The sequence below is a fragment of the Parabacteroides sp. AF17-28 genome (assembly GCF_003479205.1).
GTDB lineage: Bacteria > Bacteroidota > Bacteroidia > Bacteroidales > Tannerellaceae > Parabacteroides > Parabacteroides acidifaciens.
This window is the reverse complement of record NZ_QUGV01000012.1, coordinates 1-40,782: the sequence shown is the minus strand read 5'-3', so window position 1 is coordinate 40,782 and position 40,782 is coordinate 1. Positions and strand designations below refer to the sequence as shown.

The window sequence follows — 40,782 nt, the reverse complement described above, 5'->3', positions numbered from 1 at the left end:
GGAAACAACAGCAAAGTGATAAAACTTAACTCCCGGAGAATCGAATATTTGCAGACAAAGGCGGACTGCGTTCCAAATATCCCAAGGAAATTTTAGGGGCTTGTTGTTGTGAGGTGCGCAGAAAATAGTCTTGAAGTAACGCTTCATCGCTCTGAAGGTTGACTTCGTACTATATGAAGTCTGACTTCGGGGCAATAAAGTTCCGGATCAGAGCGATAAAGTCCCTCTTTATGGCGATAAGGTGCCGGATCATAGGAAAAAGCCCCTTTTTGGCAGCTGAAAAGTGGGTTGACATTTGTTTAAATTAGGGGACCTTTCAAGCTCAAAAAATACGTTTTTTACAATAACCCCTCTGCCGCAGGCTCTCTTTTGCCGTTTCGTTTTAACGAACGGTTTTAGAGCTTAGAGGCAAAGCCTCTTCCGCTGTGGACTTCAGGAGGCTGTGTCAAAACAGCCTTGTTCCCGCGCTTGACGCGGGATCGCATTAAAACCGATCCTATAAACAACTGATTGATAAGGCCTTTTCTTTTGCGGCCCCGCGTCAAGCGCGGGGACAGGGGGACTTTTGACATATTTGAAAGGAGTTTAAACCCGCAGAGGAATCCGGCAAAGCCGGGTGTTTATCAACCCGTTGATTGAAATCAACGGCAAAAGAGAGCCTGCGGCAGGGGGCTTATTGTATAAAACGTGTTTTTTAGTCTCAAAAGACAGCCGAAACCAAACAAATGTTAATCCGCTTTTTTTGCCTCAAAAAGGGACTTTTTCGCCTTTTTTGAGCGTTTTCCGCAATTATGACCGTCCTCTTTGCCATTGCGACCGTGCTAATGTGTAGTGCACTCGGCACCTCGCGAAGATTAGGACGGTCGTAATGGCGATTTGAACGGTCGTAATTGGAAAGAGGACCGTTGTAAGGGCAAAAAAGCACCTGAATTTCCTTGGGATATTTGGGACGCCGTCCGTTTTGTTTTCAAATATTCGATTCTCCGGGAGTTAAGCTTTTTCACATTGTCGGCGTTTCTGGTTTTCGGTAATCAAATTGCACGCTTTCCGAAACGGACTGCGCACCTCGCTCTTCCTATTGTCAGAAAGGGGAGCTTAAACCGCAAAAAAAGTCAATCCAAAATCGATCAAGATTTCGGACGAAATAGAAAAATGGCAAAAAAGGGGGTTATTGTAATATTCATCAGATTCGCAGGAGGTTCAAAACTTACCAAAAGTGAGCTATCCCGTTCCCGCGCTCCGATGAGGGATCGCAAGAGAACAGGTTTTATCCAAAACTGGTAAATGATGAATGCATAATTGTTATTAAATAACCGAATGTGAAAATGTAATCGGCTGGCATTTATTTTAAGAGGTTCAGGTGGGCAAGCCGTCTGCGTATCTCCCGCAAAGTATGTTGTATCGATTTGGAAAGTATGATCAGTGTTACGGCAATGATGATCAGAAGGATGCCGACTGCCAGGTTGGGGGTGAACGGTTCGCTGAAGACCAATACGCCGACACATACGGCTGTGATCGGTTCTACAGCCCCCAATACGGCGGTTAATGTTCCCCCGATATTATGTACGGCAAGGACAAGCGTGATATTGGAAATAACAGTCGGAACAATAGCCAGCAGAACCAGGTTCATCAATGACATGGCATCGGGAATCGCTTGTATGCCTTCATTCGTCCCAGCTTTGACGGCAAACAGGATTGTACTGACAACAAACACGTAAAAGGTCAGTTTGCGACCGGTCATCTTTTGCACGCGCGATTTGTTTACTGTCGTGATGTAAAGTGCATATCCGACGGCAGACAGCAAAACGATGAAAACGCCTAAGGCATTCAGTTTCATTTCCCCTTCATTGATAGAAAGGCGTGCTACTCCACAGATTGCCAACACAATAGCCATCAGTGTTACCCAGGATGTCTTTTCCCTGAATACCAACAGCATGATGAGGGTGACGAATATCGGATAGGTAAAATGGAGCGTTGTAGCAATTCCGGCCGACATGAAGCTATATCCCCAAAACAAGAACATAGCGGAAGCAGTGTAGAAAAAGCCCAATAGAACCAATACCGGGATTTCCCTTTTCTCCACATGGAACGATTCCTTCCTGGTAACCATAATCCCTGTCAAAGCCAATGCTGCAAACAGGAAACGGTAGAACAGGATGGAATCGAACTGCATCCCCTTTGCCATCAGCGGCAATGTAAACAGGGGTATCAACCCGAATGTCGCCGACGTTAATATACCGAAGGCAAATCCTTTAAAATTACTCATCACTTTTTCTCTTTGATAAAACGGCATCAAAGATAGTATAAAAACGGGCGATAGGGAAATAGCGGTAAGCAGCAAACGTCCAAAAATTAGACAATCTTATACTTGATTGCTGTTAATTATCTTCGCGGAGCAGAAATTCAACAGGTTCCTCGTTATTTTTACAAGAAAAGAAATATATGAAAGGAAAAGCTTTTGTTTTGCTTTTTATTATAGCTTGCTTGTCTTGCGGGCAGCAACAAACTTTACCGGTATTGGATATCGAACAGCTACAGAATGAGAATTGTATTTTACTGGATAACTCTCCCGGTTATTTAATACAGGATTATGGAGCTATTTTTTTGGATAGTACAAGTGGTTTTCATCCAAAAGATATTGGCCGGATAACGGTTCTTGACACGTCTCTGTACCTGTTGGTTGCCGGAGAATTGCGTTGCTATGAATTCCCGTCCGGAAAGTTGAAACGGCGTTTCTTTTCACCACGGTATTTTACCTCTTTTGCACTTGATACTCTTAATCTTCTCTTGTACGGGTTGGATACGAAAGCAGCTGAACTGGTTTGTTTCGCACCAGATGGTAGAGAAAAAGGAAGTATGCAACTGGATAGGTCATATACCTATACGGAAGTAAATAGCTTGAATAACAGTCAGTTAATGTTGTTAACGGATGTATTTCCCGATCCTGTTATTTTCAAAGTAGAGGCTTGGGGACAGGAGCCTGTTCGCCAGCCTTTCCCTGGGAAGAAAAGGGAACGGGGTGTGTTGCCGGATAGCCTTGCCTGCCCCTTGCAAGTCGTGGGTAGAGGGAAAGAGGGGGTGTTTTATAAATACTTATTGAACGATACGTTGTATCTCTTAAAGGGGGATATCTGCCATCCTGCTTTTACCTGTAAAATGGGAAAAGAAGGAGTACGTTTAGGAAATTGGTCACATGTGTTGAAACAGAACAGACGCTTGTGTATAACCGGCTTGTGGGAATCAAAAGATTATTGGTGGATACAGTATCGTTCGGATTACTTTGTGAAGCAAAAGTTGTACAGGTTTACGACAATGGCCGTTTTCTATAAGGATTTGATAGTGAAAAATGCCGGATATGAGTTTTTTATTCTGGATCAAACCATAACAATGGATACCCGGATGCCGCTCTATATGAATGAGGAAAGGACCTGTTTCCTGCAGATATACGATCCTGCCGATCATCAGAAAGAGCGGAAAAGGAAACTTCCATACAACCTGGAAGAGGTCTCGGATAAGACGAACCTGATTCTAAATTATTTTTATGAGAAACAATTAAAAAAGAAACACATATGAAAACTTTGAGTTGGATGTTACTATTGGGAATTTGGCTGTTTATCTCCGCTTGTCGTCCGGAAACAGTTTCCGGCTTCCGGGTCCTGGTGTTGGATCATGCCGATCAGATAGAGCCGGATATGGAGTTACCGTTAGATGTATTGAGTATGCAGGTCGAGGCCATTCCTTTGGAAACAACGGATCGTTGCCTGATAAAAGAGATATCCTATCTGGAAGAAAGCCGGGAGTTTTATTGGTTGGTTTCCGATAACCGGATTTGCAAGTTTGATAAAACGGGACATTTTCTGCAATATATCGGTGCTTCCGGGCAAGGACCCCAAGAATTTCTATCTCCCAAAACAATTCAACCGGTAGAAAAGGAACAGGCTTTATATGTCATGGACTATTTTGGCCGGAAGATGAATGTTTATGCTTTTGACGGCCGTTTTTTATCTTCATTCAAATTGCCGGAGGAGACATGGATAGATAACTTCCGGTATAAAGATGGGAAAATCTATTATCTGACAACCGGAAATTCAGTAATGCCCGACCTTTATCGCTATGATATTCAAGCCGGACGGGTAGATACACTTTGTAAGCGTGACCGGGAGATGGGAACAGAAGGGTTTATGGGCCAGACTTTTACTTATAATTTAGATAATGACTTATATATGTTCCATTATTTTAATGATACGGTCTATCGGATTCGTGAAAACAAGATTGAACCGGCCTGGCTTTTTTATACCGGAAAACTGAAATGGACATTTGACGAGTTGACATTAGTTGCTGATTATACTCCAAAGGTAAGGCCGGACGGTCCGCGTATGCAGATATTTGATCTGTTTGAAACCAATGATTACGGCTTTGTCTTTTATTCTATGTCGCAATTCAAGGGAGAACATATGAAAGCGTTTATGGCTTTGTATGATAAGAAATTGGATCGTTTTTATCCGCATGTCAATCTTGTCTCGGCAGAAACTCCCTGGAAATCGGTTGAGAAGGGAAAGGTGTTGGTGAAAACATCTGTGCCGGGTTCTCTTTATGCGGTAAGAGAAGCGTTTGATTTAGCAGGAAAGAACGGTTTTGAAACGCTAAAGGAGGATGACAATCCGGTACTGTTGCGCTATGTTTGCAAGTGACGGCTGTTTCCTCCTTTAGGCAGGTTATGTGAGAATGATTTATTTTGCAGCTAAAGTATTTCTTTCGGCTTGTTGGTTAGGGATTGAGTTTACACATACATCCTTGCTGATTTCTTTGTTGTCTTTGAAGGTCGTCAGGGTAATGCTGCAAGCATTATCGTTGTATGTGTAAGCGTAGGTTTGTTGTTTTTCCCATTTTTGAGTGTCTTCGTTCCATTGTTCGACAGTCTTGGACACGACTCTCTTGTTTGCGTCGTATGAGAAACTGTATTTGCGATACTGCTGCAGGAGGTTTTCGCCTTCCACCTTGTAGACATATTTAGTCATTACTAACCCGTTTGCTGTTTCTGTCTTATAGGCGAAGTCGGATGCAGAACAGAAGTTTACACTTGCGAATACAAAAACGATCACTGCGATAACTGATTTTAAAACTGACTTTTTCATGACTTTATTCTTTTTAGTTGTTTATTAATCTCTTGCCAACTAAATTGCAAAGCCTGTGCCAAACCATGTACGCTTTTGAAAATCAGTATTTTGATAAAACTATACAAAAAGAAGAGTGTCCAAATATTTGACAATGCTGTCAAAAGTTTGGACACTCTCAGTTATCTGATGTAATTCTTTCCTTACAAAAGCAATCCCGCTGCCACCTCTTCGGCAACTGCGTCATTTTTGATTGCGGCAACCAAAGCAAGGCCGAAATTCATGACTAATCCCGGACCTTTACCGGTTATGACGTTGTCGGATATTTCAACTGCTTCGCCTGTAACGTTTGCACCGATCAGTTTCGGTTCGAAGCCGGGATAACAGGTGGCGTTACGGCCTTTCAGCAGTCCCAGTCCACCCAACACCATTGGAGCGGCGCAAATGGCAGCTACGATGCGGCCTTCGCGATACTGTTGCAGCAATGCTTCTTTGAGCGGTTCGGAACTGTTCAGGTTGGATGCGCCGGGCATGCCTCCGGGAAGGATGAGGGCATCGGCTTCGTTCAATACTACATTGTCCAATGTCTTATCGGCTGTTACCGGAACATTGTGTGCGCCTGTTACAACCAGGTCGGTAGTTATGGAAACAGTTGTAACTTCAATACCGCCGCGGCGCAGGATGTCGACTGTCCCCAAGGCTTCCATTTCTTCGAAACCATTCGCTAAGAATACAATTGCTTTCTTCATATTATTTCTATTTTAGTTTATACAGATAGGTAATCGTACCGCTCTGGTTATTGGCGCCACTGATGCTGTTGAACTTAGCCCGTTTGGCGGCATCCAATGCACTCTTACGCATGGAAGCGTTGTCGATGTTTGTACCTTTACCTATTTCTGCAAATATAACATTTCCTTTCGGGTCTACCGTGATGTTGATTACGATTCGTCCCTCTTCCTGAATTGTATAGGCGGGACGCGGAAGACCTCCGGCACCGATTGAACGGCCGTTCAGGTTGAACGAACCATAACCGCCTACACCTTCGTTAGCTCCATGATCGGAATTTCCGAACGGACTACCCTGGTTTCCTGTTCCGGATGCGGCATCGCCTTGGCTGTTACCTTCCTGGCTTCCCATTCCGAAAGCACCGGCCACCTTATTGCTGATAGCCTGTTCTTTCTTACGCTGTTCTTCGGCCAGGCGTTTCTTTTCGGCTTCTTCCTTGCGGATACGTTCTTTTTCGGCTTCCTCTTTCCGTTTCTTTTCTTCCTCTTTCTTGCGTTGCTCTTCTTTTTCCTTTTTCTTTTTGGCTTCTTCGATTGCAACGCTTTCCTCGATGTCCTGCGTTACCAGTTCTTCCTTGGGTGTTTCCACCTTAGGCTCTGGCACGGGAGGGGGAGGAGTTGTCGTTTCCTGAGGGGGTTCCTGTCCGGTATATTTCGGTTCGAAAGTTCCGGCTGCCGCATTCACGTTACCGAAGTTCACCAATATGCCGCCATCCTCGTCCGGAACAACGGTCTTCAATACCGTGAACCCCAGGATGAGCAGGATAATCAGGTGGAATGCTACCGAACCCGCTATACCGTATATGTCATCTTTATTTAACTTCATAATCCTCTTTTAAATTGTCAATTGTCAATTCTCAATTGTCAATTACTTCTGTGGCCGCGTGGCGAGCACCATCTTGAATTTATTCTCATTCGCAATGTTCAGGATACGCACGATTTCCTTGTAAGGTACCGATTCGTCTGCATATAAGGCTACAAACATTTCCGGCTCTTTTGCATAACTCTCTTGCAGGAACGGGGTGATCTCTTCGAAAGACACCAGCTTTTCCCGCTGGCTACCGAAAGCGACGTAGTAATTCAGGTTCGCATCGATTGTGACGCGTGTCAGCGGCTTGGCAGCTGTCTGCTTCTGCGCTTGCGGGAGCGTCACCTTGATGGCGTTCGGAATAACTACCGTCGAGGTAACCATAAAGAAAATCAACAGCAGGAATATGACGTCTGTCATAGAAGCCATACTGAAGCTTTCGTTTACTTTTGTTCTTCGTTTTAAAGCCATAGTCAGTTTGCAGGTTCGTTCAATAAGTCCATAAATTCCATTGTGCGGGCTTCCATCTTGTTCACCACGTTGTCTACCTGTGAAACCAGATAGTTATAAGCAAACAGGGTAATGATACCGACAACCAGACCTCCAACCGTTGTAACCAATGCCTCATAGATACCACCGGACAACAGGGATACGTCTACATTCGTTCCGGCATTTGCCATATCGAAGAAGGCGCGAACCATACCGGTTACCGTACCTAAGAATCCCAACATCGGCGCTCCGGCAGCTGTCGTAGCAATCAATGGAAATCCTTTTTCCAGTTTGGCAATCTCTAAGTTACCTACATTTTCGATGGCGACCAGTACGTCGTTCATCGGGCGTCCCAGACGGGTTATACCCTTTTCAATCATGCGGGCGGAAGGCGTGTTGGTGCTGCGACACAAGTTTAAAGCCGAGTCGACTTTCCCTTCATGTATATAATCCTTGATACGGTTCATAAACGTTTCATCCTCTTTGCCCGCCCGGCGGATTACCATCAGGCGCTGGATAAATATATAACATGCCATCAGTGACAGTAACAATAATACAACCATAATCCAGCCACCTTTAAAGGCGAGGTCGATTACATTGATTTCTGCTTCAGTGGGAACTGTTACCGCCGTCAGGTCCGGCATCTGCTCTGCTGTTTGTGCCCCTACAGCTTGTAGGGAAAGTAAAATACTCATGTTTATAGAATTATGAATTATAAATTATGAATTATAGAAGGCATTCTTTGTATAGTCTGATCGTTTCTTTCAAACCATGATAAAGAGCGTCGCAGATCAGCGCGTGACCGATTGACACTTCATCCAGTCCCGGGATATTTTGATGAAAATAGGCCAGGTTTTCCAAGCTCAGGTCATGGCCGGCATTTACGCCGAGTCCCAGATTTTTGGCCAATTGGGCGGCTGCGATGAACGGTTCGATTGCCTTTTCACGGTTTACCGGATAACAGGTCGCATAGGGTTCCGTGTATAATTCGATACGGTCGGTTCCCGTTTTGGCAGCCAGCTCGATATTGTCGAGCTCCGTCCCCACAAAAAGAGAAGTGCGGATGCCGTGAGAAGTGAAGGTGTCCACCAATTCGCTCAACTGCTCGAAGTGGGCTTTTACGTCCCAGCCGGCATTGGAAGTTATGGCATCGGGAGCGTCCGGCACGAGCGTGACCTGTGTCGGTTTTACTTTCGTTACCAGGTCGATAAAATTATCACAAGGATATCCTTCTATGTTAAACTCTGTTTTTATTTCCGGTTTCAAGGCATATACGTCGCTGTACCGGATGTGCCGTTCGTCCGGTCTGGGATGAACGGTAATCCCTTGTGCACCGAAAGCTTCACAGTCTAATGCCACTTTTAATACGTTTGGTACATTGCCACCGCGTGCGTTACGAATGGTTGCAACCTTGTTAATGTTTACACTTAAATTTGTCATCGTATATCGTTATATCTTTTTTCTTTCATTACATTTGCACAAAAGTATCGGCAAATTTAGCAGTATTTAGGGAATATACAGAAGAATGTTGGTGAAAGATTTCATAACGAAGGAATTTCCGGTGTTAAAAAGTTTTGACACGGGAGAGTATGCGTTGGCTTTAATGGATGATTTTAAATTAAAGCATCTGCCATTGTTGAATGAAAATATGTATAGGTGTTTGGTATCGGAAAAAGACCTGCTGGCAATGCCGAATCCGGCAGCGACTATCGGTGACCCGGTTTTGTTGTCGCCCAGTGTTCAGGAAAACACGCATATCCATGAGGCAATGGCTTTGATTACCCGATATCAGCTGAGTCTTCTTCCCGTTGTAAATCCTGAAGGAGAATATTTAGGCGCTATCACGCGTGACAAACTGATCGATATTCTGTCCGAGCTTTGTAGTGCGGAAGCTGCCGGGAGCGTGTTTGTGTTGGAGTTGATGCCGCAGGATTATTCGTTGACCGATATTGCCCGTCTGATCGAGGCAAACAATGCGCATGTCCTGAATTTGCTTTCTTACACGGATAAGGATACCGGACGGTTGCATCTGATTATCAAGATCGACCTTGAAGACGCTTCTCCTGTAATCCGTAGTTTCGAACGGTTTAACTATACAGTCCTTTATTACTTTATGGAAAAGGGAATGGTGGACGATCTGCTGCAACAGCGGATGGAAGAGTTAGTTCATTATATGAATATATAGGGAGTTGAAAATTGAAAGTTATGAAGAAGATCGGGGTATTTGGCAGTGAATATCAGTCGGACAAGCAGCTTGTCATTAAGCGCTTGTTTGAAAAGCTGACTGCTTTGGAGGCTGAGGTTTATGTGGATCGTGATTTCTATCTTTTTCTTACGGATGCCTTGAACTATGAGCCTCCCGTATCCGGTATCCTGACCAGTGATGAGTTTAACCTGGATGTAGCTCTGAGTCTGGGTGGTGATGGTACTTTCCTGCGTACGGCTGCCCGTGTAAACAAACAGGATATCCCGATTCTGGGTATCAATACCGGGCGTCTCGGATTTCTGGCTGATGTCTCAAGCAATGACATTGAAGATACGCTGGACGAACTGTTCAAGAACTACTATAAGATAGAGGAACGCACCTTGTTGCGCCTTCATACCGAAGACCGGGTCTTCCACGGTTATAACTATGCTTTGAATGAGATCGCGATTCTGAAGCGCGACACCTCTTCCATGATAACGATCCATACATCGTTGAACGGCGAATACCTGACTTCTTACCAGGCTGACGGTTTGGTGATTTCTACTCCTACGGGTTCTACTGCCTATTCTATGAGTGTGAACGGGCCGATCATCATCCCGCAGAGCAAGAATCTGGTTTTAAGTCCGGTTGCCCCCCACTCCCTGAATGTACGCCCGTTGGTTATCCCGGATTCTTTCACGATCACTTTAGGGGTGGAAAGCCGAAACAAATATTTCCTGATTGCCCTTGACGGGCGTTCCGAAATATTCCCGACCGGCATACAGCTACGGGTAAGCAAAGCCGATTATACGACAAAAGTGATTAAACGATATAATCATACCTTTTACCAGACGCTCCGCGAAAAACTGATGTGGGGAGCGGATGCACGGATGAAATAGAGATAAAAAACATGTTTTGCAGCATGTTTTCGTTAAATCAGGTTAAATAAGCGAGATTTCCAAACGATAATATATGCTACATAACATAAAAGCTCTATATTTGCACTGTGTTTTTCATGGTATTAGATTTAAGGTTAACAATGAAGATTGGCTGTCCGTGATGGATAGCCTTTTTTTTGCCCAATATGGAATATTCTCATTCTGTTTCTTTTACCAATGGAAGAGTAAACCAAAAGGTCGATCCTTTTCCTAATGCGGAGTGCACGCCGATCTTTCCCCCTAATTTCTCAATGATGCTTTTGCTGATAGCCAATCCGAGCCCTGTCCCCTGTTTGTGTGCATTCAACTTGACAAACCGGTCGAATATGTTTTTACATTCTTCTTCACTGATTCCTATTCCCGTATCCGTGACAGAAACGTATAAATTGTCTTCTTTTATTTGATAATCCAATTTTATTTCTCCCTCGGAAGTGAACTTAATGGCATTTGTCAGGAAATTGGAGATTACCTGTGTAATCCTCTTCGGATCAGAGTGTATTTGGATAGACGGTAAATTCCTGTTGAAAGAAAAAAGCACATGATCCGGTATTTTTAGGGCATGGACGGTGTATATCTCTTCGCAGATTTCCTTAAAGTCAAAATTCTTCTTAGTGATATCGAATGTGCCAGATTCGATTTTCGAGAAATCGAGGATGTCGTTTATCAATTGAAGAAGGAGATCGCTGTTTGTGTTGATAATGTCGACAAAGAAATTCCGTTCGTCCTTATCTTCTTCCTCCATATTGGCGATGATACTGGAAAAGCCGACGATTGCATTAAGGGGCGTACGTATTTCATGGCTCATATTTGCCAGAAACATGGATTTGAGCTTGTTTGCTTCTTGTGCTTTTGCAAGCTCCGCTTCCTTTTGCTGTTGCTCTCTTTCTATGCTACGCAATTTTTCCTGCATACTAACTTCGTTCGTGATGTCGGTCAGATAATAAAGTATCTTTTCCGGTTTCCCGTCTGCATTGTATTTATAAGGCTGTACATATGCTTTGACCCAGATATATTGGTCTTTAAACATACGCCTGTACTGGACACTGTATCCTTTGATTTCCCCTTCGATCAATCTCTCGAATTTCTGTTTCAGCACCCGTTCCCTGTCGTCGGGGTGTACAAGCCGGTAAAAGTCTTTCCGGGAATTAAGTATGCATTCCTTTAATTTGGAGGGTTTATCCGGATCGCGCAGTTCGAGATTTATAGTCATTTTATCCTCTTTGACATCATATTCCCACAAAAGGGAATCCCCAGATCCGATAACGGTTTTCAATTTGTTGAATAATTCATGGGTTTCCTCTACTTTCTTGTACTTTTCCGTTTCATCACTGAGCATAAGGATATAACCATATATCCCCTCTTCAGGATTCCTTAAAGGAATACATTTGATGGAAAGGTGCAATGTCGTATTTTCTTTTTGAGGATCTATATGATAATATTCGTTCGTCTTTATATTATTGAATGCATAATCACAATAAAAAACGACTTCCTCCCCTTCCTTCAGCCGGGATATTTCATTGGCCGGGAAATTAGGGTTGCTAAACAGGTTTATACCGATGATGTCCGTACGTTTTATCGCAAATAGCTGTTCGTCTGTTTCGTTCAGGTCGATCAGGTTGCCTTCTGCATCATATAATTCGACACCGATTGGTAGTTTCTGGTATAGAGAATTTAAACTCAATTCTTTTTCCATGCGATTTCGTTTGGGTCTTAAAATATTTTGTGTGTCTCTTTCTGCATTTTTGATTTTTATGCAAAGTTATAGTTGAAAATCAAAACGGAAAAGGACAAGAAGGGGAAAGTCTTGTTAAACATGGTTAATGTAATGACTTTTCCAAACAAAAATATATGCTGCATAACATAAAACCCTTATATTTGCACTGTGTTTTTCATGGTATTAGATTTAAGGTTAACAATGAAGATTGGCTGTCCGTGACGGATAGCCTTTTTTTTGCCCGTATGTGAAGGATTCGGGTATATTGGAAATAAAGTCTTACCTTTGTGTTGCAATTAATGGTAAAAGTCTGAGATATATGAAAAGAGTTTTCTGTCCCAAGTGTGATAATCAGTTAGCGTTCGATGAAACAAAATATCCGGAAGGCAAGGTATTGGCCTTTGTCTGCCCTCAATGTGGTTCCCAGTTTAAGATCAAGTTGGGACGTAAAGTGGTCCGTACCGAATCGGGCCAGGAAAAAGAGGTGAAAGAACCGGATTTTTCTTGCGGGTATATTACAGTAATCGAAAACACATTCGGGTTTAAACAGGAGTTGCCGCTTGTGATGGGTGATAATGTAATCGGACGCCGTAACAAAGATACGGACGGTGTCGATCTGCCTATCATTACCAGCGATCCCAGTATGGGGCGTAAGCATTGCGTGATAAATGTAAAAGAAGATAAAGAGGGAAAGTTAATTTATACATTACGCGATTTTCCCAGTCTCACCGGAACATTCCTGCGTAGCGTAATCCTGGGTAAGAAAGAACAGGTACGGATTGAAGAAGGGGCAGTCGTGACAATCGGGGCTACTACATTTATTCTTCATGTGCCGGGAGGGGAAGAAGTTTAATCTTAGATACTGACCGGAGCGAAACAAGCCTCTTATACCAGGGGCGATAAGGGAGATAGGGGGAAATTTGGCGTAGGTTTCGGAAGATATCGATATAAGAAACCCATTTCAACTCCGGTCCAGTACACTAAGAATGAAAATCATTATTCATGTTTTTTGTTTTAGACTTCGACAATAAAACAACTCATTTCCGATTTGGCTCACGGCCTTTTACGTAAAGATCCAAAAAGAGTTTAAACAAAAGTTTTATTAACTATGGTTAAATACGGCTTAAATAGTTAGATCTTAGTGTCTAACGTTTGTGTGCTGTTAAAATGTTAATGTTAAATCGGATATTTTGATCAATCCTTCTACTGGATCTCTTTTTTATATGTACTTTTGTAACCGAAAGAGGCAATAAGGTTAATTAATGGAACAGAACAGGGTGCAGTCCACAACCGGAATTACTTTCCGCGTATTGGTGGCATTAAGTATTTGTCATTGTTTCAATGACACGTTGCAGTCCGTTATCTCGGCTGTATATCCGCTATTCAAAGAAGATTTAGGATTGAGCTTTGCCCAGATCGGGTTGATCACGCTTGTGTATCAGTCGGCGGCATCCGTTTGCCAGCCGTTGACAGGGTTATTTTTCGACAAATGGCCTTCGGCATGGTCGTTGCCGACGGGAATGAGCTTTACGTTGGTGGGGCTGCTAAGCCTGGCATTTGCCAATACACTGCCGGTCGTGTTGTGTTCGGTTGCGCTGGTGGGGATCGGTTCTTCGGTCTTTCATCCGGAGGCATCCCGGTTGACCTCGCTGGCGTCGGGCGGTAAGCGGGGACTGGCGCAGTCGCTGTTTCAGGTCGGGGGTAACTTGGGCGGATCGTTGGGGCCATTGTTAGCTGCAATACTCGTCGCTCCCTACGGACGGAGGCATATCGCGTTGTTCTCGATCCTGGCATTCGTAGCGATAATGGTGATGATACCTATCGGCCATTGGTATAAACGGTTGTTGCTCCGGATGAAGAGAGAGGAAGGAGGAGCGGCCCATACGCATATTCAGATGCCGCTGCCGATGGGAAAGACGATATTCTCCATTTCAATCCTGCTTGTTCTGATCTTCAGTAAATATATTTATATGGCGAGCCTGAACAGCTATTATACTTTCTACCTGATCCATAAGTTCGGTGTCAGCGTGCAGGCTTCACAACTTTATTTGTTTGTCTTCCTGATTGCTACGGCTATCGGTACGCTGATGGGCGGCCCGATCGGCGACAAGGTAGGACGGAAATACGTCATTTGGGCTTCTATCCTCGGTGCGGCGCCCTTCTCGCTAATCATGCCTCATGTAGACAATCTGTTCCTGACGGCAGTCCTTAGTTTTTGTGTCGGGTTGACTTTGTCGTCTGCTTTCCCTGCTATATTGGTGTATGCACAGGAGCTGCTTCCTTATAAATTAGGATTGATCTCCGGCCTGTTTTTCGGATTTGCATTCGGGGTGGCGGGGATTGCATCGGCCGTATTGGGGAATCTGGCTGACCATTATGGAATAGAAGCGGTCTACAATGTCTGTGGCTATATGCCGCTGATCGGATTGGTCACCTGGTTCCTGCCTGACCTGAAAAGGAAACGACAGGTGTAGGGGAACAATAAAGGTGATCGCCTTGTTATAGATCATAATTTCGCACAAACTAAATTTAGACGCACTTATGATTTATAACTTTACGCACTTCGGCATCGTCCTGCTGTCGCTTCTTCCTGCCTTTGCCTCTGCACAGACCGAGACGATGGAACTATCGCTGGAGCAATCCCTTACCCTACTGCAAAGCGGGAACAGGAGCTTGAAAATAGCCGGAAAGGAGGTGGAGATGGCGAAGAACGAACACCAGAAACTAAATGCCTTCTGGTATCCTTCGATCAGTGCTTCGGGCGCTTATGTGCATATGTCGAACCCTGTCGAGGTACGCCAGCCCCTGAACCAGTTCACCGACCCCGCCAAAGAGTATATTCATTCGATCATCCCGGATGACCAGTTGATCTCCTCCCTTCTCGACAAGATCGGACAGAACACGTTGACGCTGCCCCTCGTCTCGCAGAACATCACGTCGATCGATGCCAGCCTGACCTGGCCCATCTTTACAGGCGGCAAACGCATCTATGCCAGTAAAATCGGCAAGACACTCGTCTCCGTAGCCGAGGTCAACCGTGAACAGGTCGGCGCTACCGAACAGGCCAAACTGATCGAATGCTACTTCGGCCTGCGCCTCGGCCAACGTGTCGTGGAGGTGAAAGCAGAAACCTACAATTCCCTGCAAACCCATTACGAACAGGCCCTGAAACTGGAACAGCAAGGTATGATCAACCGCGCCGAACGCCTCGTCGCCCAGGTTAGCATGGAAGAGGCGAAGCGCGAACTCGAATCCGCTCGGAAAGACCTCGATGTGGCCGCCCAGGCACTGAAGAGCCTGATCAACATAGAAGACGGCAAGGATATCCATACGACAACATCCCTTTTCATCAACGAAAGCGTTCCCTCCGCCGGTTATTTCAAGGAGATGATTCCTTACAACAACTATCTCGTCAACCAACTGAAGCTGCAGGAGAACATCGCCGACAACCAGCTAAAGATCGGCCGGACAGGCTATCTTCCCAACATCGCGTTGATCGGCAAGCAGACTCTTTATGCAGACGGACTGGATAAATACCTGATGCCCCGTACGATGATCGGTGTCGGTTTCACCTGGAATATCTTTGACGGCCTCGATCGCGAGAAGCGCATCCGGCAGGCACGCCTCACCAGCCAGTCTCTGGCGATTGGCAAAGACAAAGCCGTGACTGACCTGCAGGTAGGCGTGGATAAGTTCTATACCCAGATGCAGAACGCAATGGACAATGTAAAAGCGCTGAACACAACGCTCGAGATGAGCACCGAACTGGTCCGCATCCGTGAGAAATCGTTCAAGGAAGGTATGGCTACCTCTTCCGATGTGGTGGACGCCGAAGTGATGCTCTCGAAGGTGAAGACAGCCTTCCTGCTCGCCTACTACCAGTACGACGTGGCACTTGCCAACCTGCTCTCCCTTTGTGGCATTCCCGAAGCTTTCCACCAATACCGGATGGATGGCAAAACAGAGATATTATAACAATAAAACCGTATAGTCATGGATAAAACGAAGAAATACCTGACGGTCGCCTTTCTTGTGGTGCTGGTCGCCGTCATCCTTATATCCTTTGCAGGTATGATACTGCTTAGGAACAAACCTGTGATCCTGCAAGGAGAAATCGAAGCAACCGAGATACGCATCTCCGGGAAACTGCCCGGCCGTATCGACACATTCCTGGTGGAAGAAGGCCAGTGGGTCAAGGCGGGCGACACCCTTGTCGTCATCAACAGCCCCGAAGCACTCGCCAAATACCAACAGGTGAACGCCCTCGAGAATATCGCCCGTTTCCAACACCAGAAGGTGGATGAGGGAACGCGCAAGCAGATCATTGCCACCGCCCAGCAGCTCTGGAACAAATCCAAATCGGACCTGGAACTGGCAAAGACAACCTACACCCGTATCGAAGCCCTGTACCGAGACAGTGTTGTCACCTCCCAACGGCGCGATGAGGTGAAGGCCCTGTACGATGCCGCTTTTGCCGGAGAGCGGGCTGCCTGGAACCAATACCAACTGGCTCTCGACGGTGCACAGATACAGGATAAGGAGAGTGCCCGTTCCTTAGTGAACGCCGCTAAAGGTTCTGCCGAAGAGGTCGCCGCCCTCCTTCAAGATGCCCGCCTAACAGCTCCCGAATCCGGCCAGATCTCGACAATCTTCCCCAAACGGGGGGAACTTGTCGGAGCAGGGATGCCTATTATGAACTTGATCGTGCTCGACGATGTACATGTCGTCCTGAATGTCCGCGAAGACCGCCTGCCTTTCTTCCGGATGGGCGGGACGTTTACGGCCGATGTCCCGGCAATCGATAAGAAAGGTATCGAATTCCGGATTAACTATATCAGCCCCTTGGGCAGCTTCGCCACCTGGAAATCAACCAAGCAGACAGGAAGCTATGACTTGAAGACGTTCGAGGTTCATGCCCTGCCTGTTAACAAGGTAAAAGGCCTGCGGCCCGGAATGTCGGTACTGGTTGATTTAAAAGATATAGATAAAACAGATAAAAGATGATTTCAAACAAACATAACGCCTTTCAATCCGTCCTCCGCCGGGAACTCGACCGGATGGTGTCGCGCCGTCTTTACTTCGGGGTGTGCATTGTGCTGCCGCTGTTTTGTATCTTCTTTATGTCCACGATCTTTGGAAACGGGCAGATGGAGAATATCCCTGTAGGCATTGTCGACCAGGATGAGACAGTCCTCTCCCGTGAAGTCGTCCGGCAAGTGGAGGCAGTCCCGACTTTTAAGGTCACAAAACATTATGCAGATCAAGAGGCAGCCCGCCGCGCAACCCAGACGAAAGAGATATACGGCTATCTCGTCATCCCCAACAATTTTGAAGCGGATGCCACCGCCGGGCGCGAGGCGACCTTGGCCTATTACTACCATTACGCCCTTCTTAGTGTCGGCGGCGAGGTGCACGGCGCTTTCGAAACCGTGCTCCGTCAGATATCCACCGGACCGATCGTGATGCAGGCCACAGCCTTAGGGATCGATGAAGAGCAGATTACGACCTTTCTCGTCCCCGTCCGTGCCAGCAACCATCCCCTGTTCAATCCTGACCTGGACTACTCGATCTACTTGAGCAACCCCTTTTTCTTTATCTTCTTCCAGGTCATTATCCTACTGACCACAGTCTATGCTGTCGGCAGCGAGATCAAGTTCGGGACCGGACGCGAGTGGCTCCCGGCGGCAGGCGGCAATATAGTGGTGGCGGTAGGCGGGAAGCTACTGCCTTATACCGTCATTTTTAGCCTGATGAGTATCTTGGCAAATTACGTGATGTTCGGTGTCATGCACATCCCTTTCAGCTGTGGCTTCTGGCCGCTTAACGGAACGGCGATTCTGTTTGTCATCTCCACGCAAGCCCTCGGCCTGTTTATCTTTTCCCTCTTTCCCGCGCTTAGTCTGATTATCAGCATTGTGTCGATGGTAGGATCGCTCGGGGCAACGCTTTCCGGAGTGACTTTTCCTGCGCCTTCGATGTATGCGCCGGTCTATTACACCTCATACCTGTTCCCCGTCCGTCACTTTACCGAAATCTATCAGAACCTCCTTTATGGAGATTACGGCTTTGCCTATACATGGGTCAACTTCGCTGCACTCGCAGCCTTTCTGCTTCCGGCGCTGTTATTATTGCCTCGGCTGAAGAAAGCGGTTCTTTCACCCAAGTGGGCGTTGCCGGTCGAAAGCTGGTCCTGGAATACCGATAACACGAATAAATAGAGATGAATATGAAATTACTATCTATCATACGCGAAGAGTTCAAGACGATTGCCGGCAGTTTTGCCATCCTGCTCGTACTGATGGGCGGCATATTCATGTACGGATTATTGTATAATTATATGTATGCCCCGGACCTGGTGCGCAAAGTCCCGGTTGCCGTTGTCGACCGTTCCCATAGCGAACTGAGCCGCAAATATGTCCGCCTGCTGAATGCCACCCCACAGGTCAATATCGTGACAACAAGCGTCGAATATCCCGAAGCCCGCGATATGATGAAACAAGACCTCGTGGCCGGCATCCTGTATCTCCCGGAAGACTTCGAGGATCGTGTCGGCAGGGGTGAGCAGTCCATCTTTATTGTCTACGAATCGACAAGCGCCTTCCTCTATTACCTTGCCCTCCAGGAAGCCAGTGCCTCGTCCATGCTGGCTTTGAATGATGATTACCGGCCGGAGATGCTTGTCTTTCTCCCCAGCCAGTCAGCCGCGAAACTGTCGGCAGCTCAGGCGGTCAACGTCGTGGGTACAACCCTCTACAATCCGACCAAAGGTTACGGCACTTACCTGATACCTGCCGTCCTTATCGTTATCATGTTCCAGACCCTCCTTATGGTCATCGGCATGGTGAGCGGTGACGAACGGCACAGCGGCTCGATCGTCCGTCTGGCCGGAACACCCGTTAATCTCTCCTTCGGACAGATGGCGCAGGTGGTGATCGGGAAAACGTTTGTCTATGGCATCCTTTATGCTGTCTTCGCCCTCTTCCTCCTGGGACTGATCCCCTATATGTTCGGGCTTCCGGATATCGGGCATCCCCTGTATATTATTATGTTGATGATCCCTTTCTTAATGGCCACCAGCTTCTTCGGGCTGACTGCCTCACTCTTTTTCACCGATGGTGATGCTCCCTTATTGATGATCGCATTCTTTTCCGTCGGCCTGATCTTCCTCTCCGGTGTTTCCTATCCATTAGAACTGATGCCCTGGTACTGGAAGCTCACGCACTATCTGATCCCGGCAGCCCCGGCCACAATGGCATACGTCAAACTGAACTCGATGGGTGCCTCGATGGTAGAAATACAGTCGGAATACATAACTCTTTGGGTACAGTGCATCTTCTATTTCATCACAGCCTGCCTTGTCTACCGGTATAATATCCGGAAAGCGGGATGTTTTAGACAAAAGAACATAAGAACAAATTAAGTACTGCAATACCATTTTACAGGCGATCTCGGCATTACATATTTTTTAACCATTACAGAAATAAAAGGCTTCCAAGCTATTAGAAACAAATATTACGCTAAAGGTAGAAAAGCGCTTGCTTTGTAAAAAATAATATCTACTTTTGCACCCGGGTAAGTCCTACACGGCATGCTCCCTCGGAATCCCCCAGGGCTTGACCGCAGCAAGGGTACTTGGTTGTAGCGGCGCGATGTAGTAAGCTTACCCACCTGCCTCTTTAGCTCAGTTGGCCAGAGCACGTGATTTGTAATCTCGGGGTCGTTGGTTCGAATCCGACAAGAGGCTCAAAAGAATTGACAAGTAGAAATTGTCAATTGTCAGGTAATAAGAAGAGGAAGTTTTATGAAGAAGCTTCCTCTTTTTTATTTATATCGTATTGCATATTCTCGCAAAAGGATTAATTTTGCTGATGAGAACATAAAAACAGCATTGTCATGGAAGAGAATAAAGGTTTACTGTTGAAAAGTGCGATGTCTTATGGCTTGGCTATGGGAATCTTTTGGGTAATCAAATATCTGTTCCTTATTTTCGGATATTCCATCCCGGCACTCATTTATATATACGAACTATTATGCATTGCCGTCCCCTTTATCGCCTACTACATGACTAAACGCTACCGGCAGGATATCGGTGGGAATATCAGTTTTTTTCATGCCTGGCGATTCGGGATCATGCTGTACTTCTTTGCGGCATTAATCGTTTCGATCGAACATTTCATCTTCTTCCAGTTTATCGCTCCGCCCGACTTCATCAGCAACACGATGAACCAGGCAATGATTGCACTAAAGAATGCAAATGTCAGCAGTGAAGTGATCGACGCAATCAGCCGTACCAACTTCACTCCCATCCATATGGCTATTCAAGGTATTTTCAATAATATATTTTACGGAATCATATTATCCGTACCGGTAGCAGCGCTGGTTTGCCGCAAGCAAACAGCAGGTCCGGTGCCGGAAGAACAATAAGAAGCAAATAAAAACAAATAATGGACATATCAGTAGTTATACCACTGTACAATGAAGCCGAGTCTCTACCCGAATTGTTTGCATGGATAGAGCGGGTGATGAAAGAACATAATTTCAGTTACGAAGTAATCTTTATTAACGACGGGAGTACGGACAACTCTTGGGAAGTGATAGAATCATTAAAGAGCAAAGCTCCCGATGTGGTACGGGCTGTCAAATTCCGCCGCAACTACGGAAAATCCCCCGGTTTGAACTGCGGTTTCCGCTTGGCTACGGGAGACGTGGTCATCACAATGGATGCCGATTTACAGGATAGCCCCGACGAGATACCGGAACTGTACAGGATGATCACCGAAGACGGCTACGACCTGGTATCCGGCTGGAAAAAGAAACGGTACGACCCGCTGACAAAGACGATCCCTACCAAGCTGTTCAATGCAACGGCACGTAAATTCTCAGGCATCAAGAACCTGCACGATTTCAATTGCGGGCTGAAAGCCTACAAGAATATCGTGATCAAGAACATCGAGGTGTATAACGACATGCACCGCTATATCCCCTATCTGGCCAAGATTGCCGGATTCAACAAGATCGGCGAGAAAGTAGTGCAGCACCAGGCACGGAAATACGGAACGACCAAGTTCGGGCTGGACCGCTTTGTCAACGGTTACCTGGACTTGATCACTCTGTGGTTCACGTCCAAGTTCGGCAAGAAGCCGATGCACTTCTTCGGGCTATGGGGAAGCGTCATGTTCTTTATCGGTTTCGTAGCACTGGTAATCGTGCTAAGCGCGAAGCTGATCTCTATCTGTTCCGGCGAATTGAGGCCGTTGGTAACCAATTCACCCTATTTCTACATCTCCCTGACCGCAATGATAGTCGGAACCCAACTGTTTCTGGCCGGATTCATCGGAGAACTGATATCAAGGGATTCCCCGAACAGGAACAAATACAAAATAGAAACAGAGATATGATTGTTTTATGTCATTTATAGAAATAGTATTACTGGCTGTGGGATTGTCAATGGACAGTCTCGCAGTTTCTGTTACTGGAGGGGCTCTTATACAAAACTATAAACATCGCCACATGCTGAAGATCGGCTGTGTGATGGGAGTTTTTCAGGCCGGCATGACCCTTGCAGGGTATCTGGCGGGCATGAGCTTCAAGAAATATATCACGGCATTCGACCACTGGATCGCATTCCTGCTGTTGCTCTACCTGGGAGGCAAAATGATATATGAAAGCACCCGGGAGAAAGAAGAAGACAGCAAGACAAACCCACTGTGCTACAAGACACTCTGCGGCTTGGGCATTGCGACAAGCATCGATGCACTGGCTGTCGGCATCTCGCTGGCCTGCCTGGAATCGGCCATCGCGCTGGAGGCACTGACTATCGGCGTAGTCACATTCCTGATCTCGGCGTTCGGCGTTTACTTCGGTAACCATTTCGGCCGTAAGATCAACCTCAAACTGGACTTGATCGGCGGCCTGATACTCATCGCTATCGGCACCAAGATACTGATCGAGCATCTCTATTTCAACGGATAATAATAGCCGGCAACGCTATATATCCGGACCTGCTATCAGACATTGTAAAAATATATACCATGAAAAGCCAACAATTACGTAAATTAGCTCCGGAATTGGATTCGCTCCGGTTAGGAAGCGGATGGAGCATCGAAGACCTCGGTAAGTCGCAAATCATCGTAGAAAGCAGCTACGGACACAGCCATCCCGGCAGCGCCCACCTCGACCAGCTGGTCGCCGAAGCCAGCAAAGGCGTGAATGACGGAGGAGGCCGGGCCGCCAACTACTACGTGACCGATATCTGCGACGGGGAAGCACAAGGACACGACGGCATGAACTTCTCGCTCGTCTCCCGCGACATCATGGCCGCCATGATGGAAATCCACGTAAAAGCAACCCCCTTCGACGCAGGCGTCTACATTGCCAGCTGCGATAAATCCGTTCCCGCCCACCTGATGGCGATCGCACGGTTGGACATGCCCGCCGTCTTCATACCGGGAGGCATCATGAAAGCCGGCCCGAACCTGCTCACCCTCGAACAGATCGGCACCTACAGCGCCCAATACGAACGGAAGGAGATCAGTGAAGAGCAATTCATGGTCTATAAACGGGATGCCTGCCCCGAATGCGGCGCCTGCTCCTTTATGGGGACAGCCTCCACGATGCAGGTCATGGCCGAAGCATTGGGGATCGCCCTGCCGGGTTCAGCCCTGATCCCGACACAAATCCACTACCTGAAAGAGATGGCCCGCCAAGCCGGCTACCGGGTGACCGAACTGGCCAAAGAGGACCTGAAGCCATCGGACATCATGACACGCAAGGCATTCGAGAATGCCATCATGGTACACGCCGCCATAGCCGGTTCGAGCAACAGCCTCCTGCACCTGCCGGCAATCGCCCACGAATTAGGTATCCAACTGCCCCCGGAACTGTTCGACGAGATCCACCGCAAGATCCCGTTCCTGCTCAACATCCGCCCCAGCGGTTTCTGGCCGGGCGAATATTTCTGGTATGCAGGTGGCGTCCCCGCCATCATGGAAGAGATCAAAGAGTTCCTGCATCTGGACGTACTGACCGTAACGGGCAAAACGTTAGGTGAAAACCTCGACACCCTGAAGCAGAGCGGCTTCTACGAAGGATGCCGTAAATACCTGCAGGCCCTCGGCGTAAAAATATCCGACATCATCAAACCCCTCGATAACCCGATCCGGGCACAAGGCGCCATCGCCATCCTGACGGGCAACCTCGCACCGGAAGGCGCCGTCGTCAAGCACGCCGCCATCTCGCCCAAACTGATGCAGGCGACCTTGAAAGCACGCGTATTCGATTGCGAAGAAGACGCCCTCCAAGCCGTACTGACCAAAGACATCCAGCCGGGCGAAGCCGTCTTCATCCGCTACGAAGGACCCAAAGGAAGCGGTATGCCCGAAATGTTCTACACGACAGAGGCCATTGCCTCCGACCCCGAACTGATCGAAACAATCGCCCTGATCACAGACGGACGCTTCTCGGGTGCCACGCGCGGCCCCGCCATCGGTCATGTCTCCCCCGAAGCCTCCGAGGGCGGCCCCATCGCCCTGGTAGAAGACGGCGACCTGATCCGTATCGATATCCCCGCCCGCAGGCTCGACATTACCGGAACCGGCGGCATCCCTAAAAGCCCCGAAGAGATGGAAGCGATCCTCTCCGAACGGCGTGCGAATTGGGTGCAACCCGCTCCACGCTTCAACACTGGTATTCTGAGTATTTTCACCCGCAACAGCGTTTCGCCGATGAAGGGTGCTTATATGGAGGATACCCGCCATGGCTGATCCGGCAACTTTACTGTTAGTCACGGTACTGGCTATCGGACTGTTGCTGGTACTGGTATTATGGATCAAACTGCATCCCTTCCTCTCGCTGCTGATCACGGCCATGTTCTTAGGTATCGCCTCCGGCATGCCGTTAGGGAAGGTGACCGACTCCATCCAAAACGGCCTGGGCGGGACATTGGGTTTTGTGGCAACAGTTGTCGGCATCGGCAGCATCTTCGGCCAGATACTCGAAGCATCCGGCGGGACGGAAGCGATAGCCAAGACGCTGATCCGCCGTTTCGGGAAAGAGAAGGCGCATTGGAGCCTGTCGTTCGCCGGATTCCTGATTGCGATCCCCGTGTTCTTCGATGTGGGCTTCATCATCCTCGTGCCGGTCGTCTATGCATTAGCGAAAGACACCAAGAAATCGACTTTATTCTATGCCATTCCCCTGTTGGCGGGGTTAGCTGTGACACATACGTTTATCCCGCCTACGCCCGGTCCGGTGGCGGTTGCCGATATGTTAGGGGCCGACTTGGGATGGGTGATCCTGGTCGGGACGATCATCGGCTTGCCTGTTGCCATCATAGCGGGCCCGTTGTTCGGGAAATACATAGGAAACAAGATATATGTCGCTCCGCCGCCCCACGTGATGGAAGAGTTGGAGAAAGGGGACCGGACGGACGAAGCCCATTCCCTCCCCTCCTTCGGCATGGTGTCTGCCATTATCGGCATCCCGCTGTTCCTGATGGTGATTAAATCGATGGTCGAACTGTTTATCAAGCTGGGATATATGGGGAAAGGAATCTTCTACGAAGTGACCTCTTTCCTGGGGCATCCGTTCACGGCGCTGATCCTTGCGACACTGATCGCCGCTTGGTTATTGGGCACACAGCGGGGCTACACCCGTAAAGAGCTGCTCGACATCAGTACGAAAGCACTGGCTCCGGCGGGCATGATTATCCTGATTATCGGTTCGGGAGGAGCATTCAAACAGATGTTGATCGACAGCGGCGTCGGCGATGTACTGGCACAACTGATCTCGAAAACACAGTTCCCACCGATCATACTCGCCTTTATCATTGCAGCGGCAGTCCGTATCATCCTGGGCTCTGCCACAGTCTCGATGATTACGGCAGCCGGGATTGTCGGCCCTATACTGAGTGCCTATAGCCTTTCGGATATGCATTGCGCTTTGATTGTGATCTCGATCGCCTCCGGCGCCACCATCCTCTCGCACGTCAACGACAGCGGCTTCTGGCTGGTCGGCAAATACTTGGGGCTGACAGAGGTCCAAACACTCAAATCATGGACAGTCATGGAAACGATCATCGCGTTAGGGGGATTCGGGTTGGCTTTGGTGTTGAGTTTGTTTGTATAAAAATATAGGGATGTGACAAAAGCCCGCAATGACACACTAAAGCGTCAGGACTTGCTTTTGCCACATCCCATAGTTTTTTAGTCTATATGGATATTCCTGGTTTGCTTGATCCGTTTGATGCTGGAAGCGGCATGAACGATGTCCAACACCTCAATGCGCTCCTCGCAAATACGGTAAATAATCAGGTGGGAATCCAGAATGATGTTCCGGTACATACGGGTTTTCGTAGTCAAGTGACGGCATTCGGGGTAATAGGGATAAGTCCTGTCTAATTCGTACAAAGCAGATTTTATCTTACAGATATAAGCTTCTGCTTGGAAATATCCAAATAAGTCAAGGCCTTGTTCATATACATTGCTATAACTTTCCCAAAAAACACTGCTTGCTATAATCGACTTCTTAGGAATTCCGCTTTCCATTGTTCAAACTGTTTGAAACCCTCATCTAAGGTCATAAACGGCCCCTGCTCGATCTCATGAATATGGTTCCAGAGTTCCTCTTGGGTAACATGGAAAGGTTTGTTGGGGTTCCAGTTGTCATGATTGGATAAGGCTTGGCTTTTCCGTACCCGGCCGGTTTTGGCGGGCTGGTTGACTTTGGGCGTAAGGTTACTTAATTTTGTCATAGTTGTAATTTGTTATAAATTAATGTATGGACAAAGATAGGGATTTAATTGGAATATAGGGAGGGTTGGACAAAAGAACATAAGAACAAATGATGATTTAACGGTATATCTCTTAATGGGGCGCTGCCCCATGCCTCAGGCTCTCTTTTGCCGTTCGTTTCAACGAACGGATTGATAAGTCCTCGGCTTTGCCGGATTCCTCTGTGGGTTTCAACCCCTTTCAATGATTTACAGGACAGCCCTTTATAAAAGGGGCTAAAGCCCACAGAGGAAGAGGCTCTGCCTCCTAATCCTTATAACCGTCCGTTGAAACGGACGGCAAAAGAGAGCCTGCGGCACGAGTAGAGATGCACGGCCGTGCATCTCTACAGACCGTTAAATCATCCTCTACCTGATCACCACCTTATAGGTTCTGCCGTCCACCCGGACGAGATACAAGCCGGCGGGGAGGCGGTGTTCCGTGCTGCCGGTGGTGCGCTGTTGTTTCAACAGGTGGCCGGTGAGGGTGTAGACGGAAAGCGTTTCTTCTTTCGGGGTGTATATATATAAGGTAGAGCCGAGGGCCTTTACCTGTACTTCGCCGTTGATGGCGGCGTTGGAGGTTGGGTCGTCGGGGGTATCGCCGCCAGGGATATCACCGCCAGGGGTGTCGCCGCCGGGAGTGACGGGGGGAACGGGTGGCGGGACGGGGCGGTCCTTCAGTTCGAAGGTGATGTCGGCGTAGGTGGCCTCATTGCCGGCGACGTCTTTCACGGTCAATGACAGGGTATGGCTGCCTGCGGTGCCGGTTACGGTGAAGGAGGCTTCGGGGGCGCTGTTTACATTGTCATTGTGCCCGACGTTGGCGGGGTCTGTGCTGCCATCCAGCGTGTAGCTGTAGGAGGCGATGCCGCTTGTGGCGTCGGTCAGGGTGAAGGTGGCTTCGAGGTAGGAGACTGTCGGGGCACCGTCTTTCAGGGCCGGGGCGGTATGGTCGTACTTCACATACTTGGTCTTCTCGTAGACGATCTCCGTCGTGGTGCGGCGCAGGTTGTATTTGACGGTATAGCTGCCTTCGGTCGACCAGGTAAAGCTGCTGCCATACTCCGGGGCGTCTTTCAGTTCGCTGCCTGTGAGGGCGATCACGAAGTCATCGGGGGCGGGAGCGGCGAAGGTAATGCCGCCTTCGTTGGTGTACCAGCCATCGTTGCCACCGGCTTTTTCCAACGTGATATCTATCGTGGAGGGGTCGGTATCGACATAAGTGGCCGTAATGGTCTCGACGACGGTCAGGGCATATTTAGTATCATACCCATCCGCTAAGGTAAGCGATCCTCGTTTGATGGTCCTGGTGCCATCAGTGTCATTCCCATCTAACGCCAATGCGCCATCCAAGGGTTTGTCGCTACCGAGAATGCCGGCTACTTCATACAAGATCGGCTCATTCTTATAGAGCTTCTGCCCGCTCTTCGGAGTAACGGTCAGGTCAGCCAGCAGGTTGAAAGAGAGGTCGTCGTAGGTCTTCGTATTCCCGGCGACATCCGTAATTGTCAATGCCAACTTGTGGGGACCGGCAGTAGTGTTTTCTATAACAAGCTGGCAGCTGTTCTTTGGTGCATCTTCTACCTTTTCTGTCTGCTCTGTACCGCCATCCAGCTTGTAACTGTAGGAAGCGATACCGCTTGTGGCATCCGTCAGGGTGAAGGTTGCTTTCAGCTTGTCGATTGCCGGGGTTTCGGATGATAGTACCGGGGCGGTATGGTCGATCTTAACCTCTTTTGTCTTGCTGCCATAAACGGTTTGTGCTGTAGTTTCCCTCTTCAGGTTGTAGGAGACGGTGTTGGTTCCTTCGGTATTGGCAAAGACAAAGCTTTCACCGTAAGTCGGGGTAGAAGCATCGCCGTTTACCTGTGCTATCGTGAACCCGGCAGGGGCCGTAAAAGTAATCCCATCCGTAGTCGTAAACCAGTCGTTACTGCCGTTCGGGGTAAGCGTTACGTCTGCGGCACTGGGCTCTATATCGAAATGAGTAGCTGTTACGCCTGTGAGGAATTTCAGGTCATAAGTATTTGCACTCTCTGTTGTCAGTGCAAGCGTGCCTTTGTCGATAACGTTATTACTGATACTAAGCGCACCGCTGAACGCCACAGCCTTGTCTTTTATCTCCCCGTATGTCTCATACTCGATCGTCTCCCCTTTATAGAGAATCTGTCCCTCTTTAGGGGCGACGGTCAAAGGGGCTTTGCTTATAGTAAAAGATAGCGTCAAAGGATCACCGGTAAGCCATGTATTGCTTTTGGCCGTAACCGTAATATTGCCTTTTCCGATATTGGTGTTATCTGAATACGACACACTATAAACATCCTCATTGCCAAGTCCCCCTTTCAACGTCACCCCCGGCTCTATCGTTTTGCCGGTATAAACATAATCCGGTATGGGGTTAGGAACAAACATATCTGCCGATAAGGCAAGTGCTGTTACTACGCTGTTGCTACCGGATGTCATAGTCCCGGTGAAAGTCCCTTTATTCACAATAGTCCCGCTATTTTCCAGCGTTCCATTGTTCGTAATCGTCCCCTTGTTCACCACAATCGCATCCTTCTCCACCTCCAGTGTCTTGCCAGTTTCTACCGTCAATGTAAAACCGTCGGGTATGACCACACTCTCACTCAAGGTCATCTTATCTCCATAAATCTTGCCAGTCTTACCCTTAAACACGATGCCTTCCCATTTAGCATCGTTTGTTGTGCTGCTTATCCCGACATTATTATCATCATCACTTTCTGTGTTATAGGCAAAGACAACCGCATTACCCGTGATCTCAACTGCCGTATTGGTTCCTCCTATAGGGACAGTGTTGTTTTGGTCATAAGCAGATGCATCCACCACTCCTCCGGAAATCGTAATTGTACCACCAGAGCCTGAATCTGTATAATCGGCACCGGGGCCAATAACGGGGCTACCATGTCTTCCATACGCCTTCACCAGCCCTCCTGTAATGGTAATTTCTCCGGCACCACCACCCTTACCGCCTCCAATAGCGGCACCGCTCGCAGAGCATGATGCTTTTATATGACCTCCATTGATTGTAACATTTCCACCATCACAACCTTCGCCACCACCGATAAAGGCCCCTGTTGGAGAATTCTCATTTGAGTTCCAACCTATATTTCCACCATTAATTATTATTTTACCTGTATTTGGGGTAGGACTTCCAGCACCTGCACCAATTCCAGCTCCGGAAGCCCAAAGACTTATTGCAATCGTACCACTCTCAATTATTATTATGCCACAGTTTTCACCGCTGTTACCACCAATAGCAGCTCCTTTTCGAGAGTTAGTAGTTAGCTTTCCATCCCCCTTAATAGTTAAAATTGCACCAGGTGGAACATGTAATTTCGCTTTATCACTATTATTACCTCCCAATATATTTTCCCCTGTAAGAAAAAGAGTCAATTTTACGCCTTCAGATAGGGAAAGGGGGGAATGATCAGCTTCACTGTTTTCGGCTTTTACTCCATTCAACGTAATAGTATGCGTCCCACTTTTGATATCAATCATATTACCTGTCCCATCGTTCGATTGTGTAATCACATAACTGCCTGTAAACTTCGTTTCCTGTTTAGTCCCTGTAGTATTCTGTGTATATCCTGTTTCGGTTATCGTAATGCTTCCCTGTGTTAAATCAAGCGTTTTTGTTCTCTCCTGTCCGTAAAGGTAAGTTGTAAAAAGCAGGGTGAGTGCTATCAGTAATCTTGTCCTCATTGTTTAATATGCTTAATGAATAATTTGTTGTGATTTGTAATCGGATTGCCTTGCTTCCCACCAATACGCCCTATTGGTTAGAAGCAATACGACTGATTGGTTAGAAGCATAGGCACCCTATTGGTTAGAACCACAGGTACCCTATTGCTTAGAAGCAATACGGCGTATTGGTGGGAAGCAATCAGGCTATCTTATAGAATGCCGGGGCGTTCCACTCCACTATCCGGAGTACCGTCGGTACATTTCAATTGCTTGCTACTGAACTCAATGCGCGGCGATTTGAGCAACAATGCGCTGTTCGATCCTGCCCCGGATTGAGTGATATGCACCAACTGATACATACTGCCGAGCTTCAACCCGCCGGGCACCATGAACATAAGGCGTTTCGGTTCGTTGTTGAGGACGACGGTTGCTTTGATGCGGGTGTCGTCCGCAGCGCCCACTTCCTGGATGTAGATGCCGACCGACTCGTCGTCGCCTTTCAAGGCGAGGTTGACGCCTTTGACTTCGAGCACCTGGCCGGAGGTGAGGCTCTTGTTCACTTCGCCGTTGACGGTGTTGATGATGGTGTCCATCTGGGCGTAATGCTGTGCCGGGCCCATGTTTTCGACCATTGTTTCCAACATCGCCTTGCGGACGTCGGGACCAACCGACATCGAGGCGGTCACCTCGTGCTTGGGCCGCGTGAACGGTTCGTTAGCGGAGTTGAAGACGCCTTTCACGCCGAAGCGGAGGGTGAAGTAGTCGAAGTTAATGTTGTTGCCCATCAACCCCATCTCGATACCCTTCTCGGCGATGAGGCGGAAGTTACGGATGAGTTGCTCTTTCGATTCGGTCGTGGTGCCGTCTTGCACAACGAGCTGTGCGACGTCATCCAAACCGTAACTCATGCCGCCGATAATACTGAGCGTATAATCGTTTTCGTCGTCTGTCAGGTTATTCGGGTTCGTGTTGCCCCGAAGCTTGCCTGGCTTTACTTTTTTTGCCATGATTGTTTGTTTTAAATTGATATTAGGAATTATGTTCTCTTATAAAATGACTAATGAAAACGTACGTTTTCATTAGTCATTTTAAAAGTGCTTCCCAGCCCTTATCAATAGAGGGTTACAGCCCTTCCACAGTACCTCTTTGGAAGGGTTATTGCAGTTTCGTAACAGCTTGATAATGAGTCTATCCTTTTGTCGTATTTTGGGCTTTTTTACGTTTCGGGCAGATTTGGGGGTTTCGGGAGGTACGTGTTTTTTTGTATCTTTGTGCACAAAACGATACAAAAATGTATAGGCTAATTCATTTATTGACACTTTTAGGAGTTATCTCCTTCATTTCATGCAATAGTAAAAAGCAATATTTCGAAGAGAGCGGCACTGTGTTTCATACCTTATACAACATCAAGTATGAGGCGCCGCAGATCCTGACAGACAAAATCGACGCAGAGTTGCAACAATTTAACCTGTCTCTTAATCCGTTCAATCCCAATTCGATCATCGCAAAGGTCAATAACAACGACACGGTGGAGGTGGACGATTGGTTTACGGAAGTGTTCAACAAATCGATGGAAGTTTCGCGCAACTCGGATGGCGTTTTCGACATCACCTGCGCTCCGTTGGTCAACGTCTGGGGATTCGGGTTCAGCAAGAAAGAGAGCGTGACGCCGGAGATGATCGACAGCCTGCGGGCGTTCGTCGGTTACCAAAAGGTGCATCTGGACGGCCGGCGGGTGGTGAAAGACGACCCGAGGCTGCTGCTCAACTGCTCTGCCATCGCCAAGGGGTATTCGTGCGACGTGATTGCCCGCCTGCTCGAACGCGAGGGGGTGGAGAATTACATGGTCGACATAGGCGGCGAGGTGATGATGAAGGGCGTCAACCAGAATGGCGCGTGCTGGCGTGTCGGTATCAACCTGCCGGAAGACGACTCGACGGGCGTCGTGAACAAGTACGACGAGGTCATCCAGTTATGCCGGAAAGGGGCGATCGCCACTTCGGGCAACTACCGCAACTTCTACATCAAAGATGGCAAGAAATATGCCCATACGATCGATCCGCGAACCGGCTATCCCGCCCAGCAGAGCGTGTTGAGCGCAACAATCGTTGCCGACGACTGCATGACCGCCGACGCCTATGCAACGGCTTTCATGGCGATGGGATTGGAGAAGGCACGGCAGATGGCCGCCTCGTTGCCGGATATCGAATACTACGTAATCTATGCTGATGATAATGGAAAGCACCAGATTGAATATTCAAAAGGGATGCTCCAGTATCTGCCTAAACGAAAAGCGATGCTTAGCTCGGATAAACCCTGATTGATTAAATATGATAAAACACTTCCCTAACCAGTTCGAATGTAGAATGGCAAAGGCAGGCGAGGTTTTATGCAATACCGAAGACACCGGCAATGTGTTACTGTTTGTTTCGTCCGGAAAGGTGGCTGTCCTTAGCAGGGAACAGGCCCCGGTCATAGAAGTAGACGAAGGATATTTTGTATTATTACCTGCCGAAAAAAGCTTTATTGCCACAGCTGTTACCCCGGCGCAGACCGTGCTTATGCAGGCCGGTCCGCTTTCTGAAATAATAACGGACGACCCGGAATGGGATCCGGATCGTCCTGTGATACTCCCTATATTCCCATCTCTTGCCAAAACCTTATATCTGATCGAACATTATCATAAGGAGGAACGGAACAGGTTGAATTGAATGATGTGCTAAATCATCATTCAATTTATGATGCAACTGACCTTGTTCGTTATGTTATCCTGATGCAGGGTGACGAGCACCTTGTTGTTGTCGCTGTACTGCCAGTCGGTTACGGGGACGTTGTTTACCTGTACTTGGGTGGGGCGCTGCGGGGCGTCGATCTCCAGTTCGTATGTCCGCGACCGGTATATGCCGTCGTAAGAGCCTTCGACGGGGAAGACAGTGAACTCGATCTTTTGCCCGCTTTGCCTGCATTCGAAGCGGGTGGCGGCGATGGCGCCCGTTTCGAAGTTGTAGGTGAGGCCGTCGTCTTCATACATCGTGTAGGAAGTGGTTCCTTTGGGGAAGACTTTCACCATTAATGTGTCCAGGGGCTTCTCGCCGATATACTGCATTTCCTTTTGGAACGGAATGATGGCACCTTCGCGGACAAACAGCAGGCCGGCCCGGTTGTCGGGAACCGTATGCTGCACCTCGCGGCCTCCGGCGAGCTTCTCACCTGTCCAGTAGTCGATCCAGTTGCCTTTCGGCAGGTAGATAGAGTCGCTGAATATACCGACAAGGAAGTTCTCGCCGAACATATACTGATAGACCATATCGTCCGTCTTGCGGTCGTCGGGGAACATCAGCGGCATGGAGCGGACGATAGGCATACCGGTCTGCGCGCCTTCCAGGGCTGCCGAATAGATATAGGGCATGAGGGAATAGCGCAACTTCACATAGTCGCGGTACATCTTCTTTTCCTTTTCCGGGAAGTAGAAGGGCTGGTGCAAGGAGTACCAGCTGTTGATCTGCACCCAGGGCAGGAAGAGGCCGAAATGCAGGCTCTGCAATTCTTCGTCCTTATTCACATTCATCACGTCGCAGGATGTGTTCATGAAACCGCTCATCCCGAGGTTCAACTGGTCGAAGAGGGCGGTACGCCCGCCTCCGTTATCGCCGCTGGTCGAGGCGCTCCAATGCTGGGTTCCGGCCCAGCCGGCGGTGTAATGGTGCCAGGAACGGCGGCCTGTATGCTTGCGCGTCATCTTGTACATTTGTTTCGGGAGAAGGACCTGGTTCAGGTTGTGCATTTCCTTATCCGTACGTCCGTTATAGTAGTTGAAGCCGGGGTGTTCGTCGATCGTGCGGGCGGGGTCCAGCTTGAAGCCGTCCACGCCGTTGTCCATGAAGTGGGTCAGGTGGTCCATCCAGTGTTCCAACCCGGAAGTGTCTTTTCCGGCTGCGGCGGCCAATGCATCCTCTTCGGCGATGCTCAGGTCATATTCTTCGCACAGCCAAAGCCCCAGGTGATAGCCCATCCCATGCAGGCGGCCGATGAGGAGGCGGTGGTTCTCCTTCTTCGGATAGCGGGTCGAATCCCAATAGGCTTCTGCCGAGAACAGCTTATAGTTCCATTTCTTCTTGGTCGAGAAGTCATAGCGTTTCTCCATCCACTGGGGTTCGAGCCAGAAGAGGTCGCAGGGTACGCCCATGTCGCGGAAACGGACGGCATCGTTCAGGATATCGAACTGGTTTTCGAGCATGTTCGGTCCGAAGCATAAGCCGTACGCCCATTTCGGAAGCAGGTAGGGCTTGCCGGTAATAGTCGTGTAATGGTTGATCACGTCGGGCATCGAGTTACCGAACATCAGGTAGAAGTCGGCCTCGTCCGTCGTGTTATAGATGGAGAAGACATCCGGCTGGTAGCTGCCGATATCGAAGAAGTTCTTGCGTGTCGTATTGTTGAAGACACCCCAGTTTTCGGAGCTGATCATAAAGGGCATCGGTATCTCGGTGTGCTGGTACGTGGTCCACATGCGGAGCAGTTCGCCGCGGTGCTGGATATGGTCGCGGCTCGTGCTGCCGCCGCCATAGAAACGTTCGCCGTCTTTGAGGGAGATGGAAAGGATGCTGGTGTTTTTATAGTCACCGGTTTCCGCCATGTCCTTGGATGATCCTTTGCTGCTGTCGTCGCCGATGATCGTACCGTTGTTCGGCACTTTCATATCCTTATATTTGGCGTTGATGACTTTGCCTAAGTTCGTACAGAGCGGATCGGCGGAGGTCAGGAAGACGGCTTTTTCGATGATCACCCGGCCCTTGCGGTCGGCGACGGTGATGGCACCGGTCTTTTTATCGACTTTCAACCGGTAGGCGCCGGTCGATACTTCAAACTGCTGTTTGTTGTCTTTCGGGGAGACCGCTACGGGTTCCCAATCCGTTTTAATGATGCCGTAGCGTTGCATCAATGACTCTGAAAAGGCTGGACGAGGCGTAATCCGTATCCGGAATATTCCATCCGTGCATACCTCCACATTCATATTCAGCCCGTTCTGCAGGCGGACGTCAAAGGTCTGTTTCCCATTCGCCGCAAAGACGGACTGCAGGAAAAACAGGCTTACAAGCAAATAGTAGATCTTTTTCATGATACTCAAAAGTTAATATCACAAAAGTACAGACTTCCTATTTGCCTTACCTTCAATAAATCACCTTAAAACATAGAATTTTGTCAATTCTTTACAGCTTCTTCAACTCCTGGTAGAGAAGCCGGACGGGCAGGCCCATGACGTTGTAGAAGCTACCGTTGATGGCTTCGACCGCCACATACCCGATCCATTCCTGTATGCCGTAGCTGCCGGCTTTGTCGAAGGGATGGTATTTATCTACATAATAGATGATTTCCTCGTCGTCCAACTCGGCAAAGCAGACTGCCGATGCGGCGGAGAAGGAGATGGTTTTCTCCTTTGTCGTGATGCAGACACCCGTTACGACCTCGTGGACACGGCCGGAGAGTTTCCGCAGCATGGCGATGGCGTCTTCACGGTCTTTCGGCTTCCCCAGTATCTCATCAAAGGTCCACACAATCGTATCGGCTGTTATCAGCAACTCGTTATCGGGCATTGTTTGCAGATAGGCTTCCGCCTTTTTCCGGGCCAGATAGACAGGGATGTCTTCCGCCTTTAATGTCTCCGGGTATGATTCGTCTATGCCGGGGATCACCTGCACTTCAAAATCAATATCCAATCCCGCCAGCAACTCACGCCGGCGGGGGGAGTTGGAGCCCAGGACGATCTTATATTTCTTTAAATTAGGTAATACCATATCTCATAATTCATAATTAATATCTCTCCTTTTCCTCTCTTACCAACCGAACGCCTCGTCTCCCATCCAGTGCCCCTGCGCCTTCATCGTCTGTTCGATGATATCGCGGGCGACACCTTCTCCCCCGTTTTTATGGGAGATATACTTGGCTATGCGCTTAATCTCCGGTGCGGCATCGGCAGGCGCCACAGGCAAACCGACTAACTGCATCACTTCGTAGTCGGGGATATCGTCACCCGCATACATCACCTCTTCGGGCTGCAACCCTGTCTTTTCCAGGAAATCCCGGTAGTCATGGACCTTGACGGCGCTCTTCATATATATATGGGTAATGCCGAGACGGGAGAAACGGATCTTCACTGCCTCCGTATAACCGCCGGTAATGATCGCTACCTGGTACCCCTTCTTGACGGCAAGCTGCAAGGCGTAACCATCCTTTATATTGACAGTGCGCATGGGATCGCCATTGGGATGCAACGAGACTACGTCGCACGACAGGACACCGTCCACATCAAAGACAAATGCCTTTATCTTATTCAGGTCATAATTGATACTGCTCATATTTGTGCCTCCTTATGTATGCTTTGGCTGATCAGCTGGTAGACAGACCGCATATCGGGATCGTCCAGCATGGCCAGGTGTTTATTGATTACATTCTCGTCATAGCGGATAGCCGGACCGGTCTGCGCCTCGGCGGGCGTCATCGTATGCACCTTGGCTGCCGTCTCGTCGATAAGCGGCAGCAGGACATCGGCCGGTATCTCCTGCCCCTGTAATATTTTAACAGCTAACGCATAAATATGGTTGGTAAAATTACAGGCAAAGACGGCGGCCAGATGGAGGCTTTTACGTTTGTCGGACGACAGGAAACGGACATTCCCGGAAAGCGCTCCGGCTATCTGTAGCAGTTTGCCGGCATTCTCCGGCGTATTGGCCTCCAGGAAAAAGGGGATCACGCTAAAGTCTACGGGACGCGCTTTGCTGAAGGTTTGCATGGGATACATGACTCCATAGTCGGCTGTATATCCGCTGAAGACATCCATCGGCATACTGCCTGCCGTATGCACCCACAACCCGTTGTTCGGCCTGATCCGGACGATCACATCTGCCAACACCGTGTCTTTCAGGGAAAAGACATACAGGTCGGCGTCCGTATCGACCTCTTCAGGAACAGTTGTCCAGGGGCAGCCCAACTGCGCAGCCAGCCGTTCGGCGTTTTCCGGCGTATGGCTATATACCTGCCCGATCCGCATACCTTTCCGGTACATTTCGAGCGACAGGCGGGTCGCCAGGTTGCCGGAACCTAAAAAGATGATCTTCATGCTTCTTCCGGTCCGTTTTCGCCCGGCATGGGATATGAGCCTAAATGTATCTTTTCCCATTGCAGGTGGGATTCGTCAAACGGTTTCCGTTCCTGGTCCTTATATCCGAAACCGATAATGGAAAGGACTTCTAACTGGTACGGGATATTCAACAGGCCGCGTACATACTGGGCGGCATCCGCATCGTCTTCCGTCTGGCGGTTCCGGATCTGACACCAGCAGCTGCCCAACCCGAGGTCTTCGGCCTGCAACTGCATATAGATGGAGGCGACGGAAGCGTCTTCCACCCAAACATCACTTTCCATCACATTCGCCAGTACCACGACAGCCAGCGCGCAATCTTTCAGGAAGGCTGCTCCCACCGGTTTGCATTCCGACAGTTTTGCCAACATCTCTTTGTCTTCCACGACAACAAACTGCCAGGGGTTCTTCCGCTTGGAAGCGGGTGCCATAAGGGCGGCTTTCAATATCATTTCCACCTGTTCCGGATTCAATAACCGGTCCGTAAACTTACGGGTACTTCTTCTGTTTTTTATCAGTGTTGCGAAACTTTCCATTTATATCTTACTTTATATATATTGCTAAACAGATAACAAAGGTAATTATTTAGCTGATAAAGAACAAAAGAATGAACAAGTTTGGGGCATACGGAAAATAAATCCTTATTTCCTGCGTTAGTAAAGCTATAACTATAATAGATTATGAAGATTCGTGCAATAGCTGCGCTACTATTTATATTATTTTCGATACCGGCTTTCGGACAGGGACGTGCCAAAATCAGCGGTTATGTCCGCGATGCAGACGGAAACCCGCTCGAGCTGGTCAATATCCGGGTGAAGAATACGTTGAACGGAACGATGAGTAATGAAAAAGGCCACTACTCACTCTCGGTTGCAACCGGGGATTCGGTCACGCTTATCTATTCATGCCTCGGCTACAACAAGGCAGAACGGATTATTCCACAGGTAACTAAAGACATGCGGCTCAATGTCCAGATGAACTATACCTCCATCGAACTGGGGGAAGTCACCACCACCGCAATCCGCAAACAGACAACAACCCTTGAAACGCTGAATGCCGACCGGGTGAAGCTACTTCCCGACCCTGCCGGGGGGAGCATCGAAAGCCTGGTCGTTACGTTTGCCGGCGTCTCCTCCAACAATGAGCTTAGTTCGCAATACTCGGTCCGGGGCGGAAGCTATGACGAGAATATCGTCTATGTCAACGGCCTCGAAGTATTCCGTCCGCTCCTGATCCGTTCCGGACAGCAGGAAGGGCTCAGCTTTATCAATCCGGACCTGACGGAATCCGTCAATTTCTCCGCCGGGGGGTTCGAAGCGCGTTACGGGGATAAAATGAGTTCCGTATTGGATATCACATACAAAAAGCCCAAAATGTTTGAAGGGTCGGCCTCTGCCAGCCTGTTAGGCGCCAATGCCTATATCGGAAGTTCTTCGGGGAAATTCACACAAGTGACCGGCTTCCGTTACAAGACAGGCCGTTCGCTGTTAAAGACCACCGATACGGACGCCGAATACGACCCGAACTTCATCGACCTGCAGACCTATATGACCTACCAGCTTGCCCCTAAATGGGAAGTGAACTTCCTGGGTAACTTAGCGATCAACAAATATACATTCATCCCGCATACACGGGAGACGTCTTTCGGTACGGCAACCAATGCGAAAAAGTTCATGGTGTATATGAACGGACAGGAACGGGACAGGTTCGAGACCCTGTTCGGGGCACTGACACTGAAACATAACCCCAACGAACATACCGAATTGGGCCTGCAAGCCTCCGCCTTTACCAGTAAAGAAGAGGAAGGGTATGACATTGCCGGTGATTACTGGTTGGGAGATGCCGCCGAAGAAAACGGCGGAGATATGCAAGAGCTGTCCGTAGCCCGCTATAACGAGCATGCCCGCAACCGATTACATTCGAATATCATGAACGTCGGCCACTATGGAGTCGCCCGCCTGAAGAACAACACCTTGAAGTGGGGCGCAACCGTACAGATGGAGAAAATCAACGATAAAATCAGTGAATGGGAAAAGCGGGATTCCGCAGGTTACTCGCTCCCGCAAGGCGGCGGAACGGTTAACGTAATCGCCAACCTGTTTTCCGACAACGAGCTGGAAAGTACCCGCATCTCCGGCTATCTTCAGGATATATTCAAGTTCCGTACCAAGCAAGGATTATTCACGTTAGTAGGCGGTGTACGCGGCAGTTATTGGAGCTATAATAAGGAATTTATATTCAGCCCGCGTGTTTCGCTCGGGTTCATTCCGAACTTCGACCAGAACCTGACTTTCCGTCTGGCTTCCGGCCTGTACTACCAGTCTCCGTTCTATAAGGAGCTGCGCACTACCGTACAAGACGAATATGGCAACAGCATCATCCAGCTGAACGAGAATCTGAAATCCCAACGCTCCATACATGTCATTGCCGGTGGCGATTATACCTTCCGGGCATCGGGCCGTAACTTCAAGCTCAGCGCCGATATGTATTATAAAAAGCTGGACAACCTGAATCCTTACACCGTAGACAATGTGAAAATCCGTTACTACGGGGAGAACTGCGCCCAAGGCCATGCGATGGGACTCGATGTCAAATTCTTCGGAGAGTTTGTTCCGGGTACAGACTCCTGGATCAGCTTCTCGCTGATGAAGGCGGAACAGAGCATCCGGGGCAGCAAATATGTTCCGATGCCGAACAGCCAGGGATATAACGTATCGGTCTTTTTCCAGGATTATTTCCCCGGCTACAAGCGTGTCAAGCTGAATTTGAAAGGCGTATTGTCCGGCGGCCTTCCCGTCACAGCCCCGCGTACAGGCTATGAAGACGGTTATTTCCGCACGCCGGCCTACAAGCGTGTAGACCTCGGTTTCTCTTACCAGCTTGCCGGAGGAACGGATGCGATCATGGACCGGGGCTTCTTCCGCAACCTGAAAAACATCTGGCTGGGACTCGATGTGTTCAACCTGTTCGACATAAAGAATACAAGCTCTTATTATTGGATCACGAACATCGACAACCATCAATACGCAATCCCGAATTACTTGACCGGCCGCCAATTGAATGTCCGTCTTATTGTAGACTTCTAAAAAAGCGCTTAAGAAGCAGGAGGGATTTGAAAAAAGTTTCAGATCTGACAAGAATTGTGGCTTGTTGTACAAAAGTAAGCATTGCCTTTCTTTATAATCATACCAAACATGATAATATAAGGCAAAATGAGACATACTATATCGATTTTCTATACTGAACGAGAAACGGTTTTATGTAAACATTGATGTTCAACGCTTGTATTCATATCCTGAACGGAAAACGGTTTTTCCCTACCATATATATTAATATAAATATATATACAGTTCCTTTTTTCTTTATTCATCGATAATGATATCCGGAAAAGAAAACAATTGTCTGTAACCGCAAAAACAATTATTTTTGAATGCGAAGACAATTGTTTTTAACCACACAGACAATTGTTTTCTCATCAGAGAATAATGAGAAAAGACACAATGTGATAATGTGCCAATCATCATTTGTTCTTTTGTTCTTCTGTCTAAAACTCACAGATAAATTATTTACAATAACCCCCTTTTCGGCGGTTTTTCTATTTCGTCCGAAATTCTGATCCATTTTGGATTGACTCTTTTCACGGTTTAAGCCCTCCTTTCTGACAACAAGAAAAACGAGGTGCGCAGTCCGTTTCGAAAAAATGTGCAATTTGATTGTCGGAAGGCATAAATGCCGGCAAAGTGATAAACCTTAACTCCTGGAGAATCGAATATTTGAAAATAAAACGGACGGCGTTCCAAATATCCCAAGGAAATTCAGGTGCTTTTTTGCCCTTAAGACGGTCCTCTTTTCAATTACGACCGTCCCAATCGCCATTGCGACCGTCCTAATCTTCGCGAGGTGCCGAGTGCACTACACATTAGCACGGTCACAATGGCAAAGAGGACGGTCGTAATTGTTGAAAACGCTCAAAAAAGAGGAAAAAGTCCCTTTTTGACGGTCGAAAAGTGGGTTAACGTTTATTTGCTTTTAGCTCTCTTTTGAGGCTTGAAAATACGTTTTATACAATAAGCCCCCCTAATGGCTCTCTAAATTTGGATTCCATCAATTCCCGGAGTGGAAGGTTATACAAAAT

At 48.2% G+C, this 40,782-nt stretch carries 35 protein-coding genes and 1 tRNA gene; 19 read left to right on the top strand and 17 right to left on the bottom strand.

The genetic code is table 11. The features are described 5' to 3' along the window. Window positions 1-1,342 precede the first annotated feature (1,342 nt). Window positions 1,343-2,266, bottom strand: a complete 924-nt coding sequence (locus tag DWW90_RS10570; RefSeq protein ID WP_122344998.1) for a DMT family transporter — start codon at window positions 2,264-2,266, stop codon at window positions 1,343-1,345. A 176-nt stretch (window positions 2,267-2,442) separates the two neighbouring features. Between DWW90_RS10570 and DWW90_RS10565 the strand changes: the two genes are divergently transcribed. Together DWW90_RS10565 and DWW90_RS10560 are read left to right on the top strand one after the other, a co-directional pair. Next, window positions 2,443-3,573 carry a hypothetical protein gene (locus DWW90_RS10565; RefSeq protein ID WP_122344936.1) on the top strand — a complete coding sequence of 377 codons (1,131 nt, stop codon included), beginning with the start codon at window positions 2,443-2,445 and terminating at the stop codon, window positions 3,571-3,573. Further along, window positions 3,570-4,691 carry a 6-bladed beta-propeller gene (locus tag DWW90_RS10560; protein ID WP_122344935.1) on the top strand — a complete coding sequence of 374 codons (1,122 nt, stop codon included), beginning with the start codon at window positions 3,570-3,572 and terminating at the stop codon, window positions 4,689-4,691. The genes DWW90_RS10565 and DWW90_RS10560 overlap by 4 nt, the downstream gene beginning before the upstream one ends. Before the next feature lie 39 nt (window positions 4,692-4,730). On the opposite strand, the gene DWW90_RS10555 is transcribed toward DWW90_RS10560, so the two are convergent. From DWW90_RS10555 to DWW90_RS10530, 6 genes are all read right to left on the bottom strand, one after another. Continuing rightward, window positions 4,731-5,135: a DUF3836 domain-containing protein gene (locus DWW90_RS10555; RefSeq protein ID WP_122344934.1), complete on the bottom strand. Its 405-nt coding sequence runs from the start codon at window positions 5,133-5,135 to the stop codon at window positions 4,731-4,733. Window positions 5,136-5,317: 182 nt separating this feature from the next. After that, window positions 5,318-5,863, bottom strand: coding sequence for a DJ-1 family glyoxalase III (locus DWW90_RS10550; protein WP_115500976.1), 546 nt, complete (start codon window positions 5,861-5,863; stop codon window positions 5,318-5,320). Window positions 5,864-5,870: 7 nt separating this feature from the next. Next, window positions 5,871-6,725, bottom strand: a complete 855-nt coding sequence (locus tag DWW90_RS10545; protein ID WP_115500975.1) for an energy transducer TonB — start codon at window positions 6,723-6,725, stop codon at window positions 5,871-5,873. Window positions 6,726-6,767: 42 nt separating this feature from the next. Then, complete coding sequence (locus tag DWW90_RS10540; RefSeq protein ID WP_115500974.1) at window positions 6,768-7,178, bottom strand: biopolymer transporter ExbD; 411 nt, start codon at window positions 7,176-7,178, stop codon at window positions 6,768-6,770. 2 nt (window positions 7,179-7,180) lie between these two features. Next, window positions 7,181-7,840, bottom strand: a complete 660-nt coding sequence (locus DWW90_RS10535) for a MotA/TolQ/ExbB proton channel family protein (protein WP_233547707.1) — start codon at window positions 7,838-7,840, stop codon at window positions 7,181-7,183. Window positions 7,841-7,922: 82 nt separating this feature from the next. Then, entirely contained in the window at window positions 7,923-8,636 is a 714-nt protein-coding gene (locus DWW90_RS10530) for a pyridoxine 5'-phosphate synthase (RefSeq protein WP_115500972.1), read from the bottom strand. An 85-nt stretch (window positions 8,637-8,721) separates the two neighbouring features. On the opposite strand from DWW90_RS10530, the gene DWW90_RS10525 reads away from it, so the two are divergent. Both DWW90_RS10525 and DWW90_RS10520 read left to right on the top strand, forming a co-directional pair. After that, window positions 8,722-9,381 carry a CBS domain-containing protein gene (locus DWW90_RS10525; RefSeq protein ID WP_115500971.1) on the top strand — a complete coding sequence of 220 codons (660 nt, stop codon included), beginning with the start codon at window positions 8,722-8,724 and terminating at the stop codon, window positions 9,379-9,381. A gap of 20 nt (window positions 9,382-9,401) precedes the next feature. After that, window positions 9,402-10,280, top strand: coding sequence for an NAD kinase (locus DWW90_RS10520; protein ID WP_115500970.1), 879 nt, complete (start codon window positions 9,402-9,404; stop codon window positions 10,278-10,280). 196 nt (window positions 10,281-10,476) lie between these two features. Here the strand turns inward: DWW90_RS10520 and DWW90_RS10510 are convergent, their stop codons facing one another. Continuing rightward, entirely contained in the window at window positions 10,477-12,012 is a 1,536-nt protein-coding gene (locus DWW90_RS10510; protein WP_122344932.1) for an ATP-binding protein, read from the bottom strand. Window positions 12,013-12,352: 340 nt separating this feature from the next. Here DWW90_RS10510 and DWW90_RS10505 point away from each other — a divergent pair, with 340 nt between their 5' ends. The 12 genes from DWW90_RS10505 (at window position 12,353) to DWW90_RS10445 (ending at window position 25,158) form a co-directional block, all read left to right on the top strand. Further along, complete coding sequence (locus DWW90_RS10505) at window positions 12,353-12,886, top strand: FHA domain-containing protein (RefSeq protein WP_115500967.1); 534 nt, start codon at window positions 12,353-12,355, stop codon at window positions 12,884-12,886. 409 nt (window positions 12,887-13,295) lie between these two features. Next, entirely contained in the window at window positions 13,296-14,507 is a 1,212-nt protein-coding gene (locus DWW90_RS10500; RefSeq protein ID WP_122344931.1) for an MFS transporter, read from the top strand. Window positions 14,508-14,574: 67 nt separating this feature from the next. Then, window positions 14,575-16,008 carry a TolC family protein gene (locus DWW90_RS10495; RefSeq protein ID WP_122344930.1) on the top strand — a complete coding sequence of 478 codons (1,434 nt, stop codon included), beginning with the start codon at window positions 14,575-14,577 and terminating at the stop codon, window positions 16,006-16,008. 18 nt (window positions 16,009-16,026) lie between these two features. Continuing rightward, window positions 16,027-17,037, top strand: coding sequence for an HlyD family secretion protein (locus DWW90_RS10490; protein ID WP_122344929.1), 1,011 nt, complete (start codon window positions 16,027-16,029; stop codon window positions 17,035-17,037). After that, complete coding sequence (locus tag DWW90_RS10485) at window positions 17,034-18,251, top strand: ABC transporter permease (protein WP_122344928.1); 1,218 nt, start codon at window positions 17,034-17,036, stop codon at window positions 18,249-18,251. The genes DWW90_RS10490 and DWW90_RS10485 overlap by 4 nt, the downstream gene beginning before the upstream one ends. Window positions 18,252-18,253: 2 nt before the next feature. Beyond that, entirely contained in the window at window positions 18,254-19,453 is a 1,200-nt protein-coding gene (locus DWW90_RS10480) for an ABC transporter permease (protein ID WP_122344927.1), read from the top strand. Window positions 19,454-19,703: 250 nt separating this feature from the next. Continuing rightward, a tRNA-Thr gene (locus tag DWW90_RS10470) sits at window positions 19,704-19,777 on the top strand. A 149-nt stretch (window positions 19,778-19,926) separates the two neighbouring features. Then, window positions 19,927-20,457 (top strand): DUF4199 domain-containing protein, encoded by a 531-nt coding sequence (locus tag DWW90_RS10465; RefSeq protein WP_115500960.1) that lies wholly within the window; start codon window positions 19,927-19,929, stop codon window positions 20,455-20,457. Window positions 20,458-20,477: 20 nt separating this feature from the next. Continuing rightward, complete coding sequence (locus DWW90_RS10460) at window positions 20,478-21,431, top strand: glycosyltransferase family 2 protein (protein WP_115500959.1); 954 nt, start codon at window positions 20,478-20,480, stop codon at window positions 21,429-21,431. A 7-nt stretch (window positions 21,432-21,438) separates the two neighbouring features. Next, the gene (locus DWW90_RS10455; protein WP_122344926.1) at window positions 21,439-22,005 is read left to right on the top strand and encodes a manganese efflux pump MntP family protein; all 567 of its coding nucleotides are present in this window, start codon (window positions 21,439-21,441) and stop codon (window positions 22,003-22,005) included. Between the two features lie 59 nt (window positions 22,006-22,064). Beyond that, window positions 22,065-23,795 (top strand): dihydroxy-acid dehydratase, encoded by a 1,731-nt coding sequence (ilvD, locus tag DWW90_RS10450; protein WP_122344925.1) that lies wholly within the window; start codon window positions 22,065-22,067, stop codon window positions 23,793-23,795. Beyond that, entirely contained in the window at window positions 23,788-25,158 is a 1,371-nt protein-coding gene (locus tag DWW90_RS10445) for a gluconate:H+ symporter (protein ID WP_122344924.1), read from the top strand. The genes ilvD and DWW90_RS10445 overlap by 8 nt, the downstream gene beginning before the upstream one ends. 77 nt (window positions 25,159-25,235) lie before the next feature. On the opposite strand, the gene DWW90_RS10440 is transcribed toward DWW90_RS10445, so the two are convergent. The 4 genes from DWW90_RS10440 to DWW90_RS10425 form a co-directional block, all read right to left on the bottom strand. Further along, window positions 25,236-25,577 (bottom strand): type II toxin-antitoxin system RelE/ParE family toxin, encoded by a 342-nt coding sequence (locus DWW90_RS10440; protein WP_122332518.1) that lies wholly within the window; start codon window positions 25,575-25,577, stop codon window positions 25,236-25,238. Next, a complete protein-coding gene (locus DWW90_RS10435; RefSeq protein WP_122332519.1) occupies window positions 25,544-25,783 on the bottom strand; it encodes a hypothetical protein in 240 nt (79 codons plus the stop codon). Before DWW90_RS10435 ends, DWW90_RS10440 begins: the two co-directional genes overlap by 34 nt. 387 nt (window positions 25,784-26,170) lie before the next feature. Beyond that, the gene (locus tag DWW90_RS10430) at window positions 26,171-29,527 is read right to left on the bottom strand and encodes a hypothetical protein (RefSeq protein WP_122344923.1); all 3,357 of its coding nucleotides are present in this window, start codon (window positions 29,525-29,527) and stop codon (window positions 26,171-26,173) included. 191 nt (window positions 29,528-29,718) lie between these two features. Beyond that, window positions 29,719-30,516, bottom strand: coding sequence for a DNA-binding domain-containing protein (locus DWW90_RS10425; protein WP_122344922.1), 798 nt, complete (start codon window positions 30,514-30,516; stop codon window positions 29,719-29,721). 284 nt (window positions 30,517-30,800) lie between these two features. Here DWW90_RS10425 and DWW90_RS10420 point away from each other — a divergent pair, with 284 nt between their 5' ends. Together DWW90_RS10420 and DWW90_RS10415 are read left to right on the top strand one after the other, a co-directional pair. After that, the gene (locus DWW90_RS10420; protein WP_122344921.1) at window positions 30,801-31,829 is read left to right on the top strand and encodes an FAD:protein FMN transferase; all 1,029 of its coding nucleotides are present in this window, start codon (window positions 30,801-30,803) and stop codon (window positions 31,827-31,829) included. Between the two features lie 10 nt (window positions 31,830-31,839). Continuing rightward, the gene (locus DWW90_RS10415; RefSeq protein ID WP_115500163.1) at window positions 31,840-32,220 is read left to right on the top strand and encodes a hypothetical protein; all 381 of its coding nucleotides are present in this window, start codon (window positions 31,840-31,842) and stop codon (window positions 32,218-32,220) included. 20 nt (window positions 32,221-32,240) lie between these two features. On the opposite strand, the gene DWW90_RS10410 is transcribed toward DWW90_RS10415, so the two are convergent. The 5 genes from DWW90_RS10410 to DWW90_RS10390 all read right to left on the bottom strand — a co-directional run bounded on the left by DWW90_RS10410 (window position 32,241) and on the right by DWW90_RS10390 (window position 37,183). Further along, on the bottom strand, window positions 32,241-34,628 hold the full coding sequence (locus DWW90_RS10410) for a TIM-barrel domain-containing protein (protein ID WP_122344920.1): 2,388 nt from the start codon (window positions 34,626-34,628) through the stop codon (window positions 32,241-32,243). 91 nt (window positions 34,629-34,719) lie between these two features. Continuing rightward, window positions 34,720-35,304 (bottom strand): Maf-like protein, encoded by a 585-nt coding sequence (locus DWW90_RS10405; RefSeq protein ID WP_122332524.1) that lies wholly within the window; start codon window positions 35,302-35,304, stop codon window positions 34,720-34,722. A gap of 39 nt (window positions 35,305-35,343) precedes the next feature. Further along, a complete protein-coding gene (locus tag DWW90_RS10400) occupies window positions 35,344-35,865 on the bottom strand; it encodes an HAD family hydrolase (RefSeq protein ID WP_115500165.1) in 522 nt (173 codons plus the stop codon). Next, window positions 35,862-36,626, bottom strand: a complete 765-nt coding sequence (locus DWW90_RS10395; RefSeq protein WP_122344919.1) for a Rossmann-like and DUF2520 domain-containing protein — start codon at window positions 36,624-36,626, stop codon at window positions 35,862-35,864. Before DWW90_RS10395 ends, DWW90_RS10400 begins: the two co-directional genes overlap by 4 nt. Next, window positions 36,623-37,183, bottom strand: a complete 561-nt coding sequence (locus DWW90_RS10390) for a nitroreductase family protein (RefSeq protein ID WP_122344918.1) — start codon at window positions 37,181-37,183, stop codon at window positions 36,623-36,625. The genes DWW90_RS10395 and DWW90_RS10390 overlap by 4 nt, the downstream gene beginning before the upstream one ends. A gap of 144 nt (window positions 37,184-37,327) precedes the next feature. Between DWW90_RS10390 and DWW90_RS10385 the strand changes: the two genes are divergently transcribed. Continuing rightward, window positions 37,328-39,733 carry a TonB-dependent receptor gene (locus DWW90_RS10385; RefSeq protein WP_122344917.1) on the top strand — a complete coding sequence of 802 codons (2,406 nt, stop codon included), beginning with the start codon at window positions 37,328-37,330 and terminating at the stop codon, window positions 39,731-39,733. Window positions 39,734-40,782 lie beyond the last annotated feature (1,049 nt).

What these genes read in the sequence shown, in the direction of transcription:
- DWW90_RS10565 (WP_122344936.1), top strand. Translation starts at nt 2,443, where the DNA reads ATGAAAGGAAAAGCTTTTGTTTTGCTTTTTATTATAGCTTGCTTGTCT.
- DWW90_RS10505 (WP_115500967.1), top strand. Translation starts at nt 12,353, where the DNA reads ATGAAAAGAGTTTTCTGTCCCAAGTGTGATAATCAGTTAGCGTTCGAT.
- DWW90_RS10555 (WP_122344934.1), bottom strand. Translation starts at nt 5,135, where the DNA reads ATGAAAAAGTCAGTTTTAAAATCAGTTATCGCAGTGATCGTTTTTGTA.
- ilvD (WP_122344925.1), top strand. Translation starts at nt 22,065, where the DNA reads ATGAAAAGCCAACAATTACGTAAATTAGCTCCGGAATTGGATTCGCTC.
- DWW90_RS10445 (WP_122344924.1), top strand. Translation starts at nt 23,788, where the DNA reads ATGGCTGATCCGGCAACTTTACTGTTAGTCACGGTACTGGCTATCGGA.
- DWW90_RS10545 (WP_115500975.1), bottom strand. Translation starts at nt 6,725, where the DNA reads ATGAAGTTAAATAAAGATGACATATACGGTATAGCGGGTTCGGTAGCA.
- DWW90_RS10530 (WP_115500972.1), bottom strand. Translation starts at nt 8,636, where the DNA reads ATGACAAATTTAAGTGTAAACATTAACAAGGTTGCAACCATTCGTAAC.
- DWW90_RS10485 (WP_122344928.1), top strand. Translation starts at nt 17,034, where the DNA reads ATGATTTCAAACAAACATAACGCCTTTCAATCCGTCCTCCGCCGGGAA.
- DWW90_RS10435 (WP_122332519.1), bottom strand. Translation starts at nt 25,783, where the DNA reads ATGACAAAATTAAGTAACCTTACGCCCAAAGTCAACCAGCCCGCCAAA.
- DWW90_RS10390 (WP_122344918.1), bottom strand. Translation starts at nt 37,183, where the DNA reads ATGGAAAGTTTCGCAACACTGATAAAAAACAGAAGAAGTACCCGTAAG.
- DWW90_RS10425 (WP_122344922.1), bottom strand. Translation starts at nt 30,516, where the DNA reads ATGGCAAAAAAAGTAAAGCCAGGCAAGCTTCGGGGCAACACGAACCCG.
- DWW90_RS10570 (WP_122344998.1), bottom strand. Translation starts at nt 2,266, where the DNA reads ATGAGTAATTTTAAAGGATTTGCCTTCGGTATATTAACGTCGGCGACA.
- DWW90_RS10440 (WP_122332518.1), bottom strand. Translation starts at nt 25,577, where the DNA reads ATGGAAAGCGGAATTCCTAAGAAGTCGATTATAGCAAGCAGTGTTTTT.
- DWW90_RS10535 (WP_233547707.1), bottom strand. Translation starts at nt 7,840, where the DNA reads ATGCCGGACCTGACGGCGGTAACAGTTCCCACTGAAGCAGAAATCAAT.
- DWW90_RS10460 (WP_115500959.1), top strand. Translation starts at nt 20,478, where the DNA reads ATGGACATATCAGTAGTTATACCACTGTACAATGAAGCCGAGTCTCTA.
- DWW90_RS10395 (WP_122344919.1), bottom strand. Translation starts at nt 36,626, where the DNA reads ATGAAGATCATCTTTTTAGGTTCCGGCAACCTGGCGACCCGCCTGTCG.
- DWW90_RS10410 (WP_122344920.1), bottom strand. Translation starts at nt 34,628, where the DNA reads ATGAAAAAGATCTACTATTTGCTTGTAAGCCTGTTTTTCCTGCAGTCC.
- DWW90_RS10510 (WP_122344932.1), bottom strand. Translation starts at nt 12,012, where the DNA reads ATGGAAAAAGAATTGAGTTTAAATTCTCTATACCAGAAACTACCAATC.
- DWW90_RS10495 (WP_122344930.1), top strand. Translation starts at nt 14,575, where the DNA reads ATGATTTATAACTTTACGCACTTCGGCATCGTCCTGCTGTCGCTTCTT.
- DWW90_RS10560 (WP_122344935.1), top strand. Translation starts at nt 3,570, where the DNA reads ATGAAAACTTTGAGTTGGATGTTACTATTGGGAATTTGGCTGTTTATC.
- DWW90_RS10500 (WP_122344931.1), top strand. Translation starts at nt 13,296, where the DNA reads ATGGAACAGAACAGGGTGCAGTCCACAACCGGAATTACTTTCCGCGTA.
- DWW90_RS10385 (WP_122344917.1), top strand. Translation starts at nt 37,328, where the DNA reads ATGAAGATTCGTGCAATAGCTGCGCTACTATTTATATTATTTTCGATA.
- DWW90_RS10430 (WP_122344923.1), bottom strand. Translation starts at nt 29,527, where the DNA reads ATGAGGACAAGATTACTGATAGCACTCACCCTGCTTTTTACAACTTAC.
- DWW90_RS10400 (WP_115500165.1), bottom strand. Translation starts at nt 35,865, where the DNA reads ATGAGCAGTATCAATTATGACCTGAATAAGATAAAGGCATTTGTCTTT.
- DWW90_RS10480 (WP_122344927.1), top strand. Translation starts at nt 18,254, where the DNA reads ATGAATATGAAATTACTATCTATCATACGCGAAGAGTTCAAGACGATT.
- DWW90_RS10405 (WP_122332524.1), bottom strand. Translation starts at nt 35,304, where the DNA reads ATGGTATTACCTAATTTAAAGAAATATAAGATCGTCCTGGGCTCCAAC.
- DWW90_RS10415 (WP_115500163.1), top strand. Translation starts at nt 31,840, where the DNA reads ATGATAAAACACTTCCCTAACCAGTTCGAATGTAGAATGGCAAAGGCA.
- DWW90_RS10525 (WP_115500971.1), top strand. Translation starts at nt 8,722, where the DNA reads ATGTTGGTGAAAGATTTCATAACGAAGGAATTTCCGGTGTTAAAAAGT.
- DWW90_RS10550 (WP_115500976.1), bottom strand. Translation starts at nt 5,863, where the DNA reads ATGAAGAAAGCAATTGTATTCTTAGCGAATGGTTTCGAAGAAATGGAA.
- DWW90_RS10540 (WP_115500974.1), bottom strand. Translation starts at nt 7,178, where the DNA reads ATGGCTTTAAAACGAAGAACAAAAGTAAACGAAAGCTTCAGTATGGCT.
- DWW90_RS10465 (WP_115500960.1), top strand. Translation starts at nt 19,927, where the DNA reads ATGGAAGAGAATAAAGGTTTACTGTTGAAAAGTGCGATGTCTTATGGC.
- DWW90_RS10520 (WP_115500970.1), top strand. Translation starts at nt 9,402, where the DNA reads ATGAAGAAGATCGGGGTATTTGGCAGTGAATATCAGTCGGACAAGCAG.
- DWW90_RS10420 (WP_122344921.1), top strand. Translation starts at nt 30,801, where the DNA reads ATGTATAGGCTAATTCATTTATTGACACTTTTAGGAGTTATCTCCTTC.
- DWW90_RS10490 (WP_122344929.1), top strand. Translation starts at nt 16,027, where the DNA reads ATGGATAAAACGAAGAAATACCTGACGGTCGCCTTTCTTGTGGTGCTG.
- DWW90_RS10455 (WP_122344926.1), top strand. Translation starts at nt 21,439, where the DNA reads ATGTCATTTATAGAAATAGTATTACTGGCTGTGGGATTGTCAATGGAC.